Annotated in this window: 51 protein-coding genes (1 of these 51 running past the window's edge); 26 read left to right on the forward strand and 25 right to left on the reverse strand. The window is 63.4% G+C overall.

The annotated features are described in order from the left end of the window. Positions 1-422: 422 nt before the first annotated feature. Positions 423-953 carry a glyoxalase superfamily protein gene (locus B3397_RS01805; protein WP_296246704.1) on the forward strand — a complete coding sequence of 177 codons (531 nt, stop codon included), beginning with the start codon at positions 423-425 and terminating at the stop codon, positions 951-953. A 345-nt stretch (positions 954-1298) separates the two neighbouring features. On the opposite strand, the gene ppa is transcribed toward B3397_RS01805, so the two are convergent. From ppa to B3397_RS01830, 5 genes are all read right to left on the reverse strand, one after another. Continuing rightward, positions 1299-1826 (reverse strand): inorganic diphosphatase, encoded by a 528-nt coding sequence (gene ppa, locus B3397_RS01810; protein ID WP_296246706.1) that lies wholly within the window; start codon positions 1824-1826, stop codon positions 1299-1301. Between the two features lie 157 nt (positions 1827-1983). Next, the gene (locus B3397_RS01815) at positions 1984-2769 is read right to left on the reverse strand and encodes a zinc-dependent peptidase (protein ID WP_296246709.1); all 786 of its coding nucleotides are present in this window, start codon (positions 2767-2769) and stop codon (positions 1984-1986) included. 3 nt (positions 2770-2772) lie between these two features. Then, complete coding sequence (locus B3397_RS01820; RefSeq protein WP_296246711.1) at positions 2773-3420, reverse strand: DedA family protein; 648 nt, start codon at positions 3418-3420, stop codon at positions 2773-2775. Between the two features lie 114 nt (positions 3421-3534). Further along, entirely contained in the window at positions 3535-3993 is a 459-nt protein-coding gene (locus B3397_RS01825; protein ID WP_296246713.1) for a GNAT family N-acetyltransferase, read from the reverse strand. A 211-nt stretch (positions 3994-4204) separates the two neighbouring features. Continuing rightward, positions 4205-5725 carry an aldehyde dehydrogenase family protein gene (locus B3397_RS01830; protein WP_296246715.1) on the reverse strand — a complete coding sequence of 507 codons (1521 nt, stop codon included), beginning with the start codon at positions 5723-5725 and terminating at the stop codon, positions 4205-4207. A 177-nt stretch (positions 5726-5902) separates the two neighbouring features. Between B3397_RS01830 and mpl the strand changes: the two genes are divergently transcribed. Further along, positions 5903-7252, forward strand: coding sequence for a UDP-N-acetylmuramate:L-alanyl-gamma-D-glutamyl-meso-diaminopimelate ligase (mpl, locus tag B3397_RS01835; protein ID WP_296246719.1), 1350 nt, complete (start codon positions 5903-5905; stop codon positions 7250-7252). After that, complete coding sequence (gene ubiX / locus B3397_RS01840; protein WP_296246721.1) at positions 7249-7878, forward strand: flavin prenyltransferase UbiX; 630 nt, start codon at positions 7249-7251, stop codon at positions 7876-7878. The genes mpl and ubiX overlap by 4 nt, the downstream gene beginning before the upstream one ends. A 12-nt stretch (positions 7879-7890) precedes the next feature. On the opposite strand, the gene B3397_RS01845 is transcribed toward ubiX, so the two are convergent. Both B3397_RS01845 and B3397_RS01850 read right to left on the reverse strand, forming a co-directional pair. Continuing rightward, complete coding sequence (locus tag B3397_RS01845; protein ID WP_296246723.1) at positions 7891-8532, reverse strand: oxidoreductase; 642 nt, start codon at positions 8530-8532, stop codon at positions 7891-7893. Positions 8533-8559: 27 nt separating this feature from the next. After that, positions 8560-10287 (reverse strand): C13 family peptidase, encoded by a 1728-nt coding sequence (locus tag B3397_RS01850; protein WP_296246726.1) that lies wholly within the window; start codon positions 10285-10287, stop codon positions 8560-8562. Positions 10288-10496: 209 nt separating this feature from the next. On the opposite strand from B3397_RS01850, the gene B3397_RS01855 reads away from it, so the two are divergent. Genes B3397_RS01855 through B3397_RS01865 form a run of 3 tightly spaced genes read left to right on the forward strand, consistent with a single transcriptional unit; the run spans position 10497 to position 12183 of the window. Beyond that, positions 10497-10862 carry a CidA/LrgA family protein gene (locus tag B3397_RS01855; RefSeq protein ID WP_296246728.1) on the forward strand — a complete coding sequence of 122 codons (366 nt, stop codon included), beginning with the start codon at positions 10497-10499 and terminating at the stop codon, positions 10860-10862. Further along, positions 10859-11575, forward strand: a complete 717-nt coding sequence (locus B3397_RS01860) for an LrgB family protein (RefSeq protein ID WP_296246730.1) — start codon at positions 10859-10861, stop codon at positions 11573-11575. The genes B3397_RS01855 and B3397_RS01860 overlap by 4 nt, the downstream gene beginning before the upstream one ends. A gap of 11 nt (positions 11576-11586) precedes the next feature. Further along, positions 11587-12183, forward strand: coding sequence for an LON peptidase substrate-binding domain-containing protein (locus B3397_RS01865; RefSeq protein ID WP_296246732.1), 597 nt, complete (start codon positions 11587-11589; stop codon positions 12181-12183). Positions 12184-12224: 41 nt separating this feature from the next. Here B3397_RS01865 and B3397_RS01870 read toward each other — a convergent pair whose 3' ends face one another. Further along, positions 12225-13544 carry a bifunctional DedA family/phosphatase PAP2 family protein gene (locus B3397_RS01870; protein WP_296246734.1) on the reverse strand — a complete coding sequence of 440 codons (1320 nt, stop codon included), beginning with the start codon at positions 13542-13544 and terminating at the stop codon, positions 12225-12227. A 2-nt stretch (positions 13545-13546) separates the two neighbouring features. Further along, positions 13547-14260, reverse strand: a complete 714-nt coding sequence (locus B3397_RS01875) for a DNA-3-methyladenine glycosylase (RefSeq protein WP_296246736.1) — start codon at positions 14258-14260, stop codon at positions 13547-13549. A 125-nt stretch (positions 14261-14385) separates the two neighbouring features. Between B3397_RS01875 and B3397_RS01880 the strand changes: the two genes are divergently transcribed. From B3397_RS01880 to B3397_RS01940, 13 genes are all read left to right on the forward strand, one after another. Beyond that, positions 14386-15657 carry a glutamate-5-semialdehyde dehydrogenase gene (locus B3397_RS01880; protein ID WP_296246739.1) on the forward strand — a complete coding sequence of 424 codons (1272 nt, stop codon included), beginning with the start codon at positions 14386-14388 and terminating at the stop codon, positions 15655-15657. 37 nt (positions 15658-15694) lie between these two features. Next, positions 15695-16348, forward strand: coding sequence for a nicotinate-nucleotide adenylyltransferase (gene nadD / locus B3397_RS01885; protein ID WP_296246950.1), 654 nt, complete (start codon positions 15695-15697; stop codon positions 16346-16348). Between the two features lie 16 nt (positions 16349-16364). After that, entirely contained in the window at positions 16365-16772 is a 408-nt protein-coding gene (rsfS, locus tag B3397_RS01890; RefSeq protein ID WP_296246741.1) for a ribosome silencing factor, read from the forward strand. Positions 16773-16781: 9 nt separating this feature from the next. Further along, complete coding sequence (gene rlmH / locus B3397_RS01895) at positions 16782-17249, forward strand: 23S rRNA (pseudouridine(1915)-N(3))-methyltransferase RlmH (protein ID WP_296246743.1); 468 nt, start codon at positions 16782-16784, stop codon at positions 17247-17249. 13 nt (positions 17250-17262) lie between these two features. Beyond that, complete coding sequence (mrdA, locus tag B3397_RS01900; RefSeq protein WP_296246745.1) at positions 17263-19158, forward strand: penicillin-binding protein 2; 1896 nt, start codon at positions 17263-17265, stop codon at positions 19156-19158. 31 nt (positions 19159-19189) lie between these two features. Continuing rightward, on the forward strand, positions 19190-20293 hold the full coding sequence (rodA, locus tag B3397_RS01905; protein WP_296246952.1) for a rod shape-determining protein RodA: 1104 nt from the start codon (positions 19190-19192) through the stop codon (positions 20291-20293). Between the two features lie 17 nt (positions 20294-20310). Next, the gene (mltB, locus tag B3397_RS01910; RefSeq protein ID WP_296246746.1) at positions 20311-21321 is read left to right on the forward strand and encodes a lytic murein transglycosylase B; all 1011 of its coding nucleotides are present in this window, start codon (positions 20311-20313) and stop codon (positions 21319-21321) included. Continuing rightward, complete coding sequence (locus B3397_RS01915) at positions 21321-22340, forward strand: septal ring lytic transglycosylase RlpA family protein (protein ID WP_296246747.1); 1020 nt, start codon at positions 21321-21323, stop codon at positions 22338-22340. Before mltB ends, B3397_RS01915 begins: the two co-directional genes overlap by 1 nt. A 101-nt stretch (positions 22341-22441) precedes the next feature. Next, positions 22442-23602, forward strand: coding sequence for a D-alanyl-D-alanine carboxypeptidase family protein (locus B3397_RS01920; RefSeq protein ID WP_296246748.1), 1161 nt, complete (start codon positions 22442-22444; stop codon positions 23600-23602). Between the two features lie 81 nt (positions 23603-23683). Then, positions 23684-23959: a DUF493 domain-containing protein gene (locus B3397_RS01925; protein WP_296246749.1), complete on the forward strand. Its 276-nt coding sequence runs from the start codon at positions 23684-23686 to the stop codon at positions 23957-23959. Continuing rightward, positions 23959-24606, forward strand: coding sequence for a lipoyl(octanoyl) transferase LipB (lipB, locus tag B3397_RS01930; RefSeq protein WP_296246750.1), 648 nt, complete (start codon positions 23959-23961; stop codon positions 24604-24606). The genes B3397_RS01925 and lipB overlap by 1 nt, the downstream gene beginning before the upstream one ends. Before the next feature lie 2 nt (positions 24607-24608). Further along, complete coding sequence (gene lipA / locus B3397_RS01935) at positions 24609-25610, forward strand: lipoyl synthase (RefSeq protein WP_296246751.1); 1002 nt, start codon at positions 24609-24611, stop codon at positions 25608-25610. Between the two features lie 45 nt (positions 25611-25655). Then, the gene (locus B3397_RS01940) at positions 25656-26567 is read left to right on the forward strand and encodes a S66 peptidase family protein (RefSeq protein WP_296246752.1); all 912 of its coding nucleotides are present in this window, start codon (positions 25656-25658) and stop codon (positions 26565-26567) included. On the opposite strand, the gene B3397_RS01945 is transcribed toward B3397_RS01940, so the two are convergent. The 5 genes from B3397_RS01945 to leuS all read right to left on the reverse strand — a co-directional run bounded on the left by B3397_RS01945 (position 26564) and on the right by leuS (position 37863). Continuing rightward, the gene (locus B3397_RS01945; protein ID WP_296246753.1) at positions 26564-31804 is read right to left on the reverse strand and encodes a DUF6543 domain-containing protein; all 5241 of its coding nucleotides are present in this window, start codon (positions 31802-31804) and stop codon (positions 26564-26566) included. The genes B3397_RS01940 and B3397_RS01945 overlap by 4 nt on opposite strands. 103 nt (positions 31805-31907) lie before the next feature. Next, the gene (locus B3397_RS01950) at positions 31908-33224 is read right to left on the reverse strand and encodes a lytic murein transglycosylase (RefSeq protein ID WP_296246755.1); all 1317 of its coding nucleotides are present in this window, start codon (positions 33222-33224) and stop codon (positions 31908-31910) included. A 261-nt stretch (positions 33225-33485) separates the two neighbouring features. Further along, the gene (gene holA / locus B3397_RS01955) at positions 33486-34523 is read right to left on the reverse strand and encodes a DNA polymerase III subunit delta (RefSeq protein WP_296246757.1); all 1038 of its coding nucleotides are present in this window, start codon (positions 34521-34523) and stop codon (positions 33486-33488) included. Positions 34524-34577: 54 nt separating this feature from the next. Beyond that, positions 34578-35183 (reverse strand): LPS assembly lipoprotein LptE, encoded by a 606-nt coding sequence (lptE, locus tag B3397_RS01960; protein ID WP_296246759.1) that lies wholly within the window; start codon positions 35181-35183, stop codon positions 34578-34580. 73 nt (positions 35184-35256) lie between these two features. Further along, positions 35257-37863 carry a leucine--tRNA ligase gene (gene leuS / locus B3397_RS01965; RefSeq protein ID WP_296246760.1) on the reverse strand — a complete coding sequence of 869 codons (2607 nt, stop codon included), beginning with the start codon at positions 37861-37863 and terminating at the stop codon, positions 35257-35259. A gap of 250 nt (positions 37864-38113) precedes the next feature. On the opposite strand from leuS, the gene B3397_RS01970 reads away from it, so the two are divergent. Continuing rightward, positions 38114-38452, forward strand: a complete 339-nt coding sequence (locus tag B3397_RS01970) for a hypothetical protein (protein ID WP_296246761.1) — start codon at positions 38114-38116, stop codon at positions 38450-38452. A gap of 60 nt (positions 38453-38512) precedes the next feature. Continuing rightward, positions 38513-39277 carry a YdcF family protein gene (locus tag B3397_RS01975; RefSeq protein ID WP_296246762.1) on the forward strand — a complete coding sequence of 255 codons (765 nt, stop codon included), beginning with the start codon at positions 38513-38515 and terminating at the stop codon, positions 39275-39277. Between the two features lie 32 nt (positions 39278-39309). Here the strand turns inward: B3397_RS01975 and lnt are convergent, their stop codons facing one another. The 5 genes from lnt to miaB form a co-directional block, all read right to left on the reverse strand. Continuing rightward, positions 39310-40827 carry an apolipoprotein N-acyltransferase gene (lnt, locus tag B3397_RS01980; protein WP_296246763.1) on the reverse strand — a complete coding sequence of 506 codons (1518 nt, stop codon included), beginning with the start codon at positions 40825-40827 and terminating at the stop codon, positions 39310-39312. Positions 40828-40873: 46 nt separating this feature from the next. Further along, entirely contained in the window at positions 40874-41713 is an 840-nt protein-coding gene (locus B3397_RS01985) for an HlyC/CorC family transporter (protein ID WP_296246764.1), read from the reverse strand. A gap of 6 nt (positions 41714-41719) precedes the next feature. Next, positions 41720-42217 (reverse strand): rRNA maturation RNase YbeY, encoded by a 498-nt coding sequence (ybeY, locus tag B3397_RS01990; RefSeq protein WP_296246766.1) that lies wholly within the window; start codon positions 42215-42217, stop codon positions 41720-41722. Then, entirely contained in the window at positions 42210-43217 is a 1008-nt protein-coding gene (locus B3397_RS01995) for a PhoH family protein (RefSeq protein WP_296246767.1), read from the reverse strand. The genes ybeY and B3397_RS01995 overlap by 8 nt, the downstream gene beginning before the upstream one ends. A gap of 212 nt (positions 43218-43429) precedes the next feature. Further along, on the reverse strand, positions 43430-44758 hold the full coding sequence (gene miaB / locus B3397_RS02000; protein ID WP_296246768.1) for a tRNA (N6-isopentenyl adenosine(37)-C2)-methylthiotransferase MiaB: 1329 nt from the start codon (positions 44756-44758) through the stop codon (positions 43430-43432). A 132-nt stretch (positions 44759-44890) separates the two neighbouring features. Here miaB and B3397_RS02005 point away from each other — a divergent pair, with 132 nt between their 5' ends. Further along, complete coding sequence (locus B3397_RS02005) at positions 44891-45217, forward strand: DUF1820 family protein (protein WP_296246770.1); 327 nt, start codon at positions 44891-44893, stop codon at positions 45215-45217. Here B3397_RS02005 and B3397_RS02010 read toward each other — a convergent pair whose 3' ends face one another. The 4 genes from B3397_RS02010 to B3397_RS02025 form a co-directional block, all read right to left on the reverse strand. After that, on the reverse strand, positions 45218-45772 hold the full coding sequence (locus B3397_RS02010; RefSeq protein WP_296246772.1) for a tetratricopeptide repeat protein: 555 nt from the start codon (positions 45770-45772) through the stop codon (positions 45218-45220). It lies immediately after the preceding gene. 165 nt (positions 45773-45937) lie between these two features. Then, positions 45938-47221, reverse strand: coding sequence for a glutamate-1-semialdehyde 2,1-aminomutase (hemL, locus tag B3397_RS02015; protein WP_296246774.1), 1284 nt, complete (start codon positions 47219-47221; stop codon positions 45938-45940). Between the two features lie 19 nt (positions 47222-47240). After that, positions 47241-47867 (reverse strand): thiamine phosphate synthase, encoded by a 627-nt coding sequence (thiE, locus tag B3397_RS02020; RefSeq protein WP_296246776.1) that lies wholly within the window; start codon positions 47865-47867, stop codon positions 47241-47243. 35 nt (positions 47868-47902) lie between these two features. Continuing rightward, complete coding sequence (locus B3397_RS02025) at positions 47903-48700, reverse strand: hydroxymethylpyrimidine/phosphomethylpyrimidine kinase (RefSeq protein ID WP_296246778.1); 798 nt, start codon at positions 48698-48700, stop codon at positions 47903-47905. A 348-nt stretch (positions 48701-49048) separates the two neighbouring features. On the opposite strand from B3397_RS02025, the gene B3397_RS02030 reads away from it, so the two are divergent. The 4 genes from B3397_RS02030 to B3397_RS02045 all read left to right on the forward strand — a co-directional run bounded on the left by B3397_RS02030 (position 49049) and on the right by B3397_RS02045 (position 54874). Then, positions 49049-51439, forward strand: a complete 2391-nt coding sequence (locus tag B3397_RS02030; protein WP_296246779.1) for a hybrid sensor histidine kinase/response regulator — start codon at positions 49049-49051, stop codon at positions 51437-51439. A gap of 78 nt (positions 51440-51517) precedes the next feature. Continuing rightward, on the forward strand, positions 51518-53164 hold the full coding sequence (locus B3397_RS02035; protein WP_296246781.1) for an acyl-CoA dehydrogenase family protein: 1647 nt from the start codon (positions 51518-51520) through the stop codon (positions 53162-53164). Positions 53165-53657: 493 nt separating this feature from the next. After that, positions 53658-54344: a hypothetical protein gene (locus B3397_RS02040; RefSeq protein WP_296246783.1), complete on the forward strand. Its 687-nt coding sequence runs from the start codon at positions 53658-53660 to the stop codon at positions 54342-54344. Positions 54345-54382: 38 nt separating this feature from the next. Next, on the forward strand, positions 54383-54874 hold the full coding sequence (locus B3397_RS02045; protein ID WP_296246785.1) for an Lrp/AsnC family transcriptional regulator: 492 nt from the start codon (positions 54383-54385) through the stop codon (positions 54872-54874). Positions 54875-54988: 114 nt separating this feature from the next. Here the strand turns inward: B3397_RS02045 and B3397_RS02050 are convergent, their stop codons facing one another. Together B3397_RS02050 and B3397_RS02055 are read right to left on the reverse strand one after the other, a co-directional pair. Next, positions 54989-55699, reverse strand: a complete 711-nt coding sequence (locus tag B3397_RS02050) for a cupin domain-containing protein (protein ID WP_296246787.1) — start codon at positions 55697-55699, stop codon at positions 54989-54991. A 30-nt stretch (positions 55700-55729) separates the two neighbouring features. After that, a protein-coding gene (locus tag B3397_RS02055; protein ID WP_296246790.1) for an NAD(P)/FAD-dependent oxidoreductase crosses the window boundary here: on the reverse strand, positions 55730-56809 show its 3' portion. It continues 204 nt past the right edge of the window; only the last 1080 of its 1284 coding nucleotides appear in the window; the start codon falls outside the window, past its right edge; the stop codon is at positions 55730-55732.

A 56809-nucleotide genomic window follows, 5' to 3' on the forward strand; every position in this document is an offset into this window, starting at 1 on the left:
AGGAGCGGCGTACAGCCGCGAAGATGCCGGCATTGGCGATACACACCTCGAACTTGGCGGCGCCCCTACAGGCCCCTTCGCGGCTTCACGCCGCTCCTACAAAAAAAATCACATACCGCCCCCCCTTGTAGGAGCGGCGTAAAGCCGCGAAGAGGGCGGCATTGGTGGTACATATTCTGGATTTGGCGGCGATCATGAGGGCGCCTTCGCGGCTTTACGCCGCTCCTACAGAGGGGGGTGGGGGCATTTGCGGTTTGACCGGGGACAGCGGGGCGGTGGTACTATCTTTCCTGGCCCGTGCTGCCCGCCGCTCGCTCCGCAAGGAAAGGTGAAAGCATTGTTCCACTATCCATCTGTCACCTCTCTTGCCAGTCGAGGTTTGGCAACGCGAGCACCAAGATGCTTCGACTCCAGGAGCCGTAATGTTTTCCATCGACCAAGCCAAGCAAATGGCCAAGACCCTGCGCGTCACCTTGCAGGGCCGTGAGCATGAAGTGTCCCATTCCACCGCACTGGAAATGGTTGCCCAGCAGCTGGGCTACAAGGATTGGAACACCGCCGCTGCGCTGCTGGCCCAGCCCACTACCCCGCACGCCATCAGCTTCGACAGAGCCATCCCCATCGTTCGTAGCTTCGACGAAGCCAAGGCGCGGGAGTTCTATCTCGACTTCCTGGGCTTCAGCATCGAGTTCGAGCATCGTTTCGAAGCCGGAATGCCGCTGTACCTGGGCATCGTGCGCAACGGCCTGCATCTGCACCTGTCCGAACATCACGGCGACGCCAGCCCGGGCGCCACGGTGTTCGTGCCGATGCAAGGCGTCGAAGCCCTGCGCGACGAACTGCTCGCCAAACGCTATGGCTACGGCCGTCCACAGATCGTCGAGCAAGGCTGGGGCAAGGTGCTGGAGGTCTACGACCCGTTCGGCAACAGGATCAGGTTTTGCCAGGGCTGAATCTTCAGTGAGGTCCCTGCTCTATGGAAGCAGGGACCGCTTCGAGCAGATATCGGCACAGGCGGATGCGTTGAGCACGCCATGGCTTTGCATCGGGCATTAAAAAGCCGGCTTTTGGCCGGCTTCTCGTCGACGATCTTGCCTTACTTTTGGTAAGCCGCAACCGCCTTCAAACTGTAGAACCAGCCTGGGCTGGTGGTGGTTCCGCGGCCATGTGGGCCGGTTCACCGCGCTCGCGCTCCGCAAGGAGGGGCGTTTGACGTGGGCACAGGATACGCACTTTGCCAGCCGCTGCCCAGTAGCAAAAAGCCCCGGACAGGCCGGGGCTTTTCGTGGGTCGGATGATCAGCCTTTGTAGGCCGCTACCGATTTGGTGATTTCGGCGCGGGCAGCGTCGGCATTGCCCCAGCCTTCGATCTTCACCCATTTGCCTTTTTCGAGATCCTTGTAGTTCTCGAAGAAGTGCTTGATCTGCTCCAGCAGCAGCGCTGGCAGGTCGGTGTATTCCTTCACGTCCACGTACAGCTGCGACAGTTTGTCGTGTGGTACGGCGATGACCTTGGCGTCGCCGCCGCCGTCGTCGGTCATGTGCAGGATGCCGACCGGACGGGCACGGATCACCGAACCAGGCGCCACTGGGTATGGCGTAACCACCAGCACGTCCAGCGGGTCGCCGTCGTCGGCCAGGGTGTTGGGGATGAAGCCGTAGTTGGCCGGGTAGAACATGGGGGTGGCCATGAAGCGGTCGACGAACAGGGTATCGCTGTCCTTGTCGATTTCGTACTTGATCGGCGCGTGGTTGGCCGGAATCTCGATGGCGACGTAGATGTCGTTCGGCAGGTCTTTGCCAGCCGGAATCTTGCTGTAGCTCATTGGGCGGTGCCCCCGTGGTATAGGCCAGTTTGAAGGCCGTGCAGGCCGAAAAATGTGGGGGCGATTATAGGCATATTGTGGCTACGCCCACCACACCCGTAGCAGCGGCGTGAGCCGCGTCGGTTTTCAGGGAAGGTCAATGGGTTGCTGACGCGGCTTATGCCGCTGCTACGGGCAGGCGTAGGAGGGGGTTTTGGCGGTAGAACTGACTCAGTTGCTGGTAGACCTGGGGGTAGGCCACGTCGAGCAGGTCCGGCGCGCTGAAAAAATACTCGCTGGTAACGGCGAAGAATTCGGCGGGGTTCTCCGCCGCGTAGGGGTCGATGGCGGTTTCGGCATCAGGGTCGGCGTCGAGTTGTCGATTCAGATCGTCATAGGCTGCCTGCATGGCGCTGGCCCAGTCGGCCACGCGCATATCGCCGTGCAGGGGCGGCAAGCCATTGGCATCGCCGTTGAGCATGTCGAGCTTGTGCGCCAGTTCGTGGATGACCAGGTTGTACCCCTCCCAGCCGCCGCTGGCCAGTACCCCGGACCAGGCAAGAATGACCGGCCCCTGTTGCCAGGCTTCGCCGCTGTGCTCGCCGTCCCATTGATGCTCCACACCGCTGGCGTCGCGATAGCGCTGGGGGCTGAGGAAATCGTCGGCGTACAGCACGATCTCGTGAAAGCCCTGATACCAGTTCAGGTCATCCAGATGCAGCAGGGGCAGTTGCGCCTGGGCCGCCAGGTGCAACCGTGCGGCATCGTCGAGCTCGACGCCGGGCAGGCAGCTGAGGGTCTTGGCCTGCAGGAAAAGGATGCAGCCGTCGCGCAGGCGTTGATCCTCCTCGGCGCTCAGGCCGTCGAGGATCGGCAACCGATCGCGCACGGTCTGCCAGAGCGTGGCATCGATGGGATGGCGGGCCAGGGTTCGTTGGCGCCGCCAGGCACTCAGCGACCACATGCCTCAGCGCGAGACCACTGGGCGGTTCATGCGGCTGCGCACGATACCGATGAGCATCGGCAGCAGCGAGATGAGGATGATAGCGACGATCAGCAAGGTCAGGTTCTTCTTGATGAACGGCATGTTGCCGAAGAAGTAGCCCAGGGTGACCAGGCCACCGACCCAACCGATGGTGCCCAGCACGCTGAAACCCAGGAAACGCGGGTAGTGCATCCTGCCAACGCCGGCGACGAAGGGAGCGAAGGTGCGCAGGATCGGCAGAAAGCGCGCCAGGGTCACGGTCTTGCCGCCGTGGCGCGCGTAGAAGGCGTGTGTCTGGTTCAGGTAGTCGCGGCGAAAGATTTTCGAATCGGGATTGCTGAACAGCTTGTCACCGGCGGTGCGACCGACCACGTAGTTGGTGCTGTCGCCCAGGATGGCCGCCGCCATCAACAGGCCGCCGAGCAGGAAAGGGTCCATGCCGCCACCGGCCGCCACGGCGCCAGCGATGAACAGCAGCGAGTCACCCGGCAGGAACGGCATGACCACCAGGCCGGTTTCGCAGAAGATCACCAGGAACAGGATCGCGTAGATCCAGGGGCCGTACTGGGTGACCAGGAAGTTGAGGTACACGTCCAGGTGAAGGATGAGATCGATGAAGTTGAATTCCATGTGCGGTACCTGTGGGGAGCCCTGATAGGTGGAGAGTGGCGCGAGTATACCGGGGGATGGAACGTTTGCGTGGCAATGAGGGCCCTTTCACCGTGGCCCGGCGCTGCAGCAGGACTAGTCCCGAGAAATCGGCAGGGTGTAGTTCTTGAACTCGTTGTCTTCGCGAAAGCCGATCGACTCGTAGGTTTTCTGCGCCACGTCATTGTTGGCGCTGGTGGAGACCCGCATTCGCACGGCGTGAGTGTCCCTGGCCATTTTCTTCGCGGTTTTCAGCAGGTGGTCGGCGACCAATTGGCGTCGAGCGTCTTCGGCGACATAGATGTCGTTGAGTATCCATACGCGCTTGAGCGACAGCGAAGAATAGCTGGGGTAAAGCTGGCAGAAGCCCAGCAGGCGGTTGTCGTCGTCATCCGGCAGGGCCAGGTAGATGACCGACTCCTGGCGTCGCAAACGCTTTTCCAGGAACGCCCGGGACGAGTCGGGAAATGGCAGTTCACCATAGAACTCGCGGTACTTCACGAACAGCGGGGCAATCAGGTCCAGATGCTCGAGGGATGCTTGGATGATTCGCATATCAGGCCTCACGTCCAGTCTTCAAGGGGATGGCGAATCGAAGGCATGCCGTAGGCCGATGCTGCCTAAAGCGGGTGGGAATCGCAATGGGGTGTGGGTAAGAGGGGTTGGGATTGAGATCAGTGGTGGATGGCGCCCTCACCCCAGCCCTCTCGCTGGGGGAGGTGCGGTGAGGGGGCCATTCACTACAACTGCCCAGCTGCTACCTTGATCAGAAAAAGCCGAGCGGATTGATGTCATAGCTCACCAGCAGATTCTTGGTCTGCTGGTAATGATCGAGCATCATCTTGTGGGTTTCGCGGCCCACACCGGACTTCTTGTAGCCACCGAACGCCGCGTGCGCGGGGTACAGGTGATAGCAGTTGGTCCAGACGCGTCCGGCCTTGATGCCGCGGCCCATGCGCCAGGCGCGGTTGATGTCGCGGGTCCAGACGCCGGCGCCCAGGCCGAACTCGGTGTCGTTGGCGATGGCCAGGGCTTCGGCTTCGTCCTTGAACGTGGTGATGCTCACCACTGGCCCGAAGATCTCCTCCTGGAACACCCGCATCTTGTTGGTGCCCTTGAGCAGCGTCGGCTGAATGTAGTAACCGGTGGAGAGGTCACCCTCCAGCTTCTGCACCTGGCCGCCGGTCAACAGCTCCGCGCCTTCACCCTTGGCGATGTCGAGGTAGGAGAGGATCTTGTCGAATTGCTGCTCCGAGGCCTGGGCGCCGACCATGGTGTCGGTGTCCAGCGGATCGCCGCGCTTGATCTGCTCGACCTTCTTCATAACTTCTTTCATGAACGCTGGATAGATGGACTCCTGCACCAGCGCCCGCGACGGACAGGTACAGACTTCGCCCTGGTTGAAGAACGCCAGCACCAGGCCTTCGGCGGCCTTCTCGATGAAAGTCTGCTCGGCTTGCATGATGTCTTCGAAGAAAATGTTCGGCGACTTGCCGCCCAGTTCCACGGTCGAGGGAATGATGTTCTCGGCGGCGCACTTCATGATGTGCGAGCCCACCGGTGTGGAGCCGGTGAAGGCGATCTTGGCGATGCGCTTGCTGGTGGCCAGTGCCTCGCCCGCTTCCTTGCCGAAGCCCTGCACCACGTTGAGCACACCTGGGGGCAGCAGGTCGCCGATGAGCTCCATCAGCACGGTGATGCCCAATGGTGTCTGTTCCGCCGGCTTGAGCACCACGCAATTGCCTGCGGCCAGCGCCGGCGCCAGTTTCCACGCGGCCATCAGGATAGGGAAGTTCCAGGGGATGATCTGCCCGACCACGCCCAACGGCTCATGGATATGGTAGGCCACGGTATTGCCGTCGATTTCCGCAGCACTGCCTTCCTGCGCCCGCAGGCAGCCGGCGAAGTAACGGAAGTGGTCGGCCGCCAGCGGGATGTCGGCGTTGAGGGTTTCGCGGATGGCCTTGCCGTTGTCCCAGGTTTCGGTGATGGCCAGGGTTTCCAGATGCTCTTCGATGCGATCGGCGATCTTGAGCAGTACCAGCGAACGCGCCTGGGCCGATGTGCTGCCCCAGGCATCGGCGGCAGCGTGGGCGGCATCCAGGGCCTTGTCGATGTCCTTGGCCGTGGAGCGGGGAAATTCGGCGATGGGTTTGCCGTTGACGGGTGAAGTGGTGGTGAAGTAGTTACCGTCTACCGGCGCGACGAACTCGCCACCGATGTAGTTGCCGTACTTGGCCTTGAAATTGACCTTGGCGCCTTCGGTGCCCGGGTGTGCGTAACGCATGGTAGGTATCTCCTGCTTTTGTGATTTTGGGAGTACGCGCGGTTGCGTCTTTGAGCTTAGAGCAAATGGCGGACCCGTGCAGCCCTGGAGGCCGCCAGTCGTTCGCCGGTTTCCAATCAAAGGATGCGATTTTTCCTACCCTACGCTACCCTGCCTCGACGTTTTGCGAGGTCAATCATGCACATTCATATTCTCGGTATCTGCGGTACGTTCATGGGCTCTCTGGCGGTGTTGGCCAAAGAGCTGGGCCACCGCGTTACCGGTTCCGACGCCAATGTCTACCCGCCCATGAGCACCCAGTTGCAAGCCCAGGGTATCGAACTGACACAGGGCTACGACGCTGCGCAACTGGACCCGGCCCCCGACCTGGTGGTGATCGGCAATGCGCTGTCGCGTGGCAACCCCGCCGTGGAGCACGTGCTGAACAAAGGCCTGCCTTACGTTTCCGGCCCGCAATGGCTGGCCGACCACGTGCTGCAGGGTCGCTGGGTACTGGCCGTGGCCGGTACCCACGGCAAGACCACCACCAGCAGCATGCTCGCCTGGGTGCTGGAACATGCCGGCATGAGCCCGGGGTTTCTGATTGGCGGCGTGCCGCAGAACTTCGCCGTCTCTGCACGCCTGGGGGACACGCCGTTCTTCGTGGTCGAGGCCGACGAATACGACAGCGCGTTCTTCGACAAACGCTCCAAGTTCGTGCACTACCGCCCGCGCACCGCGATCCTGAATAATCTGGAATTCGACCACGCGGACATCTTTCCCGACCTGGCTGCCATCGAGCGCCAGTTCCATCATCTGGTGCGCACCATCCCCAACGAAGGCCTGATCATTCACCCCACCACGGAACCTGCCTTGAGCCGGGTCATCGAGATGGGCTGCTGGACGCCGGTGCAAACCACGGGCGCGGCGGGGCAATGGCAGGCACGTCTGCTCAGCGAAGACGGCTCACGCTTCGAGGTGCTGTTCGAGGGTGTGGTGCAAGGCACCGTCGACTGGCCGCTGACCGGCCAGCACAACGTGGCCAACGCTCTCGCGACCCTGGCCGCGGCACGGCACGTCGGCGTCGTAGCGCCGCTGGGCATCGAAGGCCTGAGCGCCTTCAAAAGCGTCAAACGCCGCATGGAATGGGTGGCTGAGGTGCAGGGCGTAACCATCTATGACGATTTCGCCCATCACCCTACCGCCATCGCCACCACCTTGGACGGGTTGCGCAAGCGGATTGGCGAAGCGCCCTTGATTGCCGTGATCGAGCCGCGCTCCAATTCCATGAAGTTGGGCGCTCACCGTGATGGGTTGCCGGAAAGCGTGCGCGATGCCGACCAGGTGATCTGGTACGCACCGCCCAATCTGGGCTGGGACCTGGGCGCGACCGCAGCGCAGTGCCAGGTACCGGCCGTGGTCGCCGACTCGCTGGAGGCGATCATCGAGCGGGTCAAAAGCCAGGCGCAACCCGGTACTCATGTCGTGATCATGAGCAACGGTGGCTTTGGCGGGCTGCACATGAAGCTGGCCGAGGCGCTGAAATGAGTGGCCCGCAGCGTATTACCCTGGCCATGACGGGCGCCTCGGGCGCCCAGTACGGCCTGCGCTTGCTCGACTGCCTGGTGCGCGAGGACCGGGAGGTGCACTTTCTCATCTCCAAGGCCGCGCAACTGGTGATGTCCACCGAAACGGACGTCATCCTGCCCGCCAAGCCTCAGGCGATGCAGGCGTTTCTCACCGAGTACACCGGCGCTTCGGCCGGGCAGATCAAGGTGTATGGCAAGGAAGACTGGATGTCGCCGGTGGCCTCAGGCTCGGGCGCACCCAGCGCCATGGTGGTGGTGCCCTGTTCGACCGGCACGCTGTCGGCGATCGCCTGCGGGGCGTGCAACAACCTGATCGAGCGCGCCGCCGATGTCACGCTCAAAGAGCGTCGCCAACTGATTCTGGTGCCGCGCGAAGCGCCATTCTCGACGATTCATCTGGAGAACATGCTCAAGCTGTCGCAGATGGGCGCAGTGATATTGCCGGCTGCGCCAGGCTTCTATCACCAGCCACAAACCATCGATGATCTGATCGATTTCGTCGTGGCACGGGTGTTGAACCTGCTGGATATCCCCCAGGACATGCTGCCGCGCTGGGGCGAATACCATTTGGGCAGCGATGACTGAGAGCAGGCTTGGCTATTTGCCCAGCCGCCGCAGCTCGTCAGACTCCACCACGCGCACGCCATCCTGTTCTTCCAGTGCCAGCCGCCACAGCGCCCGCGCCAGCTGACACGCCTCGATGCCGTGGTACTTGCCCGGGATCAGCTTGGACAGTGGGCCGGCGATCTTCTCGGCCATGCGCGTTTCGGTGCGCGTGCCGATCAGTACTGACGGCCTTGCAATGGTCAGCTGCGGCCAGCCTTGAGCGCGCAGGGCCTGCTCGGTCTCGCCCTTGACTCGGTTATAGAAGATCGAGGAAGCCGGGTCGGCGTCGATGGCACTGATGACCAGCAGATGGCGCGCGCCCAGTTCTCGGGCCCGCTGGGCGTAGGCCACGATCAGGTCATGATCGACCTGGCGGAACGCCTCCTGGGAACCCGCCTGCTTGATGGTCGTGCCCAGGCAGCAATAGGCGATATCCACCTGGCCGTCGAGCTGTGGCAGCAGCTGCGCCAGTGACCCGACCGGGTTCTCCAGGTGCGCGTGCTCGGCCAGCGGCCGGCGGGTCGGGGCCAGTACACGGCTGACGGTCGGTTCGCTGAGCAGGCGGTCGAGCAAGTGCTCGCCGGTAAGGCCAGTGGCTCCTGCGAGCAGGATGTGCTGCGGCGTCAAGTACATGCTGAGTCTCCCTTGATACAGGCAAGCTTAGTGGCTGTTTGCCTTTTGCGCCTGCGCCACATCGGCGGTGGTTGCCTGCAACGCCTGCTTGGCTTGCTGCTGACGCAACCGCTGCCAGTGGGCCAGAACGCCTTTGGGGGCCCAGATCTGTGGCTGGGACGCCTCGTAGTTGTCGGCAATCTCCCGTTCGGCAACATGGGCACTGGCAAGTTCGAACGCTTGTTTCAAATCGTCGGTTTCATTCAGGGCCTGGGCGAACAGCGCGTCACCGAAATAGGTGAAATCGGCTTCTTCCGAGCAACCGAATGACACACGATCCGCCCGAGAGGCGGTCATGATCAGGGTCTTGTCGTCCTTGAGCGCCGGAATGAACCCCCCGGAGTAGCACGCTGAAATGACCACCACCTTGTCGCGGTTCTTCAACGGAGCCAGCACCGCGGCCAGCTCGGCGGCCGGCAGGTCGGCCAGTTGCAGACGCGGCTGGTCCAGCACCAGCTCGTGTTCGCTGGTGCCATGACTGGACAGGTAGATGAACACCAGATCCTCGGCTCCGCTGCGCTCGGACAGTGCCTGGACACTGCGGCTGAGGGTTTCGCGGCTGGCCATGAGGCGGTCGGCCAGGTGGTCGCGATGGTTGGCCAGGCTGATCTGGCCAACGGCGCCAAACCGGCTGGCGAGCATGCGGCTGACGTAATCGGTCTCGCGCAGGAACACGCTTTGCTTGCCATCCCCGGCCAGGGTCAGGGTGTACAGTTCGATGGCGGGGGTCGAGGCGGGCAGGGCATTCAAGGCCTGATCGAGCAAATGGCCCTGGTTGAGCAGGCCGACTTCCAGCGGGTCGGGCAGCAGATGGCCCTGTTCGTCCCGAACCCGCTGCCCGTTGAGCCATTGACCGCCCTGGCTGCTGCCGTCCTTGAAGGTCAAGGTGCCAGGGCCATGATAGGTATCGTTCTCGAAGTGGCCGCTGTACACACTGCCATCGGCCAGGGCGAGCAGGCCTCGGCCACTGAAACGCCACTCCGCAAACTCGCCCTTGTAGTGGCTGCCATCGCTGGCGAACATCTCGCCCTTGCCGCTCAGGACGCCGTCCTTGAATTGGCCGATCCACACGTCGCCCGCGGCGTTTTCGTAGCGGCCACGACCGTTGAGCTGATTGTGATGAAAGTTGCCGATGTACTGGTCGCCGTCGGCATTGCTGTAGGTGCCGTGGCCTTCCAGCAGGCCGTTGACGAAGGTGCCGCTGAACTGGTTGCCCGCTGCATCGCTGCGGGTCCCCTCGCCGCTGGGCTTGCCATGGGCGAACCAGCCTTGGTACTGGCTGCCGTCGTCGAGTTCTATATGACCTGCGCCGGAGTACTGATCGTCCTTGAAACCGCCACGGTACGAGACGCCAGGTTCCTTGAAGGTCCCTTCACCGTCGCGCCGGCCCTTGACGAAGCCTCCGCTGTAGGTGGCGCCGTGGGCGATCAAGGTGCCTTGACCGTGAAACAGGCCGTGATCGAAGCCCCCCGTGTAGACCTCGCCGTTGCGTCCGTGCCATTGACCCTGGCCCTGCCACTGGCCGTCCTTGAACTGCCCGGCATAGCCGCTGCCGTTGGGGTAATCGACGCGACCCTGACCTTGCAGCAGGCCATTGACCACATCGCCCCGGTAGCGGCCGCCGTCGGGCAGGCGCGCGTCCGGGGGCGACAACGGCTCGCCATCACCGCAGGCGGCGATCAACAACGAAAGGGCGAGAGGAACGAGTGGGCGCATGACGGGGTCCGGGCAAGTGAGGCGCCGAGTATGCCGTACTTGGCCGGGTGGAAAACAGCTACGGCGGCATCCTTTCTTCACCTGCCGCAGCAGCGGCGTAAGCGGAGTCACCCACGTTCACCCCATACCTGTGCGGCATATGACCACGCCGGGCCGGCGGCAGGCCCGGGTGAGCATGCTTATAATGCCGGCACTTGTCGGAGATCATTATGTTGCTACGCGGTTTGACCTGGCTGGTGTTGTTCCAGCTGCTGGGCACGGCCCTGAATCACCTTTTTCTGCCGGTACTGCCCGGACCGATCATTGGTCTGGTGCTGCTGTTGGTCTACCTGATGGTGCGCGGTGAGGTCAGCGAGCCGCTGAGTCTGGCGGCCAACAGCCTGCTGCGTTACCTGCCGTTGTTGCTGGTACCCCCGGCCGTGGGCGTGATGGTCTACGCCAGCGAGATCGCCAAGGATTTCTGGGCGATCGTGGGCTCACTGGTGATCTCGGTGCTGGTTTCAGTGGTCTTCGCCGGCTGCTTGATGCAGCGCCTCATCCGGCGCCAGCGCAAGCCCGAGGAGACGCAGCCATGATGCTCGACTGGCAGGGCGCGGTCGCCGCGGTCATTCACCATCCGCTGTTTGGCATCGGCATCACCCTGGGCGCCTATCAACTGGTGCTGGCGGGGTATGAGAAAACTCGCTGGATCTTCCTGCAGCCGGTGCTGCTGTCGATGTTGCTGCTGGTCTCGGTACTGTTGCTGTGCGGCATCAGCTATGACGAGTACCGCAGGAGTACCGAGATTCTCGGCATTCTGCTGGGACCTGCCACGGTAGCCTTGGCCGTTCCGCTGTTTCTCAACCTGCGCCGCATCCGGCAGTTGCTCTGGCCCATCTTGACTACGCTGGTGGTGGGCGGCTCTTTTGCCACCGGGCTGTGCCTGTTGCTGGGCGGGTGGCTGGGCGCCGAGCACATGATCCTGATGACCATGGCGCCCAAGTCCGTCACCTCGCCCATCGCCATGCTGGTGGCCGAGCAGATCGGTGGTGTGGCCGCGCTGGCGGCGGTGTTCGTATTGATCACCGGGGTCATCGGTGGAATCTTCGGGCCCGGGCTGCTGTCCTTGCTGGGTGTGCACAGTCCTGCTGCCCGAGGCATGGCCCTGGGGCTCACCGCGCATGCCGTGGGGACCTCGGTGGCGCTGCAGGAAAGTGACGAGACCGGGGCCTTCGCGGCCCTGGCAATGAGCTTGATGGGGGTCGCTACAGCGGTGTTCCTGCCGCTGGCGATCAGCCTGTTCGTTTGAGGAAGTCTGCTATGACCTTGCCGCTGTTTCCACTCAACACCGTGCTGTTCCCCGGCTGCACCCTGGATTTGCAGATCTTCGAGGCGCGTTACCTGGACATGATTGGCCGTTGCATGAAGCAGGGTGAGGGCTTCGGTGTGGTGGGCATCCTCGAGGAGGCCGTGGTCGGCAAGCAGGGCCTGATTCATGCCGTGGTCGGCTGCGAAGCGGTGATCACCGATTTCAAGCAGCAGGACAATGGCCTGTTGGGTATCCGGGTCCAGGGTGGACGTCGCTTCGAGGTGCTCACCAATGAAGTGCAGCGTGACATGCTGCTGGTAGGGGAAGTGCGCTGGTTGCAGGATCAGCCGGACCGTGCGTTGAGCGAGGATCATGACGACCTGCTGGCGCTGCTGACCGCCCTGGCGGAGCACCCGATGGTGGCGGCGCTGGGGATGGTTCAGGGGGCGACCGGGCAGCAGTCGCTGGCCAATCAACTGGCCTACCTGCTGCCCTTTGCCGAGCGTGACAAGGCGCTGTTGCTGAGGGAGGAAGATCCCGGGGTGCGGTTGCTGATGATTCAGCATCTGTTGACGGAGTTGCAGGCGGAGGGGGTTGTGGAGGTTTGATGCAGCCGTACGCAGCTTGAGCGCCCTCTCAACCCCACCCCTCACATATACCGATAGCGCGCCAACGCATCCGGCAGCCCGTGCCAGGCAAAGAACCCCAGCAGCGCCACGCACGCCGGCACGATCAACCACCACACTCGCAACGGCATGGCCGGTATCGGACCGCGATGCTGCACCACTGCCAGGCAGGTCGCGCAGACGAAGCAGGCGAGCATGGTTCCGGCCATCACGTCGGTGGGCCAGTGCGCGCCCAGATATACCCGCGACAAGGCGATCGACAACGCCGGAATGGCTGCCAGCAGCACCCAGGTCAGGCGCATGCGCGAGGGCTGCCCGCGTCCGGCCAGCACCGCCAGGCTCAGAAAGAACGCAAACGCGGCCGAACTGTGGCCGCTGGGCATGCTGAAGGTGGTGAGAGGTTCGAGCAGCACGTCTGGGCGTTGACGCGCCACGAAGTGCTTGAGGCTGCCATTGAGCAGTGCAGTGATCAACATCGTCGAACAGGCGAACAGCGCCGGCCGCCACTGGCGGGTGACCAGCAGCAGCACCGTCACCAGCGCCGCCACCATGAACTGAGTGCGGAAGTCGCCAATCCGGGTGACGATGACCACGAACATTTCCGCCGCTTCGCTGCGATGCTCCTGCACCAGGGTCTTGAGCCCGTTATCCAACGCATCCAAGTAAGGAAAGCCAAAGAACAGGGCGGTGAGCATGATCAGGCTGGCCAGGGCGATCAGTTGCGTGCCGCGCTCGCGGTCGCGCCAGGTAGCGTGCACGCTCAACCCGATCAGCAGGGCGATACAGGCGGCGACGATGCCCGCTTCAGGCCAGAAACCTTCGGGCAGTGGCAGGCGGAAGGCCGCGCCGGTGGCCCAGCCCGGCAGGAGATAGGCCACCGACCAGCCGGCGGCGGCCACCAGGCTGACCAGGATGAAGCGCGGCAGCGGCATGTCGAGCATGCCGGCAACCATCGGCAGCATGGGCCGCAGCGGGCCGATGAAGCGGCCGATCAGCAGGCTGGCTACGCCATACCGATGGAAGTAGCTTTCCGCAGTGCCCAGCCATTCCGGGTGCGTGCGCAATAGCGGCAGACTTCGGATGTTCTGGTGGAAGCGCCTGCCCAAGGCGTAGGAGATGGCATCCCCCAATAGCCCGCCGGCGTAGCCCAGCAGCAAGGTTTCGCTCAACGACAGCGCGCCGTTGCCCGCCAGTACTGCCACGGCGAACAGCACCACCGTACCTGGCACGATGATGCCGGCAATCGCCAGGCACTCCACGCAGGCAATGGTGAAGATGGCGACCCCCAGCCATTGGGGGTGCAGTGTCAACCAGCCGGTCAGGCTGTCCAGCCATTCGCCCATGGTCAGTTTCCTTGAGTGAGCATGAAGTAATCGCGGCCTTCGACCTGTCCGCGACGTAGAGGGTTCCGGGTGCAGAAGCGTGCGTAGTGCGCATCCACGAAGCGGTAGGGCAGGTGTTCGTCACGGCCTGTGGGGATGCCCAGGCGTGTCGTCTGAATGATCTCGCTGACCTGAGCGCCAACGTCGTCGACGAACAACAGTTGGTGATCGAAGCGCTGGGCGTCCCAGGTGGGGACTTTGAGCCCCAGCGCCTTGCACAACAGGGTCTGCCCGGCGCACAAGCGTTCGGCGGGCCGTGGCTTGCCGCTGGCATCGGGGTTGTTCAGCTGCATCTGGGCGAAGGCATTGGCATCGCTGTGTTCGTCGAGCCAGGGGTAGGCGGATTTGATCAGTACGGCATTGCCGGGGCCGTGGGCGCTGAAGTTCAGCGAGTCCCCGCCGCGGGCGTAGTACATATAGATGTGCCCGCCATCCAGAAACAAAGCCTTACGTTTTTCCGTGTAGCCCAGCGAGGCATGGCTACCGCGATCGGTCACGTAGTACGCCTCGGTTTCGATGATTCGCGCCGAGAGCCAGTACGGTCCCTGACGGTGGCGGATGACTTTTCCCAGCAACCGGCAGGCCAGTGCCTGGGCGTCTGTGTCGAAAAATGCGTCCGGCAACGGGTTGAGCATACGAGCATCCATTGAGTGGGTAAGCGATGATAGCAATTGCATATTAATTGCCGCTGAACACAAGTGTTTACAGAGGTGTTTTCGACCATCCGCCCGTCACCGCTGTTAGTGCGCGGATGTGACAGCTATAATCAGCCGCTTTCCTCTTTGCCAAGACCACTGAGACCATGACCGAGTCCGTGCTTGACTACATGACCCGCCTGGGTCGCGCTGCCCGTGACGCGTCCCGGGTCATCGGCCGTGCCAGCACCGCGCAGAAGAACCGCGCGCTGCACGCTGCCGCCAACACCTTGGACAGCGACCGCCAGGCGCTGGTTGCCGCCAATGAACTGGACCTGGCCGCGGGCCGGGCCAACGGCCTGGAGCCGGCCATGCTCGAGCGTCTGGCGCTGACCCCGGCGCGCATCGACGGCATGATCGTCGGCCTGCGCCAGGTGGCCAGCCTGCCAGACCCGGTAGGCGCGATCCGCGACATGAGCTACCGGCCTTCCGGCATTCAGGTCGGCAAGATGCGCGTGCCCCTGGGCGTGGTCGGGATCATCTACGAGTCTCGGCCCAACGTGACCATCGACGCGGCCAGCCTGTGCCTGAAGTCGGGCAACGCGACCATCCTGCGCGGCGGCTCCGAAGCGATTCACTCCAACCGTGCCATCGCCGCGTGCATCCAGCGTGGTCTGGCCGAAGCCGGTTTGCCGCCAGCCGTGGTGCAAGTGGTCGATACCACCGATCGCGCTGCAGTGGGCGCGCTGATCACCATGCCCGAGTACGTTGATATCATCGTGCCGCGTGGCGGCCGTGGGCTGATCGAGCGGGTCAGCCGCGACGCCAAGGTGCCGGTGATCAAGCATCTGGACGGCATCTGCCATGTGTTCGTCGATGCGGGGGCTGACCTTGCCAAAGCGCAGCGCATCGCGTTCAACGCCAAGACCTACCGGTATGGCATCTGCGGCGCCATGGAAACCTTGCTGGTCGATCAGGCCGTGGCCGAGCAGTTCCTGCCGGCCATGGCCGCAGAGTTTCGCGAGAAGGGCGTGGAGTTGCGGGGTTGCCCGCGCACCCGCGACCTGATCGAGGCCAACCCGGCCACCGACGAAGACTGGGGTACCGAGTACCTGGCGGCCATCCTGTCGATACGTGTGGTGGAGGGGCTGGACGCGGCCATCGAGCACATCAATCACTACGGTTCCCACCACACCGATGCCATTGTCACCGAGCATCAGGGGCGGGCTCGTCGATTCGTGGCCGAGGTGGATTCCGCCTCGGTCATGATCAACGCGCCGACCTGCTTCGCCGACGGCTTCGAGTACGGGTTGGGTGCCGAGATCGGCATTTCCACCGACAAGATCCACGCCCGGGGCCCGGTTGGCCTGGAAGGCCTGACCTGCGAGAAATATGTAGTGGTCGGCGACGGCCAGTTGCGCGGCCAGGAGCCGGCCTGACTTGACCGAACCGAACCTGCCCGGTCCCCAGCCAGCTATACAGGCGACCCCACGTAGAATCGGGGTGTTGGGGGGCACGTTCGATCCGGTGCATATCGGCCATTTGCGTGGCGCGCTTGAAGTGACCGAAGCGTTGAAGCTGGACGAACTGCGCATGGTGCCCAGTGCCCGGCCACCCCATCGCGACCAGCCGCAGGTGTCGGCCGAGCATCGGCTGGCGATGGTGCGTGCGGCGGTAGACGGCTTGGCGCCGCTGACCGTGGACGACCTGGAGCTGCGCCGGGACAAGCCGTCATACACCCTCGACACCCTGGAGTCGATGCGCGCGGAACTGGCCAAGGATGATCAGCTGATTCTGCTGTTGGGTTGGGACGCCTTTTGCGGGCTACCCTCCTGGCACCGTTGGGAAGAACTGCTGCAACACTGCCACATCGTGGTGTTGCAGCGCCCTGATGCGGATGCCGAGCCGCCGGATGCCTTGCGCAACCTGGTGGCGGCGCGTTCGGTCAGCGACCCGCAGGCCCTGAAGGGGCCGGGCGGACAAATTACTTTCGTCTGGCAGGCACCGCTCGCGGTGTCGGCCACCCAGATCCGCCAACTGCTGGCCAGCGGTAAGTCGGTACGTTTCCTGGTGCCTGACGCGGTACTGGCCTACATCGAGGCGCACGGGCTGTACCGTGGGTCCAATTGAACTGAATGAGTTTTTTATGAGCAATAAGCAAGCAATCCCCGCTGAAGAAATCGTCGAGCTGACCAAGGCCGCCCTGGAAGACGTCAAGGCTCAGGACATCCTGGTCATCGATGTGCGCGACAAGAACAGCATCACCGACTTCATGGTGATCGCTACCGGTACCTCCAACCGCCAGATCAGCGCCATGCGCGAAAAGGTCCGTGAGTTGGTCAAGGCCAAGGGCGTCAAGCCGCTGGGCGAAGAAGGTGCTGGCGACAGCGACTGGGTGCTGCTGGACCTGGACACCGTCGTGGTGCACATGATGACCGCCGCTGCGCGCCAGTTCTACGACCTGGAACGCCTGTGGCAAGGGGCTGAGCAGAGCCGTGCCGCCAGCGCCGCGCATCACACCCCTGGCCACGAAGCTCCCGGCCACAACGAATAGGCCTGCGTCATGCGTCTGCGCCTGATCGCGGTCGGTTCGCGCATGCCCAAGTGGGTGGAAGACGGCTGGCATGAATATGCCAAGCGTCTACCTGCCGAGCTTGCGCTGGAACTGGTGGAGATACCGCTGAACACCCGTGGCAAGAACGCCGATGTCGCCCGCCTGATTCGTCAGGAGGGCGAGGCGATGCTGGCCAAGGTGGGCCCCGGCGAGCGCATCGTCACCCTCGAGGTGCACGGCAAGCCGTGGAGCACCGAGCAACTGGCGGTGGAGCTCGACCGCTGGCGGCTGGACGCGCGCACGGTGAATTTCATGGTCGGCGGCCCGGAAGGGCTGGCGCCGGAAGTCTGCGCCCGGGCAGAACAGCGCTGGTCGCTGTCGCCTTTGACCTTGCCCCACCCGTTGGTACGGATACTCATCGGTGAGCAGCTGTATCGCGCCTGGACAGTCCTGTCCGGGCACCCTTATCACAAATAATCCGTAGCCTGCGATGTCTCAGCCGATCCGCCTCAAGGACCACGAGAAAGACGCGCGCACCGTGCGCAGCCGCGTCGTGGTCGGTGCTGCGGCAATTCTGGTGCTGATCTGCGTACTGATCGCGCGCCTGTATTTCCTGCAGGTGATCCAGTACGACTACCACTCCACGCTGTCGGAGAACAACCGGGTCCATGTACAGCCGATTCCGCCCACCCGCGGCCTGATCTACGATCGCAACGGCGTGGTGGTGGCGGACAACCGACCGAGCTTCAGCTTGAGCATGACCCGCGAACGCTCCGGGGACTGGCAGCAGGTGCTGAGCACCATCGTCGAGGTGCTGGAACTCACCGACGAAGATCGCCAGTTGTTCGAGCGCCGCATGAAGCAGGGCCGTCGGCCTTTCGAGCCGGTGCCGATCCTGTTCGAACTCAATGAAGAACAGATCGCCCGCATCGCGGTGAACCAGTTCCGCCTTCCAGGTGTGGAAGTGGTGGCGCAACTGGTGCGGCACTACCCCCAGGGTGCGCATTTCGCGCATTCGGTGGGCTATGTCGGACGCATCAACGAGAAAGAACTCAAGACGCTTGATCCTGTGGACTACAGCGGCACTCACCATATCGGCAAGACAGGCATCGAGCGTTTCTACGAAGCCGAACTGCATGGCACCGTGGGCTACGAGGAAGTCGAGACCAACGCCCGCGGCCGCGTGCTGCGGGTGCTCAAGCGCACCGACCCGAAACCCGGCAAGGACATCGTCCTGAGCCTGGACATCAAATTGCAGGAGGCAGCGGAAGCGGCGCTGGCAGGTCGTCGCGGCGCCATCGTGGCCATGGACCCGAACACCGGCGAGGTGCTGGCCATGGTCAGTCAGCCGAGTTTCGATCCGAACCTGTTCGTCACCGGCATTGGCTTTCAGGCCTATGCCGACCTGCGCGATTCCATCGATCGACCGCTGTTCAACCGCGTGCTGCGCGGCTTGTATCCACCGGGCTCGACCATCAAGCCCGCCGTGGCCATTGCCGGGCTCGATTCCGGGGTGATCAACGCCGGCTCGCGGGTGTTCGACCCCGGCTTCTATCAGTTGCCCAACTATGACCACAAGTACCGCAACTGGAACCGCACCGGCGACGGCTGGGTCGACCTGGACACCGCGATCATGCGTTCCAACGACACCTACTTCTACGACCTGGCGCACAAGTTGGGGATCGACAAGCTCGACAGCTACCTGAGCCAGTTCGGCATAGGTCAGCGGGTGTCCCTGGACATGTTCGAGGAATCACCGGGGCTGATGCCGTCCCGCGAGTGGAAACGCAAGACCCGTCGCCAGGCCTGGTTCCCGGGTGAAACCTTGATTCTGGGTATTGGCCAGGGCTACATGCAGGCCACGCCGTTGCAGCTGGCCCAAGCCACTGCACTGGTGGCCAACAAGGGTAAATGGAACCGTCCGCGGCTGGCACGCAGCATCGAAGGCGCACCGCCGGTGGACGAGAACCCGGTGCCCGACATCATCCTGCGCAATACCTCGGACTGGGCCAAGGTGACCCACGGCATGGAAATGGTCATGCAGGGCGCGCGGGGTACCGCGCGCAAGGCGGCCATCGGCGCCAAGTACCGCATCGCCGGCAAGTCCGGTACCGCCCAGGTGGTCGCGATCCGCCAGGGCGAAAAATACGACCGCAGCAAAGTCCAGGAGCGCCACCGCGACCACGCCCTGTTCGTGGGCTTTGCCCCGGCTGACAACCCCAGGATCGTGGTGTCGGTGATGGTGGAGAACGGTGAGTCCGGCTCCGGTGTGGCCGCCCCGGTCGTGCGCGAGGTCATGGATGCCTGGCTGCTGGGGGCTGACGGTCAGCTCAAACCTGAATACGCCAGCGCCTCGGGCGCGGAGATAACGGCCCTTGAAGAGTAATTTCGACCGCATCCTCTCCAGTGAGGATGTGATGCGCCGTCGTGCGACCTTCCTGCAGCGGATCCACGTCGACGGCCCCCTGCTGATCCTCTTGCTGACCCTGGCCGCCGGCAGCCTGTTCGTGCTGTATTCGGCCAGTGGCAAGAACTGGGACTTGCTGATCAAGCAGGCGACCTCGTTCGGCCTCGGGCTGGTCTCGATGTTCGTGATCGCCCAGCTGGAGCCGCGGTTCATGGCCCGCTGGGTCCCGCTCGCCTACGTTGCAGGGGTGGTGCTGCTGGTGGTGGTGGACGTAATGGGCCACAACGCCATGGGCGCCACCCGCTGGATCAACATCCCCGGGGTGATTCGCTTCCAGCCCTCGGAGTTCATGAAGATCATCATGCCGGCCACCATCGCCTGGTACCTGGCCAAGCGCACGCTGCCGCCAACACTCAAGCATGTGGGCGCCAGCCTGGTCCTGATCGGCATTCCCTTCGTGCTGATCGTGCGCCAGCCAGACCTTGGCACCTCGCTGCTGATCCTGGCCTCCGGGGCTTTCGTGCTGTTCATGGCCGGCTTGCGCTGGCGCTGGATCGTCAGCGTGCTCGCGGCGGCGGTGCCGGTGGCGGTGGGCATGTGGTTCTTCATCATGCACGACTATCAGAAGCAGCGAATCCTGACCTTCCTCGACCCCGAAAGCGATCCGCTGGGCACCGGCTGGAACATCATCCAGTCCAAGGCTGCCATCGGCTCGGGTGGCGTGTTCGGCAAAGGTTGGCTGCTGGGAACCCAGTCGCACCTGGACTTTCTGCCCGAAAGCCACACCGACTTCATCATCGCCGTACTGGGTGAGGAGTTCGGTCTGGTGGGCATTTGCGTGCTGTTACTGATCTATCTGCTGCTCATCGGCAGGGGGCTGGTGATCACCGCCCAGGCGCAAACGCTGTACGGCAAGCTGCTGGCCGGCAGCCTGACGATGACTTTTTTTGTTTACGTTTTCGTCAATATCGGTATGGTCAGTGGCCTGCTGCCAGTGGTGGGCGTGCCTTTGCCGTTCATTAGCTACGGCGGAACTTCGCTGGTGACCCTACTGTCAGCGTTTGGGGTTTTGATGTCGATCCATACCCATCGCAAGTGGATCGCGCAGGTTTGAATAAGGTGAGCAATTGCATGCAAGTAACGCGTAGCTGGGCCGCTCGGTGCGTTCCGTGGTTCAGCCTGATGGGCCTGCTCGGTTCGGCGCAGCACGCCAGTGCCGGTGACTACGAGGGCTCGCCCCAGGTGGCCGAATTCGTCGGTGAGATGACCCGCGACTACGGCTTTGCCGGCGAACAACTGATGGGCGTGTTCCGTGAAGTCCAGCGCAAGCAATCGATCCTGGACGCCATTTCGCGTCCGGCCGAGCGGGTCAAGCCGTGGAGCGAGTACCGGCCGATGTTCATTACCGACGCGCGGATTGCCCGTGGCGTGGACTTCTGGCGCCAGCACGAGGCGGTATTGGCCCGTGCCGAGCAGGAATACGGCGTGCCCGCCCAGGTGATCGTGGCGATCATTGGCGTGGAGACCTTCTTTGGTCGCAACACCGGGAATTTCCGGGTCATCGACGCGTTGTCCACCTTGGGTTTCGATTACCCGCCGCGGGCCGAATTCTTCCGCAAGGAACTGCGTGAGTTCCTGCTGCTGGCCCGTGAGGAGCAGGTCGATCCATTGACCCTCAAAGGCTCGTATGCCGGGGCCATGGGCTTGCCGCAGTTCATGCCGAGCAGCTTTCGTGCCTATGCCGTGGATTTCGACGGTGACGGCCACATCAACATCTGGACCGATCCGGACGACGCCATCGGCAGCGTGGCCAGCTACTTCAAGCGCCATGGCTGGGTGGCCGGCGAGCCGGTGGTCAGCCAGGCCAGCGTGCGTGGCGAGCAGGTCGACCTGGGCCTGACACCGGGCATCGATCCGGTCAAAACGGTCGGGGAGTTGCGAGCCCTGGGCTGGTCGAGTCATGATGCGCTGCGTGACGATCTGCCAGCCACGGCATTTCGCCTGGACGGGGCGAACGGCCCCGAGTATTGGCTGGGTCTGAAGAATTTCTACGCAATCACTCGCTACAATCGCAGTGTGATGTACGCCATGGCCGTGCACCAACTGTCGCAATCGCTGGTTCAAGCACGGGGCGTCAAGTAATGCGGGCAATGCCGATACGTACACCACTGAAACTGATGGCTTACGCGGCGCTGGGGCTTCTGGTCGCCAGTTGCTCGTCCACTTCGACGCCGACCCGCAGCACCACGCAGTCGGGCAACACGGTCAAGGCCATGCCGGGTCTGGACATCAACCGGGCTCACAAGGACGGTGCGCCATGGTGGGATGTCGACGTGTCGAAGATTCCCGACGCGGTGCCGACTCTGCATACCGGCCCCTACAAGGCCAACCCTTATACGGTGCTCGGCAAGACCTACTTCCCCATGCCCGAGTCCAAGCGCTACCTGGCCACCGGCACGGCGTCCTGGTATGGCACCAAGTTCCACGGCCAGAACACTGCCAATGGCGAGGTCTACGACCTTTACGGCATGAGCGCGGCGCACAAGACCCTGCCGCTGCCCAGCTACGTGCGCGTGACCAACCTGGACAACAATCGTACCGTGGTGCTGCGGGTCAACGACCGCGGGCCGTTCTATTCGGACCGCATCATCGACCTGTCATACGCCGCCGCCAAGAAGCTGGGCTATGCCGAAAGCGGTACGGCACGGGTTCGCGTCGAGGGTATCGATCCCCAGGAATGGTGGGCCCAGCGTGGTCGCCCGGCGCCGCTGGTGCTGAATCAGGGCCCGGTGGTGGCGCAGGCGCGCCCCAATATCACCCCATCGGCCGGTACGGTCGAGCAGTACACGCCGCCGCCGCAACAGCATGCCGTCGCCACCCTGCCAGTGCAGATGGACGCAAAAAAAAACGCTTCTGCACAAGCGTCTGGCCTGTATCTCCAGGTGGGAGCGTTCGCCAACCCCGACGCTGCGGAGCTGCTGCGTTCGAAGCTGAGCTCGATGGTCAGCGCTCCGGCCTTCACCAGCCAGGTGGCGGTCAACCAGCAGACGCTCTATCGCGTGCGCCTGGGGCCGATCAACTCCCAGGGTGAAGCGCAACAGATTCAGAACAACGTCCGCATGGCCAACCTGGGTGTGCCCAAGCTGGTCACGCTGGACTGATCGGCGCCGCCTGCGGGCGACGCCACACGCGAAAACGGGCCGCCAGCCCATAAAAAGATTGCCCGCAAGGGCATGTGCCCATCAGCAATTTCGAGAGACGGATGAACATCACCACCTTTGCCAAACGCCTGTGCCTGCTTGTACCGCTGATCATCGCCCCTGCCGCCTGGGCGGCAGATCAGATGATGCCAGCGCCGCCGCAACTGGCTGCCAAATCCTACGTGCTGATGGAAGCCTCCAGCGGTAACGTGCTGGTGGAAAACAACGGCGACCAACGCCTGCCCCCAGCCAGCCTGACCAAGCTGATGACCGCCTACATCGCCACGCTGGAGATCCGTCGCGGCCAGATCGGCGAGAACGATCCGGTCACCGTCAGCGAGAACGCCTGGCGCACCGGCGGTTCGCGGATGTTCATCAAGGTCGGCACCCAAGTGTCGGTCAGCGATCTGCTGCACGGCATCATCATCCAGTCGGGCAACGACGCCTCCGTGGCCCTGTCCGAGCATATCGCCGGTAGCGAAGACGCCTTCGCCGACATGATGAACACCACCGCCGGCAAGCTGGGCATGAGCAACTCCCACTTCATGAACCCCACCGGTCTGCCGAACCCCGAGCACTACTCCACCGCCCACGACATGGCGGTGCTGGCCCGCGCGATCATCCACGAAGACCCTGCCCACTATGCGATCTACTCGCAGAAGGAGTTCTTCTGGAACAACATCAAGCAGCCCAACCGCAACCTGCTGCTGTGGCGCGACAAGACCGTCGACGGTCTGAAAACCGGCCACACCGAAGAAGCAGGCTACTGCATGGTGTCCTCGGCCGTGCGTGATGGCATGCGTTTGATCGCGGTGGTGTTCGGCACCAACAGCGAACAGGCGCGTGCTGCCGAAACCCAGAAACTGCTGACCTACGGTTTCCGTTTCTATGAAACCCAGACCTTCTACCAGAAGGGTACGGAACTGGCCAAGGCGCCGGTATGGAAGGGCGACACCCGTGAAGTCAAGGCCGGCCTGGCTGAAGACCTGACCATGACCCTGCCCAAGGGCCAGCTCAAGAACCTGGCGGCCAGCATGACCATGAACCCGCAGCTCACTGCCCCGATCGCCCAGGGCGATGTGATCGGCAAGGTGGAAGTGCGCAACGGCGACAAGATCGTGCAAACCTCCGACCTGATCGCATTGGAGGCCGTTGAGGAAGGTGGTATCTTCCGCCGCGTATGGGATAGCGTTCGTCTATTCTTCTACGGCTTGTTCAACTGATATCGTGACCTGCCGCACCCCCGCCTCGATGCAAGGTGGGGGTGTCGTTGTTGCCACGGCTTATATGAGGCCGTTACTGCCATGACCGATACCGAAGTAAAAGCACCGACCATCGAATTTCCCTGTGCCGACTATCCGATCAAGATCATCGGCACCACGGGTGTAGGCTTTCGCGACACGGTGATGAAAATCGTCGAGAAGCACGCCAGCGTCAATCATGACAAGAACGCCGAGCGTCAGAGCACGCAGGGCAACTACACCACCCTGCAACTGCATATTCTGGCCACCGGTCAGGAACAGCTCTACAACATCAACAGTGAGCTGCGCGCCACCGGCATCGTCAAAATGGTGCTCTGATGCCCCAGTGCCTGGGCTTTCGCGAGCTCGGCCAGATGCCTTACCAGCCTGTCTGGCACGCGATGCAGCGCTTCACCGACCAGCGCAACGCCGACACCGCCGATGAAGTCTGGCTGGTGCAGCACCCGGCCGTGTTCACCCAGGGCCAGGCCGGCAAGGCCGAGCATCTGCTGCTGCCGGGCGATATCCCGGTGGTGCAGGTCGACCGCGGCGGTCAGGTGACCTATCACGGGCCGGGACAGTTGGTGGTCTACCTGCTGCTGGATGTACGGCGGCTGGGGTACGGGGTACGCGAGCTGGTCTCCCGTATGGAAAACACGCTGATCGAGCTGCTGGCCAGCTATGGCGTGTCGGCGTCGGCAAAGCCCGATGCCCCCGGGGTGTATGTAGGCGGGGCCAAGATTGCTTCGCTGGGCCTGCGAATCCGCCAGGGTTGCTCGTTTCACGGCCTGGCGCTGAACGTGGACATGGACATGACGCCCTTTGGCAGAATAAATCCATGTGGATATGCCGGCCTGCCCATGACGCAGATGTGCGATCATGTCGCACCCCTTGAATTTGCCGAGGTCAGTGCAAGGCTGCGCGTGCAGCTGGTCAAGCACCTCGACTATGTTGAGCAGACGACCCTTACGGGCGGAATCGACTGAATATGACTACCGCGACAGAAGCTGTGCAAACCATCACCCCGACGCCCACCCCTCGTCCGAAAGTGGAGGCTGGCGTCAAGCTGCGCGGTGCCGAGAAGGTTGCGCGCATCCCGGTAAAGATCATCCCTACCGAAGAGCTGCCGAAAAAGCCGGACTGGATTCGCGTGCGTATTCCGGTTTCGCCCGAGGTGGATCGCATCAAGCAACTGCTGCGCAAGCACAAGTTGCACAGCGTCTGCGAAGAAGCTTCCTGCCCTAACCTGGGCGAGTGCTTCTCCGGTGGCACCGCCACCTTCATGATCATGGGCGATATCTGCACCCGTCGCTGCCCGTTCTGTGACGTGGGTCATGGTCGGCCGAAAGCGCTGGATGCCGACGAGCCGATGAACCTGGCCGTGGCCATCGCCGACCTGCGCCTCAAGTACGTGGTGATCACCTCGGTGGACCGCGACGACCTGCGTGACGGCGGTGCCCAGCATTTCGCCGACTGCCTGCGCGAGATCCGCAAGCTGTCGCCCGGCGTGCAACTGGAAACCCTGGTGCCCGACTACCGCGGCCGCATGGACGTAGCCTTGGCCATTACCGCGCAAGAGCCGCCGGACGTGTTCAACCACAACCTGGAAACCGTGCCGCGTCTGTACAAGGCCGCGCGCCCGGGTTCGGACTACCAGTGGTCGCTGACCCTGTTGCAGAAATTCAAGGAGCTGGTGCCCCACGTGCCGACCAAGTCCGGCCTGATGCTGGGCCTGGGCGAAACCGACGAGGAAGTGATCGAGGTGATGCATCGCATGCGCGAGCACAACATCGACATGCTTACCCTGGGCCAGTACCTGCAGCCTTCGCGCAGCCATTTGCCGGTGCAGCGCTTCGTGCATCCGGACACCTTCGCCTGGTTCGCCGAGGAAGGTTACAAGATGGGCTTCAAGAACGTTGCCTCTGGCCCCTTGGTGCGCTCCTCGTACCATGCCGATCAGCAGGCCCACGAAGCCAAGATCAAGCTCTGACGGTGCCTGCAAGGGGCTGCGCGCGCTCATTCGGTGGAGGCATCCATGGACTTACCCCCTCGGCTGCGTGAGGGCGGCCTGATCGGGTTGATTGCGCCGGCCGGGCCGGCCACGTTGGACGTGGCCGCGGCGACCGCCTGGGTCGAGGCGCGTGGCTATGGACTACGCATCTACCCCACGGTGCACATGAAGCAGGGCTATCTGGCCGGCAGCGACCAGGCCCGCCGACAAGACCTGCACGATGCCTTTGCCGACCCTGAAATCGACGCGATCTTCTGCGTGCGCGGCGGCTACGGTACGCCTCGCCTGCTGGATACGCTGGATTTCGATCTGCTGCGCCAGCACCCCAAGCCCTTCATTGGCTACAGCGATATTACGGCCCTGCACGTGGCCATTGCCCGTTACGCTGGCTTTCTCACCTTTCACGGTCCGTTGTTCAAATCCGACCTGCTCGAAGGCAAACAGGCGCCGACCGAAGGTGCGTTGTGGCAGATGCTGCGCGGCGAACGGGGCGAAGGGGACTGCCTCGAGCACCCGGCCGCTCACCCGCTGACCACCGTCTGTCATGGCGTCGCCGAAGGCCGTCTGATGGGCGGCAACCTGGCCATCCTCTGCGCCACGCTCGGTACGCCCTGGGCCTTGAACGCCGAGGACATCATCCTGTTCATCGAGGATGTCAACGAACCGCTGTACCGGATCGACCGGCTGCTGACGCAACTGCGCCTGGCCGGCAAGTTGGCCCGGTTGCGCGCAGTGCTGGTGGGTGACTTTGCCGGCATCCGTGTCGAGCACAGCCTGCCACTGCTGCACGAAACCTTTGCGCCGCTGGGCATACCGGTACTGGCCGGGTGGCGCAGTGGTCACTGCGACCCCAACCTGACCTTGCCGCTGGGTGCCCGCGTCAGTCTCGACGCCAGCACCCAGCAACTCAGGCTGCTGCAAGCGGTGGTGCGTTAGCCACCGGTGGCCGCTGCGGTGGGTGGGAAGCGGCCACGGCCGAGCAAGCTGACGATCAATGCCAGGGAATCGGCATTGGCCAGGATGACACGGGCCCGTTTGTCAGCGTCGCTCTGAAACACGAGTCTGGCATCGGCCAGGGTCTTGGCTCCGGTGATGGCAAGCACGGTCTTCTTCTGCCGCCCATCGCTGGTCTTGTAGTCCCTGAACACGCCTTTCTCCTCAGCGCGGAACAGATAGGCCGACGGCGTCAGTACCGACAGCTCCGTCGCCCGCGCACGCTGCACCGCGCGCACGAACCCCTTGGACGTTCCCGACTGCTGGTCGATCAAGTCCAGAAACGGCACCGACGCCTCCACGTAAGCCAGGTCAACCGCATCGAGACGAGTATGGCAGAGCTCGTGGATCAGGGTCGCCGCCTGCTGATGCGTCAGCAACTGCGCCTGGGGGATGTGGGGCAAGGCGTGCATCTGCACTTCAGTGCGCAGCGTGAAGAACGCCTCGGTGAAGAAGATGCGTTTCTGCGGGTCGGAGGGGTAGGTGAAGGCCGTGGTGCGTTCATAGCCCAACAGGTTGTGACCGATGACATAGCGCGGCGAAGTGCGCGGGTCCAGGGAAGGCTTGAGCAGTTCGTCGAACAGGTCGATGCATTTGGTTCGCAGAGCGGCCAACAGCGGCGGTGTCGACGGGGTGCCCAGGATGTTCTGCAGCACGCCTTCCACGGCCGGCGCCAGGGGTGTGCTCGGCTGTGTCGTGTTGAGGTTGGCCAGGGTCTGGCGCAAATACCGGATGGCTTGACCGTGGGCCGTCTGGATCATGTAGTAGCGCCCGGCGAAGCGCCGACGGATCTGGGCCATGCCCGAGGCTTCGGTGACGAAATGAGTACGGGCATTGGCTTCGGTATCGCCTGAGTGGTAGGCGTAGCTGATCGCCGCGCCACCGCCCAGCAGACGGTTGGGCGGGCTGATCTGCCACTGGTCCTGGACCCGTTGGATCTGCGGGCCGCGCTCATCGTTGTGGTAGATCGTCCAGGCATCGTCCGCCTGGCGCACTTCGAACACCCGGCCTTGCACGGGCGCATAGTAGGCGCCGGTCTTGGCATCCTGATACAGGTGCTGGGCCGTGTCCTTGCGCAGGTCACTGAGCTGTACATCCTGGGCGACCATTTGCAGGAGTCGGTCCTGAAGGTTGGCCGGCAATGGTTCCGGGGCCCAGCCACTGGCGGAGGACGTCGCTGCGGGCACGCCGGGTTCGGGCGCCTGCAGCAGACCCTCACCCGCGAGCACTTCACTGTCGATGGGCAGGAGCTCGTCGGGTACTTCGGTGAGAGATTCACCGACGCCCGACTCGATCACGGCCGGGACCGCCGCCTCCGTCTCCTTGAACCCCCGCGGTTCGTCGCCATGGGGCGTGCTGCGGCCGCTGGCCAAGGTCGCCAGACCGGCTACGAACTCGGCCAATGCCTGGCCCCAGCTGCTGTGCGACGCCGCCTTGGCGGCATCCTCGAACAAGGTTTCCGCCTGCCACGTGTCCACCAGCATGCTGAGTTTGAGGGGTAGAAACTGAGCCCCTTGTTCCAGCCCCAGGCTCATGAGCTGGCAGAAGGCTTTCCAATCGGCCTCGGCCGTGGTCACGGTGCGTGCTTCGGCCAGGTGCGTGAGCAACCTCAGGTTGTCGCCGAACAGGTGGTGCAGCGCGTTGCCAGGGGCCTGGTCGCGCACCAGCGTGGCGGGGGCGGGCTCTGGATTCACGTCGAACATGTCCTCGGTGTACCACAGCAGGTGGGGGTGCAGCAGGCCGTTATGGTTGTAGCGATCTTTCACGTCACGGGGCACCCGCTCGACGATCAACCGCTGCAGTGCCGGGTCTTTCTGCAGATGAGCAAGCAACGCGGCTTCGCTCTTGTGCTCGGTCAGCGACGCAGAGGTGTCATAGGCCACGAACAACAGCACCGGCCCGGCCTTGCGGTCGTCCGGGCCGATGATGTGCATGCCCAGCACCGGGTCCGGCTCGAGCTTGGGGTCGGCGCGCAGCTTGAGCTGACAGATGCCGATGGCCTGACCCTCGACGGCGGGGCGCGCCAAGGCATCCGGCATTTGCATCAGCGCGTTGACATAGGCCACCGCCGTGTCGCTGAAGTTGTTCATCAGCCGTTGCTGCAAGGCGTCCACCTGCATCTGCACGCTGAAGCTTTCACAGAACAGGGTGCGGCGTCTGGCGTAATCCTTGCCGGCAGGGTTGAAGGCAACGGCCAGCAAGCTGCGGTATTGGCCGGCTACGTCGAGCTGATGGATGATGGCGCGCACCGCTTCGGCGGTCGGTGGCTCCACGCCTGGGGGCGCATCGCGCAGGCTGACCTTGAGGGTGGCCGATTGCAGGGTGACCATGTGGTCGAGTGCAGCATGGGTCAGGGTGCGGGTTTCGACGAAGCTGGCGGCGGCTATGGAGGAAGGCACCATGCCCACTCCGCCCGGGCTTACCACGTAGCGGGTCAGGGTCAGGATGATCTTGTCAGGATCGTTCGGGCCGTCCGGGTAGTCAGCCATCAATTTCGAACTGAGCAGTGACCGCGAGAAGTCGTACAGGCCGGAGATATCGAACAGGTAGTCGTTCTGCGGTCCGGTCACGGCCACGCAGCGCTGCAACAGCAGGGTCAACTTGTCCAGCTGCGCGCCGCTGGCCTCACGCAGCCATGCGGGTAGCCGGTCGGTGAATTCGAGGGTCTGGGCGTTCAACTGCGCACGGTCCAGCAGCGGCAGCAGCAGATCGACCCGCGCTTCAGTGTCCAGATAGCGCTGATACAGCTCATGGGGAAAGCCGGACTGCGCCACCGCATCGCGGCTGAAGCCGATCACCGCTCGACGCCGCTCGGCTTCGCGCTGGCACTGTTCTGCGATGAAGTCGCCGGTAACCGCGGCCAGGTACAGGCTGCCGGTTGCCCCCGGAGTGTCCAGGCGCAGCCGTGCCGCCATGCGCTGGCGTGGCGCGAGCAGGCTGAGCCAGGTTTCGCGCTCCTGTTCATTGCTGATCGAGCGGCTGAAACCGGTGCGCAGCGTGTCCAGCAGAGTGAACACAAAAAAGCTCTCGTAACAGACCCAGACCAGCACCTTGCCGTCGCGCTGGTCATGCTGGTGCAAGGCGAGACAATTGCTCAGCCGCACAGGTTTGCCGGTGTCCACTTCCAGAGACATCCCATGGATGTCGGCCGTTTCGCCGGGCAGGCCGGCGCGCAGAGCGGCGCTGGGGTAGTCCAGGGCATTGAGCAGCAATTTGAGCAAGTCGGCGTTGGTCTCGCCGGCGTAGACCTCCAAGGCGTGCTCGACGCGCAGAGACGCTTCGCGCAGGGCGCGCATTTCCCTGGGGAAGTGCACGCTGCCCTTGGCCAACCGTACCCAGTCGCGGCAGCGGTCTTCCATCTGCCCGGTATAGAACTTGGCAAAGTCCTCCAGGTGATCGGTGATCAGGCGGTTGACCCAGGCGATGCTGGGCCAGGCCAGCACGTTGCCATCGCGGTCCAGCAGTTGGTCGTGCTGGCGCAAGGGCTCGACGCTCCAGGTGGAACACCGATCGATGAACCAGTCGGTCAGGCGGATGGCCGGGTCTGGGGTGCCATTGGCATGCTTGAGGTAGATATCGCCGGGTTGCAGCTGGCCTTCGCAAAGCACGGCCATGACCGGCGCCAGGCGTCTACGTACACAGCCGGCGACGGTAGGCTGGCTGGCATGCAGGGCGTACAGACGCTGCATCAGGGCGCCGACCTGGACTCGCCACGCCGCGGGCTGGGTCGCGCGGCTGGGGGCCACCGGCAGACCTTGCGGCAACGCCCGTTCGCCTCGCTCCAGCCAACGACCGTGGCCGTCGAGGGCGTGCAGGCGTGGGTCGAGCAGACCCCGCAGGTCCAGCGCGTCGTCAACCTCGGCCAGCAGGGTGCTGACCTGAGGCCCATGGTCGCCGAGCCTGTAGGTGAGGTTATCCAGTTGGACCTTGATCAGCGTATCGGCCAGTGCCAGAAACGGTCCATCCAGCGCCTGGTATTGTTCGACATGGACCGTGTCGAAGGTTTGCACGCTGGCCCAGTTGCTCAGGGATACGTGTTCGGGGCGCTCGGCACCGCGGGTCAGGTCGTGAACGAATTTTTCCAGAACTGCCCAGGTGTGCAGAGGCATCAGGCCAGAGGCGGGGGTGAAAAGGAACATCAGCGGGCTGGTCGCGGCCTTGCTGCGCAACAGCAGCATGCCGGCCAGGGGCACGCCGGTCAGCAGGCTGCCGCTGTCCTTGCAACCCAGGGTAAAGGCGCTCATCTGTGCGCCGGGCTTCTCGGACAGCAGGCTGGCAAGGGCTTGTGCCTGGGCTGGCTCCAGGCTGCCGTCCTCCAGGCCTTTGAGAACCGCCCGGGCGAAGCCGTCGGCCATGTGCAAGGCGATCTGCTGGCGGCGATTGAAGCCGCCGGTTCCGGCGTGCTCCAGCCAGTGCGCGGTCAGCGCCTTGGCCATGGCGGTCTTGGCCGTCGTACCGACGGCCGCCAAAGCCTGTTCATAGCGTTTGACGTCTGTGGCGTCAGCCGGCGTGCCGTTCAGCGCAAGATAACGCCGCGCCTGGGTAGCCCCCTGTGACTGTCCGGCCAGGTCCTCGAGGCAGGCTTCGATCAGGCTTTGTACGCGTTCTACCGTGCTGTCGCTGGTATTGATGATATGCAGTTGATGAGCCTTGAGTTGGGCCACCGTGCTTGCCGGGAACGCCTTGAGCAGTTCGCCGGCGAGCAGGGTCTCGACACGGTCCGCCAACCGCGGCAGCTTGGCAAGCTCAAGGTTGAGCTGACTCAGGGCTTCGGTCTGTTGATCGACCAAGGCCTGCGACCAGTGGCCGAACAGCTCCCCCTCCAGGGCCGTCCAGGTGGTACTGCGCCTGGGCAGGGAGAACTGGGTGCCGAGCTGTTCAGCATGGGTTTTCAGGGCGGCAAAATTGTCGAAGCGGCGGATGCCCTGCAAGGGGCAGCACAGGTACGCGGTCGGACGCGTGCTGTCGGTGTGGGTGATCGCCAGGCTGCTCAGGCCGGGCAGCAAAGCGTTGCTGTGCACATGAATCAGCAGGTTGGAGGGTATCTCGCGTTGCGCCACGATGGCACTGAGCAGCAGGTTTTCTGCCTCGCTCAGACGATGGTCTTCGGCGGCCTGGGTAATCTGGGTGGTAAAGCGGCGGATCAGCCGCGTGGCGGCAAAGTAGGGGGTATGGGACATGCCTGCATCTCGACAAGGGCGGCGGGCGAACGGCCTGCCACCAACGTCCAGAGCATTGCCGAGCCGGCGGGCTCGGCGGTGCTACATAGATGTACGCCACGCCTCAGCGGGCGCGCAAGCTCTCCAGCAGCTTGTGGGTAGGATAGCCATCGGCCGGCCAGCCAAGCGCCTGCTGGGCGCTGCGGATCGCCTTGCGGGTATTGGCGCCGATGATGCCGTCGGGTGTACCGGCGTCATGATTATTGGCGCTGAGCAGGCTTTGCAACTCGATACGCTCGGTGCGGGTCAGCGGCAGGTCATCCTTGGGCCAGGAGCCCTGGATATAGCCCCCACCCTGGAAGCGCTGGGACAGCAGGCTGACACCCAGGGCGTAGGAAGAAGAATTGTTGTACTTGAGGATGGCGCGGAAGTTGTCGAACACCAGGAACGCCGGGCCACGGTAGCCGGCAGGCAGCAGCAGGGCGGCCATGGCGTTCTCGCTGCCGGCCGGCACGGTGCTGCCAGCCGGTACGCTGACACCCAGGCGCTGCCACTCGCTCACCGGCTTGCGGCTGCTGCCGTCGGCCAGGGCGTAGTCGAAGGTCGACTCCAGGCGCACTTCCAGGCCCCAGGGCTGACCGTGTTGCCAGCCCGAGCTTTGCAGGTAATTGGCGGTGGAGGCCAGGGCGTCGGCGGCACTGTTCCAGATGTCGCGGCGGCCATCGCCGTCGAAGTCCACGGCGTGGGAATTGTAAGTGGTAGGGATGAACTGGGTCTGCCCCATGGCGCCGGCCCAGGAGCCGATCATGGCCTCGGGCTGGATATCGCCGTTCTGCAGGATCTGCAGCGCGGCCAGCAGCTGGCTCTGGGCGAAGTCCGGCCGACGACCTTCATAGGCCAGGGTCGCCAGAGAGCGGATGACCGATTTGTCGCCCTGGATCTGGCCGAAGCTGCTTTCCATGCCCCATACCGCTACCAGCACCTGGGGTTCGACGCCATAGCGCTGCTCAATGGCCCGCAGCACGTCGCCGTACTGGTTGAGCATGGCCTGGCCACGGCGCACGCGGGTCGGCGAGATGGCACCCTCGAGGTATTCCCACACCGGCCGAGTGAACTCCGGCTGGCTGCGGTCGGCCTTGATCACGCTCATGTCCGGTGTGACGCCGGCGAAGGCACGGTCGAACAGCTCGGCACGCACGCCGGAGCGCAGCGCCTGCTGGCGAAAGCTGGCCTGCCATTCGCTGAACGATTGCGTAGGTAACACCGGCGTGTCGACGCTGGCCGGTGCCGCGGCGATGGGCACCGGCAGCGCCGGCTTGGTCACCGGCAAGGGCAGCGTATCGGCAACGGTGGGTTTTTCCGCGCAGGCGACCAGCAGGGCGAGGCACGTGGTAACGGCGATCTGGCGCAGTGGCCAGCGTGGGGTACGACTAGAAGACATTCACGAGGTCCAGATCTTTCAGGGCAGACGCTGACCTTATCATGCCCGCCCGCATGTAGCAGCGGCTTCAGCCGCGTCAGCCGTCACCGCGGTGCGTCCGGTGTGCAGGCGGGACGGTTGATGTTGGATGGTTGACGCGGCTTACGCCGCTGCTACGTTGATCGGCGTGTAGCAGCGGCGTAAGCCGCGTCAACGGTCACCGCGGTGCGTCCAGGGTGCTGGGGGAGGTTGACGTTTGACGCGGCTTACGCCGCTGCTACGTTAATCGGGGGGGAGGGGGAGGCGTTGGCCGGCCATCAGCAATGACAGACGTGACAAGCCTACCCACACCGACCCAGGCGCCTGGCCCTTGATCTGCGCATCGATGCGCTGAGCATCTTGTAACAATTGCGCCCACCGCAGGGCCGAGTGCCGTTGCAGTGCCTTGCTCATCAGCGGCTTGCGTTTGTCCCACACCGGTGGGCGCGCCTGACTGAAGGCTTTATCCAAGGGCACTCCCTGGCTGTACTGCTGCGCCAGGCTGGCCAGCAGGCGCAGTTCACGGGCCAGCGCCCAGAGGATGACCGGCGGCTCCACACCCTCGCCGCGCAGCCCTTCAAGCATGCGCAGCGCATGGGCAGCCTCGCCGTTGAGGATGGCATCCACCAGGCCGAAGACATCGAAACGGGCGCTGTCGGCCACCGCCGACTGCACCGTTTCCAAGGTCACCTGATTATTCTCGGCCAGCAGCTTGAGCTTCTCGATCTCCTGGGCGGCAGCCAGCAGGTTGCCTTCGACCCGCGCGGCGATCAGCTCGACGGCATCGGGCTGCGCAGCCAGGCCCGCCTGCGCCAGGCGCTGGCGGATCCATTGCGGCAACTGTGCCGCGTCCACGGGCCAGATTTGCACGAACTGCGTGTGCGCACCCTCGACCAGGGCTTTGCCCCATTTGGTTTTCTGCGCACTGCCATCGAGTTTGGGCAGACTGATCAACAGCAAGGTGTCCTCGGCAGGACGCGAGCAGTACTCGATCAGCGCCGCCGCACCCTTGTCGCCGGGCTTGCCCGATGGCAGACGCAGCTCCAGCAGGCGGCGTTCGGCAAACAGCGACAAACTGGCCCCGGCCTGCAGCAAGGTGCCCCAGTCAAAGCTGTTGTCGGCGCTGAACACCTGACGCTCATCGAAACCTTGCTGGCGGGCAGCGGCACGCACCGCGTCGGCGGCTTCCTGACACAGCAACGGGTCGTCACCGCTGATCACGTAGACAGGGGCGAGCGCGCCTTGCAGGTGTTTGCCGAGTTGGGCAGGGTTGAGCTTCATGGTTGTATCGACCTAGGTGAATCGAAAAGGGCGCCGAAGCGCCCTTTGTCTCCCTTACTGGTTCGGGATCTGGATCGGTGACTGCCGAGGGGTCGAATCCATCACGCGCTGGGCTTCGGCGGCGGCATCGGCCTCGGCCTTGGCGCGAGCGTTGGCGGCCACTTGCAGTTTGTCCAGTTCGGCAGGGGTGATCTGCTGCAGGCGCAGCATCATGCGCTGAACCAGTTCGTTGCGCATCTCGCGGCGCACCTGTGCGGCTTCCTGGTCGGACCCGGTCAGGTTGTTGGCGTCGTGCACGTAGACCTTCTGCACTTCGATCTTGTCGTTGAGCAGGCTGAGGTTGTTCTGCCCACGGATCTCGTACTGCAGGGCATTGGTCAGCTCGTATTCGGCCGAACGTGCCGAGCCACTGTAGCTGGCGGTGCGCTGACTGGCGCGCTCATCGACCAGGTCCAGGGTATAGGGAGCGCCGCTGCCCAGGCGCACGCCGCTGTTCTCCAGCGAGCCGCGCAGCTGTTTGACCGTTGCGCCGTAGGCATCGCGGGCGGTGAGATTGAGCTCCTTGATGGCGAGTTCGTTGGTGCCGGTGCCGCGAAGCTGGAAACCGCAGGCGCTCAGCAGGACAGCCAGGCCCATAACCAGCAGATTGCGTTTGATCATCTTGTTGCTCCCTTGAACCTTGTTGGCTGACGCTTTGTTGTGGGCGCCCGACCTGTGGCCGGGCGCGGGCCGATCAGCTGGCGACGATATTGACCAATTTGCCCGGCACGACGATGACCTTGCGGATCGTCAGGCCGTCGGTGAAGCGCAGCACGTTCTCGTTGACCCGGGCAGCGGCTTCGATTTCTTCGCGGGTGGCGCTGGCCGGCATGTCGATCTGGCCACGCAGCTTGCCGTTGACCTGAATCACCAGTTGCAGGCTGTCCTGCACCAGGGCGCTGTCGTCCAGCACCGGCCAGCCGGCGTTGATGACAGCCTCGCCGTGACCCAGTTGCTGCCACAGTTCATGGCAGATGTGCGGGGTGATCGGCGCCAGCAGCAAGGTCACCGTTTCCAGGCCTTCGTGCAGCAATGCGCGATCCTGTGCGGTGGCCTGGGGGGCTTTTTCCAGCACGTTCATCAGCGTCATGACCTGGGCAATGGCGGTGTTGAACTTGTGATGCTGTCCCACATCCTGGCTGGCCTGTTTGATCGCCAGGTGAATGGCGCGGCGCACGGCCTTCTGCTCGTCGTCCAGTGCGGCCACATCCAGCTTGCCCGGCAGGCCCTGTACCACATGGGCCTGGGCCAGACGCCAGACGCGCTTGAGGAAGCGGTGCGAGCCTTCGACGCCGGAGTCGGACCATTCCAGGCTCATGTCGGGCGGCGAGGCGAACATCATGAACAGGCGGCACGTGTCGGCGCCGTACTGGTCGATCATCGATTGCGGATCGACGCCGTTGTTCTTGGACTTGGCCATTTTCTCGGTGCCACCGATCTCGACCGGCAGGCCGTCGCTGATCAGCTTGGCAGAAATGATCTTGGCCTTGCTGTCGCGCTCCAGTTCCACGTCCGCCGGGTTGAACCAGGTCTTGCTGCCGTTGGCTTCCAGACGGTAGTAGGTTTCGGCGATCACCATGCCTTGGGTCAGCAGGTTCTTGAACGGCTCGTTGGAGCTGACCAGGCCTTCGTCGCGCATCAGCTTGTGGAAGAAGCGTGCGTAGAGCAGGTGCAGGATGGCGTGCTCGATGCCTCCGATGTACTGGTCGACCGGCAACCAGTGATTGGCCGCGGCCGGGTCGACCATACCGCCCTCGTAGTGCGGCGATGCGTAGCGGGCGAAGTACCAGGACGATTCGACGAAGGTGTCCATGGTGTCGGTTTCGCGCTTGGCCGGCGCACCGCATTTCGGGCAACTGCAGGTGTAGAACTCCGGCATGCGCGCCAAGGGCGAACCGGCGCCATCGGGTACCACGTCTTCGGGCAGGACCACCGGCAGTTGGTCTTGCGGCACCGGCACGTCGCCGCAGGCGTCGCAATGCACGATCGGGATCGGGCAACCCCAGTAGCGCTGACGGCTGATGCCCCAGTCGCGCAGGCGGAACTGGGTGCGCGACTGGCCAAGGTTCTTCTTGATCAGCGCCACTTCGATGGCGTCGAAGGCGCCTTCGAAGTCCAGGCCGTCGAACTCGCCGGAGTTGATCAGGGTGCCGTGCTCGTTGTAGGCAGCCATCCACGGCGCGGGGGTCAGGTCACCGACGCTGGTGCGCACTACCGGCTTGATCGGCAGGTCGTACTTGAGGGCAAACTCGAAATCCCGCTCGTCGTGTGCCGGGACCGCCATCACCGCGCCGTCGCCGTAGTGCATCAGCACGTAGTTGGCGACCCATACCGGCAGTTTTTCGCCAGTCAGCGGGTGCTCGACGAACAGCGCGGTAGGCATGCCGCGCTTTTCCTGGGTGGCCACGTCGGCCTCGGCCACGCTGCCGCTCTTGCATTCATTGATGAAGGCTTGCAGGGCGGCGTCGGATTTCGCCGCCAGGGTCGCGAGCGGATGCTCGGCGGCCACTGCCACGTAGGTGGCGCCCATCAGGGTGTCGGGACGCGTGGTGAAGACCTTCAGGGTACCGGCTTCGCCGATGGACGCCTGGTGGTACGGGAACTGCACCTCCATGCCCTTGGACTTGCCGATCCAGTTGCGCTGCATGGTCTTGACCTGTTCAGGCCAGCCCGGCAGGTCGTCGAGGCTGGTCAGCAGCTCATCGGCGTAGGCGGTGATCTTGAAGTAGTACATCGGGATTTCGCGCTTCTCGATCAGCGCGCCCGAACGCCAGCCACGGCCGTCGATGACCTGCTCGTTGGCCAGCACGGTCTGGTCGACCGGGTCCCAGTTCACCGTACCGTTCTTGCGGTAGATCACGCCTTTTTCGAACAGGCGGGTGAACAGCCACTGCTCCCAACGGTAGTAGTCGGGCTTGCAGGTGGTGACCTCGCGCGACCAGTCGATCGCCAGGCCCAGGCTCTTGAGCTGGGTCTTCATGTAGGCGATGTTTTCGTAGGTCCACTTGGCCGGTGCGACGTTGTTCTTCATGGCGGCGTTTTCCGCCGGCATGCCGAAGGCGTCCCAACCCATGGGCTGCAGGACGTTCTTGCCCTGCATGCGCTGATAGCGAGCGATCACGTCGCCAATGGTGTAGTTGCGCACATGCCCCATGTGCAGCTTGCCGCTGGGGTAGGGGAACATCGACAGGCAGTAGTAGGTGTCCTTGCCTGGCTGCTCACTCACTTCAAAAGACTTTTTCGCGTCCCAGAAAGACTGGGCGGCGGCTTCGATTTCGCGGGGCTGATAGAGTTCGTGCATGGCTACTTTGCGCTGAGAAATGGGTGACCTTATCCGGCAGCTGCTAAGAGGCTGAGCCTGTTGGCAAGGTACGATGATATTAAACGCCGTAGCATACATGACCCCCCTCCACCGAGGGAAACCTTGATTGCGTGCCCACCGATACCGCGAACACGCTGCAACGTCCGTTGGTCGCTGCAACCGCCTGATTTTCCAGCCACCGCTAAGCTGATCCGTGGGGAGTACGTTTTATCTTCAATGAGGTGAGCGGATGGTAGAGTCGCAGCTGAAAGCTATGAACCCTGATCTGTACGAACGCTTGATCGATCGTCTGGGCCTTGCTTTGGATGTCGCCAGAACGGCTGTTCGACTGCGTGACGAAACGCCTGCGGAACTGGAATTGAGCGGCTTGAGCCGTGCCGAATTCGAACTGATCAATGCCTATCTTGCCGCCAGTCGCACCGGACCCAGGACCGATAAAGCCGTCCACGCCGGCGCACTGGCACCCTTCGAGCCGCCCAAGGAGCTGGCCAAGGTGTACTGGCTCAAAGAGCGGCGCGCCGCCAAGCGTCCGGGCAAGCGTGGTCATTGGCAGTACGGCAAACTCTGACGGGCTATTGTTGTAACACCCATCAGCCCTTAGGCTGCGGGCATCTTCTGGAGATGCCCGATGTTTTCACGCTACGTCCTCAAGCAACTGCTGCTTCCCCCTGGTGTGTTCTTCGTGCTGCTGCTGGCCTCGTGGTGGCTGCGCCGTCGTTGGCCGCGCCTGGCCGCGGGCTGCTTTGTGTTGGGTCTGGGTGGGCTGTGGGTGATGAGCCTGCCTGTAGTGGTGCAGCATGCGGCGCGAGCGTTGCAAACGGAGCCTGCGTTAGCGACCGATGATTGGGCCGGCCTGGCCAGGCGCGCCGATGCCATCGTGGTGCTGGGCGCCGGGCGCGAACGTGGCGATCCTGCCTGGGCCGGTGTGGATCAGCCCACCGGTGTGGCTCTGGAGCGCGTGCGCTACGCCGCTCGACTGGCCAAGGCCTCTGGATTGCCGCTGCTGACCTCGGGTGGCCTGCACTTCGGCTCGCCGCCCAGCGAAGCCTGGATCATGGCGCAATCGCTGCAGGACGATTTTGGCACGTCGGCGCGCTGGCTGGAGGAGCGCAGCCGCACGACCTGGGAAAACGCCCAGTTCAGCGCCCAGTTGCTGAAGGAGCAGGGCATTCGGCGCGTGGTGGTGGTGACCCAGAGCTGGCATATGCAACGTTCGCGCTGGAGTTTCGAGCAGGCCGGGCTTGAGGTGGTGCCAGCGCCTGTGGGGTTTCTGGGCGTAGACAACGCTCGGCCCCTGGGCGGCTGGTTGCCGGAGGTGAAGGCGATCTGGCAGAACGGGCAGTTGTTGAATGAGGCGGTGGGCCTGGTGGGGTATCGGGTGTTTTATCGGTGAGGGGACCATCCCCCCCCAATCCCCAACCTGGCCTAAACCGTCTTGGCAATCCGACTCGCCAGCAACGCCCAACCCAACAGCAATGCACACAACACCACCATCGGCCACGAGCGCCAATGCAAGTAGGGCGTCAGTCGCTGCATGGGCGTCACTTCGCCATACATCACACCTTCCTCGAACTGCGGAATCTGCGTGGTGATCTGCCCGAAGGGGTCGATCAGCGCGGTGACGCCGTTGTTGGTCGCACGAATCATCCAGCGGCCCGCCTCCAGCGCGCGCATTTGCGCCATTTGCAGATGCTGCAGCGGGCCGATGGAGGTACCGAACCAGGTGTCATTGCTGATGGTCAGCAACAGGTCGCTGCGCGCCGCCATGCCGGCGGCGAATTCGGGATAAACCACTTCGTAGCAAATGAACGGCGCGATCTGGTAGCCCTTGGCTTGCAGCAATGGCTGGTCGGCGGGGCCGCGGGCGAAGTCCGACATGGGCAGGTCGAAGAAGGCGATCAGTCCGCGCAGCATGTCCTGCAGCGGGACGTACTCGCCAAACGGCACCAGCTTCTGCTTGAGGTAGACGCCGTCGCCTTCACCCACCACGGTGATGCCGTTGTAGTAACGCTTCTGGCCGTGCTCGACCTGGCGAATGGGCACTCCGGTGATCAAGGCAGACTGTCGGTCGGCAGCGAAGCTGCCCATCATGTTCAGATAGCCCTGCGCCGACTCCATCAGCACCGGAACAGCAGTCTCGGGCCAGACGATGAGATCCGCCGGCTGCGACACGAAGGTCTTGTCGCGGTACAGCTTGAGCTGGTGGTCGAGGGCTTCAGGGTCCCATTTCATGCTCTGGGCGATATTGCCCTGGATGGCGGCTACCTTCAGCGGCGCTCCAGAGGGCACTGTCCAGGCATGACCCTTGAGCCCAAGGCCCAGACCCCACGGGGCGATCAGCAAGACCACGCCCAGAGCCAGGAAAGCCTTGCGCTCGCGCAGGCGATGCAGGTTGCACAGCAACGCTGCCGTCAGCGCCAGGGCAAAGGACACCGACCACATGCCACCCAGTGGCGCCAACCCGGCCAGCGGGCCGTGCAGTTGGCTGTAGCCGCTGTAGAGCCACGGGAACCCGGTCAGAAACCAGCCACGAAAGGCCTCCTGGCCCAACCACAGCGCCGCGAAAGCCAGGGCATCGGCCAGGGGGGCCTCGTTGCGCCGAATCCAACGCGCCCAGACCCATGCAGGCAAGGCGAAGAACAGCGCAATGGCGGCAATGAAACCCAGCATCAGCAGGCCTGCCAGCGCCACGGAGGCGCCGCCATAGGTGTGGATGCTGACGTAGATCCAACTGGTGCCGGCGCCGAACAGGCCGAAGCCATAACACCAGCCACGGCCCAGGGCCTGGCGCGGGCTCAGCTCGCGCAGGCCAACGTAGAACAGGGCCAGTGACAGCAGCGCCAATGGCCAGATGTCGAACGGTGCAAGAAACAGCGGGGTCAACGCGCCGGCCGCCAGGGCCAGCAGGTTACCGGGCCAGCCGGGGCGGGTGATCCAGCGCATCCTTGTCCTTAAATGCAAGTCGTGATGGGGAGCTTGGCCAAGCGCTTCAGCGAGCGATGGGGGTCAAGCGCAGCAAGTGTATCCGACGGCTGTCGGCGTTGAGAATGCGGAATCGGTAAGCACCGATTTCGGTAATCTCGTTGCGCTTGGGCAGATGGCCGAACGCACTCATCACCAGGCCACCGACGGTGTCGAACTCGTCGTCGGAAAACTCGCTTTCGAAGAACTCGTTGAAGTTCTCGATGGGCGTCAGCGCCTTGATCAGGAAGTCACCGCTGGGCAGCGGCTTGATGTAGCTGTCTTCTTCGACGTCGTGCTCGTCTTCGATGTCGCCGACGATCTGCTCGAGCACGTCTTCGATGGTCACCAGCCCTGCCACGCCGCCGTACTCGTCGATGACGATGGCCATGTGATTGTGGTTGGCGCGAAACTCGCGCAACAGCACGTTCAGGCGCTTGGACTCGGGCACGAAGGTGGCCGGACGCAGCAGGTCCTTGATGTTGAAGTTGGAATGGTCGTTCTGCAGGATCAGAGGCAGCAGGTCCTTGGCCAACAGCACGCCGATGACATCGTCGTGGTTCTCGCCAACCACCGGGTAGCGCGAGTGCGCAGCATCGATGACGGCGGGCAGGAATTCCTGCAGGGTCTGGGTGGACTTGATGCTGATCAGCTGCGAACGCGGCACCATGATGTCGCGCACCTGCAGGTCGGCCACCTGAATGGCGCCTTCGACGATGGTCAGGGCTTCGCTGTCCAGCAGCTTGTTCTGATGGGCTTCGCGCAGCAGCTCCAGCAGCTCCTGGCGGTTCTTGGGCTCATGGGCAAAAGCCTGGGTCAGTTTGCCCAACCATGACTTCTGCCCGTTGCTCGATCGATCTTCGCTCATAGCCCTTTACTCGTGATCCTTGCCAAATGCTTTGATAGGGGTGTCGCCGACGTCATCGTCGGCGTAGGGGTCGGGATGACCCAGTTCTGCTAGCAACTCTCGTTCCAGCGCTTCCATTTCCTCGGCTTCATCGTCTTCGATGTGATCATAGCCAAGCAGATGCAGGCAGCCATGCATGACCAGATGCGCCCAGTGGGCATCCAGAGCCTTGTGCTGTTCGCGGGCCTCGCGCTCGACTACCGGCACACAGATGACCAAGTCGCCCAGCAGCGGAATATCGAGCATGTCATCCGGCACGTCCGCCGGGAATGAAAGCACGTTGGTTGCGTAATCTTTATGACGATAGGTGTGATTCAGCTCGCGACCTTCGGTTTCGTCGACCAGGCGAATGGTCATCTCCGAATCGGCGCTGCGCTGGCGCAAGGCCAGCTGGCACCACCGGCGAAAGGCGTCGTCGCTGGGGCCAGCGGTAGTGCTGGCCCTCTGCAGATCAAGCTCAAGCATTTCGGCGTGTATCCCCGGCCTCGGCAGCGGTGGCGGGGCGGGCGTCGAACCGTTCGTAGGCTTCGACGATACGCTGCACCAAGGGGTGGCGCACCACGTCCTTGGGCTTGAAATGGGTGAAGCTGATACCGGGCACGCCATCCAGGACGTCGATGACATGGGCCAAGCCGGACTTGGTGCCCTTGGGCAGGTCGACCTGGGTGATGTCGCCGGTGATCACCGCGGTGGAGCCAAAACCGATACGGGTCAGGAACATTTTCATCTGCTCAACCGTGGTGTTCTGGCTTTCATCGAGGATGATGTAGCTGTTGTTCAGCGTGCGGCCGCGCATATAGGCGAGCGGGGCGATCTCGATCACCTGCTTCTCGATCAACTTGGCCACATGCTCGAAGCCGAGCATTTCGTACAGGGCGTCGTACAGGGGGCGCAGGTAGGGGTCGATCTTCTGCGCCAGGTCTCCGGGCAGAAAACCGAGCTTCTCTCCCGCTTCCACGGCCGGTCGCACCAGAAGGATGCGTCGGACCTGCTCGCGCTCTAGCGCATCCACGGCGGCAGCCACGGCCAGATAGGTCTTGCCGGTACCTGCCGGGCCAATGCCGAAGTTGATGTCGTTGGCCAGGATCTCCTTGACGTAGCGCTGCTGGTTCAAGCCGCGCGGCTTGATCATGCCTTTGCGCGTGCGCAGCGCCACGGGCACTTCGCCCGAGGCCGGATTATCGAGCTCTTCGACAGCCGATTCCTGCAGGAACAGGTGCACGGTGTCTGGCGACAGTTCACTGGCTTTGGTTTCGCGATAGAGTCGGCGCAGCAGGTTCTCGGCGGAACGAGTGTGCTGGGCCTCGCCAATCAGCTCGAACTGATTGCCACGGTTGCGGATCTCGATTTCCAGGCGCTGTTCGATCAAGCGCAGATGCTCGTCGAATTGCCCGCACAGGTTGGCGAAGCGGCGAGCCTCAAAGGGCTCGAGGAGGAAGCGATGTGGTTCGATAGGTGCGTTCAAGGTCGTTTTCGGCCGCCCGACGGCAATTGAGTTGGGCTCAAGGATAACCCCTGGCGGGGGAGGGGCGAAAGGGGGTGGGGGTGAATGGTAGGGGTTGAGGGTCAATCCCTGGGTTTGGGGTCCAGGGTTCCCTCGCCCCAGCCCTTTCGGGCCGCCGTACCGCCCTGAGGGCGAGGGAGCCGTACGCGGTGTGCTTTTGGCTCCCCAGGCGCTTACCCCAGCAACTCTCCCCGCAACGAGTGCGGCCGCGCTTCGGCGATCAGCACGTCTACGAACTGCCCGATCAAGCGCGCATCGGCACAGCTGAAGTTGACGATCCGATTGTTCTCGGTGCGCCCTTGCAGTTGGCCTGGGTCCTTGCGCGAGTAATCGGTCACCAGGATGCGCTGGGTAGTGCCCACCATTTGTCGGCTGATTTCGAAGCCCTGCTGGTTGAGGCGGTGCTGCAACGCCTCCAACCGCTGTTTCTTCAGGCTTTCCGGCGTGTCGTCGGCCAGGTCCGCGGCGGGGGTGCCCGGGCGCTGGCTGTAGACGAACGAATAGGAGAAGTCCATGCCGACGTCGGCGACCAGCTTCATGGTCTGCTCGAAATCCTTCTCGGTTTCGCCGGGGAACCCGATGATGAAATCCGAGCTGATGCAGATGTCCGGGACCGCTGCCTTGAGTTTGCGCAGCTTGGATTTGTACTCCAGCACCGTATGCCCACGTTTCATGGCGGCCAGTACGCGATCCGAACCCGATTGCACGGGCAAGTGCAGGTGCTTGACCAGCTGCGGCACTTCGGCGTGGGCCTGGATCAGGCTGTCGGAAAACTCCAGCGGGTGGGAGGTGGTGTAGCGGATACGGTCGATGCCATCCACCTCGGCCACGGTGCGGATCAGCTCGGCCAGGTCGGCCAGACGGCCATCGTGGGTCAGGCCGCGGTAGCCATTGACGTTCTGGCCCAGCAGCGTGACTTCGCGCACCCCGTTTTCGGCCAGGTGAATGACTTCCGTGAGGACGTCGTCGAAGGGCCGGCTGACTTCTTCGCCGCGGGTGTAGGGCACCACGCAGAACGTGCAGTACTTGCTGCAGCCCTCCATTACCGACACATACGCGGTGGGACCGTCGATGCGCGGCTCGGGCAAGTGATCGAACTTCTCGATTTCCGGGAAGGAGATGTCCACCTGCGGGAGCTTGGTGATGCGCGCGGCGTCGATCATGTCCGGCAGGCGGTGCAGGGTTTGCGGACCGAACACCACATCGACGTACGGCGCGCGATCACGGATGGCTTCGCCTTCCTGGCTGGCCACGCAGCCGCCTACGGCAATCACCATGTCGGGCTTGGCCAGTTTCAGTTCACGCCAGCGACCCAGCTGGGAGTAGACCCGGTCCTGGGCGCGCTCACGGATCGAGCAGGTATTGAGCAGGATCACGTCGGCGTCTTCTGCGCGGGCAGTGACTTCCAGGGCTTGATGTTCGCCCAGCAGGTCGACCATGCGCGAGCTGTCGTACTCGTTCATCTGGCAACCGTGGGTTTCGATATAAAGCTTCTTGGCCATACGTGATCATCAGGTGGTTCAAAGAACCGCGCATTATAGTGCCCGTGGTCGGTGGTTCCTAGCATTGCCTGTCGGGCGGCTATGCTATAGTTTTCGCCCTCTTCTCAGCCCTCGACTCTATATCTGCCCACGATGACCAAACGCGAAGCTCCAATCTACAAAGTGATTTTCCTCAACCAGGGCCAGGTGTTCGAGATGTATGCCAAGCAGATCTACCAAAGCGATCTTTGGGGATTTCTGGAGGTCGAGGAATTCGTCTTTGGCGAGCGCACCACCGTGGTCGTCGACCCCAGCGAAGAAAAACTGAAGGCGCAGTTCGAAGGTGTGACCCGCAGTTTCGTGCCCATGCACTCGATCGTGCGGATCGATGAAGTGGAGCGCATGGGAACGCCGAAGATCAGCGAAGCGCGGCCCACGGGCAACGTCATGCCGTTTCCCATGCCGATGCCGGACAAGTAATCAGGGTAGCGGCGCGAAGGGCGAGCGGCTGCCCCCGTCGGCGGTCTGCAGTTCCAGCAGGTATTTGCGAAAGATCTGGCCCAGCACCTGGGTGGCCACTTCCAGGTCTTCGCGGCGCATCTGGCCGGAGACTTCATCGGCCACATCCAGGGCATCTTCGGCGCCGTTGACCGCGGCCATCTTCAGTACCACGTAGGCCTGGACGTTGTTGGCCGCCACGCCTTCACCCTTGAAGAACATGACACCCAGGTGATACTGGGCTTCGGCGTGCCCCTGCAACGAGGCCTGCTCGAAATAGCTCAATGCCTGGTTTAGGTCGCGTGGTGTGGCTTTACCGTCGTAGTAAAACTGACCGAGTTCGAATTGTGCTTGCGCGTCGCCGTCTTTGGCAGCTTGCTGGCACGTCGCGAGTGCCTGCGCCAGAGCGTCGGGAGAGGTATTGAGGGTGCAGCGACCCACCGCCGGGATCAACAACGAATTGCCGCCTGCGGTTGCCATTAGCGGCTGAAGAAGCAACAGGCAGCCCAATGCAAGGGTGCGGCCGGTGCGGTTCATGGGGATCGACTTACCTCTGCAAGATGCGGACGGACCCGGCCGAAAGAGTGTGCGGGTGCGTCATTATGAAATAAGCAGGGGGGTGGTTACAAAGTCTTTACTCGTTTTTCTGCAAGTAAGGGGAATCTGTGGCGATGGGACCATCACCACAATTCCCACGGACACTCACTTCAACGCAGCAAACGCCTTCTCGGCCGCATCCAGGGTGATCTTCAACTCCTCATCCCCATGGGCAATCGAGGTGAAGCCTGCCTCGAACGCACTCGGCGCCAGGTACACGCCGCCTTCAAGCATCAGATGGAAAAACCGCTTGAAGCGCTCGGCATCGCTGCTCATCACGTCGTCGAACGTGACGATATCGTCGGCACCGCTGAAGTACAGGCCGAACATTCCGCCCGCCTGGGTCGTGACGAAAGGAATGCCCGCGGCATCGGCACGTTGTTGCAGGCCGTCGAGCAGGCGTGAGGTGTAGTCGGTCAGTTCGGCGTGGAAGCCGGGACGACTGATGAGATTCAGCGTGGTCAGGCCGGCGGCCATGGCCAGTGGGTTACCCGACAAGGTCCCAGCCTGGTACACCGGGCCCAGCGGTGCGATATGCGACATGATCTCGCGTTTGCCACCAAAGCAGCCGACCGGCATGCCGCCGCCGATGATCTTGCCGAAGGTGCTCAGGTCCGGCGTCACGCCGTAGTGAGCCTGGGCGCCGCCCAGTGCAACGCGGAAACCGGTCATCACTTCGTCGAAGATCAGCACCACGCCATGCTTGTCGCACAGGCTGCGCAGGCCTTCGAGGAAGCCCGGCGCAGGCGGCACGCAGTTCATGTTGCCGGCCACTGGTTCAACGATGATGCACGCTACTTCCTGGCCCACGTCGGCCAGCATTTCTTCCACCGCTGCGATGTCGTTGAACGGCAGGGTCAGGGTGTGCTTGGCGAAGGCTGCCGGTACGCCAGGCGAGCTGGGCACGCCGAGGGTCAAGGCGCCGGAACCGGCCTTGACCAGCAGGCTGTCGGAGTGGCCGTGGTAGCAGCCTTCGAACTTGATGATACTGTCGCGGCCGGTGAAGCCGCGGGCCAGGCGAATGGCGCTCATGGTCGCCTCGGTGCCCGAGCTGACCATGCGCACCATTTCCATGGACGGCACGATGGAGCAGACCAGGTCGGCCATCTGCGTTTCCATTTCGGTCGGCGCGCCGTACGACAGACCATGCTCCAGCTGCTTGCGCACGGCATCCAGCACGTCCGGATGGCTGTGGCCCAGGATCATCGGCCCCCAGGAGCCGACATAGTCGACATAACGCTTGTCGTCTTCGTCGGTGACGTAGGCGCCCGCCGCATGCTTGAAGAACAACGGCGTACCGCCCACGCTCTTGAATGCACGCACGGGTGAATTGACGCCGCCGGGGATGTGTTTCTGGGCGTTGGCGAACAGGGTTTCGGAACGGGACATAAATAGGCTCTCTTGCGAATCAGGCGGTTTCGAACAGCGCTTTCAGGGCGCGGGCGCGGCGGGTCACTTCCTGGGCCGAGTCGGCGCCGAACAGCGCGTGGACCACGGCCAGCAGGTCAGCGCCCTGGGCCACCAGCGGCGCGGCGTTGTCCAGGGTGATGCCACCGATGACGGCGATCGGCAGCTTCAGCTCGGCCCGCGCGGCGGTCAGCAGGTCGAGACTGGCGGGCGGGGCGTCGGGTTTGGTGGTGGAATTGAAGAAGCGGCCGAAGGCGACGTAGGTGGCGCCCTCGCGTGCGGCCTGTCGGGCCAGATCCAGGCTGGCGTGGCAGGTCGAGCCGATGATCGCCTTGCGACCCAGCAGGGCGCGGGCTGGGGTGAGCGGACCGTCACCCTGGCCCAGGTGCACGCCGACGTTGAGGCGCGCGGCCAGCTCGGCGTCGTCGTTGATGATCAGGTGGGCCTTGTAGCGGTCGCATAGATCCCGCAGCTTCTCGGCTTCGCGCAGCCGGCGGGCTTCGTCGCCAGTCTTGTCGCGGTATTGCAGCAGGGTGATGCCGCCCTCAAGCGCCGCCTCGACGTACTTGAGGAACTTGCCGGCCAACAGTTGGCTGTCGGTAATGGCATAGACGCCACGTAAATGCATGGTTCAGGCCTCCAGCGGTGCGCGGCGAGCAGTGCTCATGAACAGAAATCCAGCGGCAGGCGGCGCGGCACGAATTGGCCCTGGCCCAGCTGCTCGGCATCACGCAGGGTGCGCCACGTGTAGTTCAAGGCCGACTGGACGGCGCTTTCAAGCTGTTCGCCCAATGCCAGGCGACCGGCCAGAGCGCTGGCCAGGGTGCAGCCGGAGCCATGATAGCTGCCCGGCAGGCGCTGGCAGGTGAAGGTGCGGCGCAAACCGTCGCGGCCATACAGGCGATTGTGCACTTCGTGCTCGTCGCCATGGCCGCCGGTGATCAGCACATGCTTGCAGAAAGGCAGGAGTTTGGCCGCGCACTCGTCGGCGGTGCCTTGGGGCAGCTCAGCCAGGATGCGTGCTTCGGGCAGGTTGGGGGTCGCGATGGCGGCCAACGGCAGCAAACGCTCGCGCATGGCGAAGCCGACTTCATCCTTGCCCAGGCTGCCGCCGCCGCCAGCACGCAGCACCGGGTCACAGACCACCGGCAGGTGAGGGTGGGCGCCGAGCAGCTCGACCACGGTCTCGACCATCTCCACCGAGCCCAGCATGCCCAGCTTCACTGCAGCCACCTGGGAATCGTTGAGTACGGCATTGGCCTGCGCAAGTATCCACTCACGGTCGAGCACGCGGAAATCGGTGACATCGACGGTGTTCTGCACGGTCAGCGCAGTGACCGTCGGCGCGGCATGGCAACCCTGTGCAAGCAGGGCTTCGATATCTGCCTGCAGGCCGGCGCCGCCGCTGGGGTCGTGGCCGGAGAGACAGAGGACAACAGGGCGTGAGCTATAGATATTCATGGTGCGCGAGCTTATCACGGCCAACCCATTTGTAGCAGCGGCGTAAGCCGCGTCCAGCCTGAGCCGCGATGGCCGCCGCAGTGTGCCTGCCCAAGCTGACGCCGATGGCCGGTGTCAGTGCCACAGGGTCGCGCAGATTGTATCGCTTATGTATCATATTGACATCATGGTCAGGAATGGCCGAAACCACCGAACTAGAGCCATCTGTTCTCGCTCGTAAAGGTCTCTCACGGGCACGCTGGCGCTATGCTAGAGTGCTTCGATATTGAATAACAGGCTATGCCGGTTGCGTCGACCAAAGGGAATGGGGGCTTCCTGACGACAACGGGCGGGCTATGCTGGGGCTGTATGCGCTATTTGCTGATCCTATTGGTAGCCTGGCTGCCCTTGCTGGCGTGCGCGGTCGAATTCGACGAGTCAACGCGTAACCTGCCACTCGGTCGAGTGATGCAGGTGTACGAAGACGTGGCCGGCGATGCGACCATCGAGCAGATCACCGACGGCCTTGCGCCGGCATTTCGTCAGCACCACGGCGACGTGCTCAATGCCGGCTATTCCACCTCGGTATTCTGGCTGCGCATCGACCTTCACTACCTGCCGCGTACCAACCTGGACCCGCACAACTGGTTGCTGGAACTGGCGTATCCGCCCATGGACCACCTCGAGTTGTACCTGCCCAACGGCGACGGCAGCTACCGAATGGACCAACGCACCGGCGACGCCTTGCCCTACGCCAGTCGCCAGATCAAGCAGAACAACTATCTGTTCGAAATTCCGCTCAAGGCCGGGGAGGCCAAGACGGTCTACCTGCGCCTGCACAGCCAGGGTTCGATCCAGGCCCCGGTCAGTCTCTGGTCAGCCAACGCTTACCTCGAGGAGCAGCCGTCGCGGCTTTATGTACTGGGGCTGATCTACGGCGTGCTGCTGGGCATGCTGGTCTACAACCTGTTCATCTTCCTCAGCGTGCGTGACCGAAGCTACCTTTATTACATCGTCTATATCGCGTCCTTCGGGCTTTACCAGGTGTCGGTCAACGGTGCCGGGGTCGAGTATTTCTGGCCCGACAGCCCGTGGTGGGCCAACGCCGCCACGCCATTCTTCATCGGTGCTGCCGGTTTCTTCGGCTGCCAGTTCTCGCGCAGTTTCCTGCAGACCTCGCAGCACAGTCGCTGGCTGGATCGGTTGTTGATGGTCTTGATGGTCTACGGCGCCGTGGTCATGGCGCTGTCGCTGTCCACCAGCTACGCCCTGGCCCTGCGCCTGGCTACCGCGCTGGCGCTGTGCTTCACGGTGGTGATCTTCACCGCAGGCATCGTTGCCTGGCTACGCGGCCTGCGCCAGGCGCGGTATTTCATCATCGCCTGGACGGCTTTTCTGCTCGGTGGCATCGTCAATACGCTGATGGTGCTGGGCTATCTGCCCAATTTCTTCTTGACCATGTACGCCAGTCAGATCGGCTCGGCCCTGGAAGTCGGCCTGCTGTCGCTGGCGCTGGCCGATCGCATCAACACCATGCGCGACCGCCAGGAACAGACGCTGCAGGAAGCCGGGCAGCAGCTGGAACTGGCCAACCAGCAACTGGCGGCCAGCAACCGGCTCAAGGATGAATTCCTGGCCACGGTGACCCATGAATTGCGCACGCCCATGAACGGCGTGATCGGCTCCCTGGAGCTGATGCAGACGGTGCACATGGAAACCGAGCTGGCGCAGTATCAGCATACGGCGGCAGGTTCGGCGCGGGACATGATGCGCATGGTCGACGATATCCTCATCCTGACCGAGTTGCAGGCGGGCAAGCTGTACCCTCGCAACGAGCCGTTCAGCCTGCAGGCGCTACTGGACAGCATGCAGATGCAGTTCAGCCGTCAGGCCCACGACAAGGGCCTTGCATTCACCGTCGAGCGTGCTGCGGGCTTGCCTGACAAGCTGCAAGGCGACTCCAAGAAGCTGGCGCTATGCCTGGGCTGCCTGATCGACAACGGCATCAAGTTCACCCGTCAGGGCCATGTCAACGTGCGGGTCAGCGGCGGTGAGCTGGACGATGATCGGTTGGATGTCACCTTCAAGGTCACCGACAGTGGCATCGGGTTCGCTCACCGTGACGAAGAAACCCTTTACCAGCGCTTCTATCAGGTAGATGGCTCGATGACCCGCGAATACGGTGGCCTGGGTATTGGCCTGGCGATCTGCCGGCAACTGGCCGAGCTGCTGGGCGGGCAGTTGCATCACCAGTCCGAGCCGGGCCGGGGCAGTTGCTTCGAGCTCACCGTGCATCTGGGCGTGGTGGAACCGCACCCGGCCCAGGCCTTCATCTCGCCAGCGGGCGCCTTTGGCGCGCAGCGTGCCGCGCATGAATGCACGGTGCTGTTGATCGACGACAACAGCATCAATCAATTGGTGATCCGCGGGATGTTGCTCAAACTGGGTTATCGGGTCCGCACGGCCGAAGACAGCCCGACGGCCCTGGCCTTGCTCGCCCGGGAGCCTTTCGATGCGGTGCTGATGGATTGCAGCGGCTCCCTGGACGATGTCTTGCAGACATCCCGTACCCTGCGTCGACTGCCCGGGCGTGAGCAACTGCCGGTGTTGGCGATCAGCGCAACGGGTCAGCGCGGCGAGCGCGAGGCCTGCCTGGCTGCCGGAATCACCCAGTGCCTGGCCCGGCCGGTGCGTTTCGATGAGCTCCAGGCGTTGCTGCATGGCTGGCTGCTGGCCAAGGGCAAAAGCGAAAAGGCCTAGGGCGTTTCGCCCGTTACTGGCGAGCAGCGAGTGGGAGGTGCTTCACTGAGGTATCGCCCACCTTCGCGGGAGCCTGCCATGGACCTTCAATCGTTTGCCGAAACCCACGCAGTCACCAATCAGCCACCACCGCTGGAGGGTGTGAACCTGTGGCGCGCCGATCTGCCCTTGCAGCAGTGGACGCAACGTTTCGGCGCGCAATGGGCGACGCCGCGTCTCGATGCCTATGGCGCATTGGCAGGCGGGCCGTTGATGACGGCGGGCTTTCTGGCCAATGAAAACAAGCCTGTGTTCCACAGCCACGACCGCTACGGACACCGGATCGACCTGGTGGAATTTCACCCCGCCTACCACCAACTGATGCGCACTGCTGTCGAGCATGGCCTGCCTTCACTGCCGTGGGCCGAGCCGCAGCCTGGTGCCCATGTGGCGCGTGCAGCCCTGGTGTATCTGCACATGCAGGCGGATGCCGGCAGCGGCTGCCCGTTGACCATGACCTTCGCCAGCGTCCCGGCCTTGCGGTGTCAGCCGGACATTGCCGGCCAGTGGTTGCCCAAGGTGCTGAGCCGAACCTACGACCCGCGCAACGTGGCGGTCGCGCACAAGGCGGGGGTTACCCTGGGCATGGCCATGACCGAGAAGCAGGGTGGAACCGATGTGCGGGCCAATACCACCCGTGCCTGGCCGGTGGGCTCAACGGGGCCGGGTCAGGCCTATGAACTGGTGGGACATAAATGGTTCTGCTCGGCGCCCATGTGCGACGCCTTTCTGACCCTGGCCCAGACCGAAAAGGGCTTGAGCTGTTTCCTGCTGCCTCGGCACCGGCCCGACGACAACCGCAATCAGTTCTATATCCAGCGCCTGAAGAACAAGCTGGGCAATTGCTCCAATGCCTCCAGCGAGGTGGAGTTGCGTGGCGCCCTGGCCTGGATGCTGGGCGAGGAGGGGCGAGGTGTGTCGACCATTATCGAGATGGTGGCCATGACCCGCTTCGATTGCATGATCGGCTCCAGTGCCTTGATGCGCCAGGCGCTTACTCAGGCCAGCCATCACTGTGCGCATCGACGTGTCGGCGGCAAGATGCTGGTCGATCATCCGCTGATGCAGAACGTGCTGGCCGATCTGGCCCTGGAAAGCGAGGCGGCGCTGGCGTTGACGCTGCGCATGGGGCAGGCGCTGGATCAGCTGGACCAGCCACAACAGGCCGGTTTCGCGAGATTGATGACGGCGGTAGGCAAATACTGGATCTGCAAACGGGCGCCGGCGATGATCAATGAAGCGGCCGAATGCATGGGCGGCGCGGGGTACGTGGAAGACAGCATTCTGCCGCGGCTGTATCGCGAAGCGCCGGTGAACTCAACCTGGGAAGGCTCGGGCAACGTGCAATGCCTGGATGTGTTGCGCGCCTTGTCCAAGGAACCGGGGGTGCTCGATGCGCTGTTCGCCGCGCTGGGTGATGGACACGGGGATGCGCGCCTGGCTCGGCATATCCAAGGCCTCAAGCAGGCGTTGGTGGATACCGCCGACATTCAATATCGCGCCCGCGCGTTGACCGAGTCCATTGCGCTGGGCGTGCAGGCCAGGGTGTTGCTGGAAGCGGGTGATGCCACCGTCAGCGATGCGTTCATCGCCAGCCGTTTGCAAGGCAGCGGTCGCGCCTACGGCACGCTGCCGCGAGGGGTGGACGTGGAGGCGCTGCTGCGCCGGGCGCTGCCTGCAGTGTGACCGGGTACGCGTGCGCCTGTCCCGACGCCTTCGCGGCTGCACGCCACTCCTACAGAAAGTCCCGCAACGACCCGACCCCTGTGGGAGCGGGCCCTGCCCGCGATGACGGCCACAAAGACAACCGCGAACCCCAACCCCCGCCACACCGCCCCCACCGCATTCAGCAACGCCACTAACCCCTGTGGGAGAGGGCTCTGCCCGCGATGGCAGCCGCAAAGACAACCGCGAACCCCAACCCCCGCCACACCGCCCCCACCGCATTCAGCAACGCCCCGACCCCCTGTGGGAGCGGGCTCTGCCCGCGATGACGGCCGCAACGACACCCAAGCACCCCACCCCCGCCACACCGCCCCCAAGGTTGCACACGGCCCCTGTAGGAGCGGCGTACAGCCGCGAAGACGTCCGCACAAGCACCACAGATTTACAGGGAAGCCACCGGCTCCTGTAGGAGCGGCGTACAGCCGCGAAGGGGCCCGCATGTCAGGAGCAAACCATGAAAGTCACGCAATACCACGCACTGGGTTTCTCCTTCGCCACGCTGGTCGACCGCGAACGGGGCATCCTCGATGGGCTGCGACCCTTGGCGGTGCAAAGTGAAACCGCGCCCAGCGATCAACAGTTGCTGAACACCTATCGACAGCTCGCCAGCGAGCTCGCCCAGGCCAGCCCAGGCGCCAGCGCCAGCGCTTTCCACGGCCAGTTGTACCAGCGTCTGGCGCATCAATTGCATGTGCTTCCCGGCTGGGATGAGAGTGTTGCGTTCGGTAGCTCTTCGGCCCAATGGCCGATCTACGAAGACGCCCCCGGCGCTCTGCAGTACCTGAGCAAGTTCTACCGGTTGATACTGATCGCCCCACCCCAGGGCATCGATGTCGGCTCCCTGACCCAACGTCTGCCCGTGGCATTCGATGCGGTCATCGAACCCTGCAACGATGCCTGGCACAGCAGCCTGGAAACCGAGCTGCAACGCCTGGGCCTGGAACGCGCGCAGCTGTTGCCGGTGCGCAGTACCGAAACCGATGATCCATGGAATCAGCGCGTGGATTTCCCGGTGTGCACCCTGCACCGCGACCACCGCCAACCGTGGAATCTTTCGCCCCAGGCACTGGACGGCAAGCGCTGTGAATACGCCAGCCTCGCCGACCTGGCCCATGCCCATCAAACGGCATTGCACGCCTGAGGCCACCGCTCACGTTTTGACATTGCGAGGCCTGAACCATGGACGCTGCAACCAAGCTCGATCGAATCGACATCAATATCCTGGTGCAATTGCAAAAAGACGGGCGCATGACCAACGTCAGCCTCGCCGAAGCGGTGGGCCTGTCGCCCAGCCCTTGCCTGCAGCGGGTCAAACGATTGGAGTCGGCGGGTTACATCAGCGGCTATGAAGCCCATGTCAATCTGGCCAAGTTCGCCAACTCGGTCACCGTGTTCACCGAGGTCACCCTGTCGGACCACAAGCGCGCGGACTTCGTGAAATTCGAATCGAGCATCCGCAATATCGACGAGGTGCTGGAATGCCATTTGATCAGCGGCGGGTATGACTACCTGGTGCGCTTCCTGTGCAGCAGCATCCAGCATTATCAGGAGCTGATGGAGTCGATTCTGGACAAGAACATCGGCATCGATAAGTACTTCAGCTACATCGTGATCAAGAGCCCGGTGGTGAAGAGCGCGGTGCCGTTGCGGAGTCTGGTGCGGGCGGTTTGAGGCGGGAATTTGCAGGTTGGGTTGGGGATCTGTGGTGACGGGTCCCCTCACCCCAGCCCTCTCCCTGGGGGAGAGGGAGCTGTACGCGGTGTACTACCGAACCCAAACCCTCCCTCAACTCAATATACAAAATACCTTGCGCACCACCTCCTCACTCACCCACGCATTGGTCGCCCCCGAAGGCACCATCACCACCTCCCCAGCCCGCACCACGCACGCCTCACCCTGCTTGGGTGTCAACGTCACCGCCCCTTGCAGAATGAACATCAGTTCGCTGTAGGCCGGTTGCACCTGCTTGCGCGCATACGCCTCGCACTGCCACAAACCGATGCGCAGATTGGCCACGCTGAACACCGTCTCGCTCCACGCCTTGGGCGTCGGCGTCAACAGCACCGAAGCCGCCGGCGGATTGCTCGGTTGCAGGTCGCTTGTGAAGTCGATCTTCAGTGGCTTGGCCGGCATGTCCTTGCTCGGCAGCAGCCCGGGAAATGCCATGAACAACCGTCGCAGTTGCCCACGGTGCTGCCATCGTACGGTCACGCCGCGAGGTACCACGAAGCAGTCGCCGGCTTGCAGGTGCAGGTCGAAACCCTCCCCCTGCAACGTCAACTCACCGGCTTCCACCACACCCAGCTCGACCCAGGGAAACTCCTCGATCAACAGGTTGGCGCCCACACTGGAACTGGCGCCCACCGCGTAGCCATTGACCGGGTCATGGAAATGCACGGTACGCCCCGCCGCCAACGGATCGCCCTGGAGGGCGAAAGCGGCCAGCGGCAATTGGCGATCGGAAGCAGGTTGCGAGTAATGCAGAATCGGTGGCATAGGTTTCATCTTGGCAATAGGTATCCAGGCTCAACGCCCGATGGCATCCAGCAGTTGCTGCCAGCCGGCGGCCAGGCGTACGCCAGGAGCACGGAAGGCATGCAGGGGAATGGGTTTGAACGTCTCACCGGCCAGCAGACCCAGCTGCACAGGCTCACCGGCGGTCATGGCAGCCAGTTGCTTGCCCATGTAGGTGGACATGGCCACACCCCCACCGTTGTAGCCGATGGCGTAGAAACTGCGCTCATCCAGCTGCCCGGCATGAGGCAGGTAATCGAGGGTCATGGCGACCAGGCCGGACCAGCGAAAAGCGATGGGGAAGTCACGCAACGCAGGAAACACCTCCCCCATGCTGCGATGCAAGGTGCGAAACGCGCTGTCGGAATCATGCTTGCCGAACGCCCCCCGGCCACCGAAGATCAGCCGATCGCCGATCACTCGGAACCAGCGCAGCATGCGCTTGGTGTCGCCGCACACTTGCCCGCCCGGCATGATGCCGGCCAGTACGTGAGCCGGTAGCGGTTCGGTAGCGATGATGGCGCTGCGAAACGGAATCAGACGGCGGTGTAAGGTATCGGTGGCTCGGGTCTGGTCGGAGTAGCCATTGGTGGCGTACACCACCTGCCTGGCGCTGACCCGCCCCTGCGGCGTCTGCACGATCACACGGCCGCCTTCCTGGCGAACCTGCTCGGCGGGGCTGTTGATGAACATCTTCACGCCGCGCTCGTTGAGGCTCGATGCCATGCCGCGGGCGTAGTTCAGCGGATGGATACCGCCTGCCTTGGGCGTCAGCAGGCCACCGTGGAAAATCGTCGAGCCAGTCATCTCGCGGACCTGCTCGGCGCTGATCATGCGCGACGACTCACCGCCGGTTTCGCGCTTGATCCAGTTGGCCGTGCTTTGCAGTCCGCCCAGGGCGTGCTCGTTATGTGCCGCCGCGATGTGTCCCCCCATGTGCAGCTGAGCGCCGGCGATACCCAGGCTTTCGATCATCTCCACCAGGCTGTCTACAGCGGCGTAGCCGGTGCGGTACATGTGCAGGGCGGTGTCGCGGTCGAAACGCTGCATCAATGCCGCAAAGCCCACGCGAAACTTCGGCGAAACCACGCC

The organism is Pseudomonas sp. UBA4194 (assembly GCF_002379585.1).
GTDB lineage: Bacteria > Pseudomonadota > Gammaproteobacteria > Pseudomonadales > Pseudomonadaceae > Aquipseudomonas.

Coding starts and splice junctions, on each gene's coding strand:
- B3397_RS01805 (WP_296246704.1), top strand. CDS start 423: ATGTTTTCCATCGACCAAGCCAAGCAAATGGCCAAGACCCTGCGCGTC.
- ppa (WP_296246706.1), bottom strand. CDS start 1,826: ATGAGCTACAGCAAGATTCCGGCTGGCAAAGACCTGCCGAACGACATC.
- B3397_RS01815 (WP_296246709.1), bottom strand. CDS start 2,769: ATGTGGTCGCTGAGTGCCTGGCGGCGCCAACGAACCCTGGCCCGCCAT.
- B3397_RS01820 (WP_296246711.1), bottom strand. CDS start 3,420: ATGGAATTCAACTTCATCGATCTCATCCTTCACCTGGACGTGTACCTC.
- B3397_RS01825 (WP_296246713.1), bottom strand. CDS start 3,993: ATGCGAATCATCCAAGCATCCCTCGAGCATCTGGACCTGATTGCCCCG.
- B3397_RS01830 (WP_296246715.1), bottom strand. CDS start 5,725: ATGCGTTACGCACACCCGGGCACCGAAGGCGCCAAGGTCAATTTCAAG.
- mpl (WP_296246719.1), top strand. CDS start 5,903: ATGCACATTCATATTCTCGGTATCTGCGGTACGTTCATGGGCTCTCTG.
- ubiX (WP_296246721.1), top strand. CDS start 7,249: ATGAGTGGCCCGCAGCGTATTACCCTGGCCATGACGGGCGCCTCGGGC.
- B3397_RS01845 (WP_296246723.1), bottom strand. CDS start 8,532: ATGTACTTGACGCCGCAGCACATCCTGCTCGCAGGAGCCACTGGCCTT.
- B3397_RS01850 (WP_296246726.1), bottom strand. CDS start 10,287: ATGCGCCCACTCGTTCCTCTCGCCCTTTCGTTGTTGATCGCCGCCTGC.
- B3397_RS01855 (WP_296246728.1), top strand. CDS start 10,497: ATGTTGCTACGCGGTTTGACCTGGCTGGTGTTGTTCCAGCTGCTGGGC.
- B3397_RS01860 (WP_296246730.1), top strand. CDS start 10,859: ATGATGCTCGACTGGCAGGGCGCGGTCGCCGCGGTCATTCACCATCCG.
- B3397_RS01865 (WP_296246732.1), top strand. CDS start 11,587: ATGACCTTGCCGCTGTTTCCACTCAACACCGTGCTGTTCCCCGGCTGC.
- B3397_RS01870 (WP_296246734.1), bottom strand. CDS start 13,544: ATGGGCGAATGGCTGGACAGCCTGACCGGCTGGTTGACACTGCACCCC.
- B3397_RS01875 (WP_296246736.1), bottom strand. CDS start 14,260: ATGCAATTGCTATCATCGCTTACCCACTCAATGGATGCTCGTATGCTC.
- B3397_RS01880 (WP_296246739.1), top strand. CDS start 14,386: ATGACCGAGTCCGTGCTTGACTACATGACCCGCCTGGGTCGCGCTGCC.
- rsfS (WP_296246741.1), top strand. CDS start 16,365: ATGAGCAATAAGCAAGCAATCCCCGCTGAAGAAATCGTCGAGCTGACC.
- rlmH (WP_296246743.1), top strand. CDS start 16,782: ATGCGTCTGCGCCTGATCGCGGTCGGTTCGCGCATGCCCAAGTGGGTG.
- mrdA (WP_296246745.1), top strand. CDS start 17,263: ATGTCTCAGCCGATCCGCCTCAAGGACCACGAGAAAGACGCGCGCACC.
- rodA (WP_296246952.1), top strand. CDS start 19,190: ATGCGCCGTCGTGCGACCTTCCTGCAGCGGATCCACGTCGACGGCCCC.
- mltB (WP_296246746.1), top strand. CDS start 20,311: ATGCAAGTAACGCGTAGCTGGGCCGCTCGGTGCGTTCCGTGGTTCAGC.
- B3397_RS01915 (WP_296246747.1), top strand. CDS start 21,321: ATGCGGGCAATGCCGATACGTACACCACTGAAACTGATGGCTTACGCG.
- B3397_RS01920 (WP_296246748.1), top strand. CDS start 22,442: ATGAACATCACCACCTTTGCCAAACGCCTGTGCCTGCTTGTACCGCTG.
- B3397_RS01925 (WP_296246749.1), top strand. CDS start 23,684: ATGACCGATACCGAAGTAAAAGCACCGACCATCGAATTTCCCTGTGCC.
- lipB (WP_296246750.1), top strand. CDS start 23,959: ATGCCCCAGTGCCTGGGCTTTCGCGAGCTCGGCCAGATGCCTTACCAG.
- lipA (WP_296246751.1), top strand. CDS start 24,609: ATGACTACCGCGACAGAAGCTGTGCAAACCATCACCCCGACGCCCACC.
- B3397_RS01940 (WP_296246752.1), top strand. CDS start 25,656: ATGGACTTACCCCCTCGGCTGCGTGAGGGCGGCCTGATCGGGTTGATT.
- B3397_RS01945 (WP_296246753.1), bottom strand. CDS start 31,804: ATGTCCCATACCCCCTACTTTGCCGCCACGCGGCTGATCCGCCGCTTT.
- B3397_RS01950 (WP_296246755.1), bottom strand. CDS start 33,224: ATGTCTTCTAGTCGTACCCCACGCTGGCCACTGCGCCAGATCGCCGTT.
- holA (WP_296246757.1), bottom strand. CDS start 34,523: ATGAAGCTCAACCCTGCCCAACTCGGCAAACACCTGCAAGGCGCGCTC.
- lptE (WP_296246759.1), bottom strand. CDS start 35,183: ATGATCAAACGCAATCTGCTGGTTATGGGCCTGGCTGTCCTGCTGAGC.
- leuS (WP_296246760.1), bottom strand. CDS start 37,863: ATGCACGAACTCTATCAGCCCCGCGAAATCGAAGCCGCCGCCCAGTCT.
- B3397_RS01970 (WP_296246761.1), top strand. CDS start 38,114: ATGGTAGAGTCGCAGCTGAAAGCTATGAACCCTGATCTGTACGAACGC.
- B3397_RS01975 (WP_296246762.1), top strand. CDS start 38,513: ATGTTTTCACGCTACGTCCTCAAGCAACTGCTGCTTCCCCCTGGTGTG.
- lnt (WP_296246763.1), bottom strand. CDS start 40,827: ATGCGCTGGATCACCCGCCCCGGCTGGCCCGGTAACCTGCTGGCCCTG.
- B3397_RS01985 (WP_296246764.1), bottom strand. CDS start 41,713: ATGAGCGAAGATCGATCGAGCAACGGGCAGAAGTCATGGTTGGGCAAA.
- ybeY (WP_296246766.1), bottom strand. CDS start 42,217: ATGCTTGAGCTTGATCTGCAGAGGGCCAGCACTACCGCTGGCCCCAGC.
- miaB (WP_296246768.1), bottom strand. CDS start 44,758: ATGGCCAAGAAGCTTTATATCGAAACCCACGGTTGCCAGATGAACGAG.
- B3397_RS02005 (WP_296246770.1), top strand. CDS start 44,891: ATGACCAAACGCGAAGCTCCAATCTACAAAGTGATTTTCCTCAACCAG.
- B3397_RS02010 (WP_296246772.1), bottom strand. CDS start 45,772: ATGAACCGCACCGGCCGCACCCTTGCATTGGGCTGCCTGTTGCTTCTT.
- hemL (WP_296246774.1), bottom strand. CDS start 47,221: ATGTCCCGTTCCGAAACCCTGTTCGCCAACGCCCAGAAACACATCCCC.
- thiE (WP_296246776.1), bottom strand. CDS start 47,867: ATGCATTTACGTGGCGTCTATGCCATTACCGACAGCCAACTGTTGGCC.
- B3397_RS02025 (WP_296246778.1), bottom strand. CDS start 48,700: ATGAATATCTATAGCTCACGCCCTGTTGTCCTCTGTCTCTCCGGCCAC.
- B3397_RS02030 (WP_296246779.1), top strand. CDS start 49,049: ATGCGCTATTTGCTGATCCTATTGGTAGCCTGGCTGCCCTTGCTGGCG.
- B3397_RS02035 (WP_296246781.1), top strand. CDS start 51,518: ATGGACCTTCAATCGTTTGCCGAAACCCACGCAGTCACCAATCAGCCA.
- B3397_RS02040 (WP_296246783.1), top strand. CDS start 53,658: ATGAAAGTCACGCAATACCACGCACTGGGTTTCTCCTTCGCCACGCTG.
- B3397_RS02045 (WP_296246785.1), top strand. CDS start 54,383: ATGGACGCTGCAACCAAGCTCGATCGAATCGACATCAATATCCTGGTG.
- B3397_RS02050 (WP_296246787.1), bottom strand. CDS start 55,699: ATGCCACCGATTCTGCATTACTCGCAACCTGCTTCCGATCGCCAATTG.